Below are 57,671 nucleotides of genomic sequence, written 5' to 3' on the forward strand. Positions count from 1 at the left end.
AGTTGGTTGCCACCGAATTCGGCCACACGGTCCGCCGCGTCGCCGAGTCCGACATCGAGGAAGGCCTGTTCAACATCGCCGACAGTGCCGAGGACCTGGTTTCGCGTCCGCCGGTCGTGACGATCATGGGTCACGTCGATCACGGCAAGACCTCGCTGCTCGACGCGATCCGCAACGCCAATGTCGTCTCCGGCGAAGCCGGCGGCATCACCCAGCACATCGGCGCCTACCAGGTCGAGAAGAACGGTCACAAGATCACCTTCATCGACACGCCCGGCCACGCCGCCTTCACAGCGATGCGTGCTCGTGGCGCCCAGGCGACCGACATTGCCATCCTGGTGGTTGCGGCCGACGACAGCGTCATGCCGCAGACGATCGAATCGATCAGCCATGCCAAGGCGGCCGGCGTTCCGATCATCGTGGCGATCAACAAGATCGACAAGCATGATGCCGATCCGCAGAAAGTGCGCTCGGAGCTGCTGCGCCACGAGGTTTTCGTCGAATCCATGGGGGGTGAAGTTCTGGACGTCGAAGTGTCGGCGACCAAGGGCACCAATCTCGACAAACTGCTCGAGGCGATCCTGCTGCAGGCCGAAATTCTCGACCTGAAGGCCAATCCGGATCGTACCGCCGAAGGCGTCGTCATCGAAGCCCAGCTCGACAAGGGCCGTGGCCCCGTCGCCACCGTGCTGGTGCAGACCGGCACGCTGATGCCGGGCGACATCCTGGTTGCCGGCAACGAATGGGGCCGGGTCCGTGCGCTGGTCAACGATCGTGGCACGCAGATCAAGGAAGCGCCGCCGGCGATGCCGGTGGAAGTGCTTGGCTTGCAGGGCACACCGCAGGCCGGCGACCGCTTCGCCGTGGTCAACAACGAGGCCCGTGCCCGCGAGATCACCGAATACCGCCAGCGTCTGGCGCGCGAGAAGGCGGTTGCCAAGCATGCCGGCCAGCGCGGGTCGCTCGAGCAGATGATGTCGCAATTGCAGACAAGCGGGCTGAAGGAATTTCCGCTGGTCATCAAGGGCGACGTGCAGGGCTCGATCGAGGCGATCAACGCCGCGCTCGACAAGCTCGGCACCGACGAGGTGCGTGCGCGCATCGTCCATGCCGGTGCCGGCGCCATCACCGAAAGCGACGTGTCGCTGGCGGAGACTTCGGGTGCCGCGATCATCGGCTTCAACGTCCGCGCCAACGTCCAGGCACGTGCCGCCGCAGCGGCGGCTGGCATCGAGATCCGCTACTACTCGATCATCTACAACCTCGTGGATGACGTGAAGGCGGCTCTGTCGGGCCTGCTGTCGCCGGAGCGTCGCGAGACCTTCATTGGCAACGCGCAGATCCTCGAGATCTTCGACATCACCAAGGTCGGCAAGATCGCCGGCTGCCGTGTCACCGAAGGCAAGGTCGAACGCGGTGCGGGGGTGCGCCTGATCCGCGACAACGTCGTCATCCACGAAGGGACGCTGAAGACGCTGAAGCGCTTCAAGGACGAAGTTTCGGAAGTCCCCGGCGGCCAGGAGTGCGGCATGGCCTTCCAGAACTACGAGGACATGCGCGTCGGCGACGTCATCGAGTGCTTCCGCGTCGAGATGGTGACCCGGACACTCTGAGTTCGAGTGACTTGTCCATACCGGGCGGTGGCCGAGAGGCCGCCGCCCGAGGTCTATTGAGAACGACCCATATGAGACATGCGGCACGGTCCCATCCCGCGCCTCACGCTTTCAGGATAGAGAAAAATGCCCCGTCCAACCACATCCAGCCCATCCCAGCGCATGCTGCGCGTCGCCGAACAGGTGCGCCATGCGCTATCCGAAACCCTGCAGCGCGGCGAGATCATCGATCCGCTGATCGAGAACACCGTGGTGTCGGTTTCGGAAGTGCGCATGTCGCCCGATTTGAAGGTCGCTACCGCTTTCGTCTCGCCGCTCGGCGCCAAGGATACCGATGCGGTGGTCGAGGCGCTGAACAAGCATGCGAAATTCGTCCGTGGCCGTGTCTCCGGCGCGCTGCGGCAGATGAAGTTCATGCCGGAGTTCCGCTTCAAGCTCGACACCTCCTTCGACAATTTTGCCAGGATCAATGACCTGTTGAAATCGCCGGAAGTGGCGCGCGATCTGGGTCCTGAGGACCAGGAAAACGCGGACCAGGACAAAGACGACAACAAGGACACCGAATAGTGGCGCGCCGCGGCAAGAAGAAGGGCCGGCCGATCTCGGGCTGGCTGATCTTGGACAAGCCGGTCGGCATGGGCTCGACCGAAGCCGTCTCCAAGATCAAATGGCTGTTCCAGGCCGAAAAGGCCGGCCATGCCGGCACGCTCGACCCGCTGGCGTCCGGTATGCTGCCGATCGCGCTTGGCGAGGCCACCAAGACGGTGCCTTACGTGCAGGACGGCGCAAAGATCTATCGCTTCACCGTTGCCTGGGGGCAGGAGCGCTCCACCGATGACCTCGAAGGTCCGGTGACGAAAGAGTCCGACTTGCGCCCGTCGGAAGCCCAAGTGCTCGCCCTGCTGCCGAAATACACTGGCGTCATCATGCAGACGCCGCCGCAATTCTCGGCCATCAAGATCGCGGGCGAGCGTGCCTATGATCTGGCCCGCGACGGCGCGACAGTCGACATACCCGCGCGAGAGATCGAGATCGGCCGTCTGGACGTTGTCGAGCACAACGCCGACCATACTGTTTTCGAGGTCGAATGCGGCAAGGGTACCTATGTGCGCTCGCTGGCCCGCGACATGGGCCGCGACATGGGCTGTTTTGGCCACATTTCCGAATTGCGCCGGGTCGAGGTCGAGCCGTTCACGGCGGAGGATTTCGTCACCATTGCCGAACTGGAAGCCGCCCGTTTCGGTGTCCAGGACGAAGACAGCACGACGGACGTCACTGACGCAACGGAAGCCGCTGACACGACAGAGGCTGTCGACAAGGTGGAAGTACCAATCGACTTCGACGCCATCGATGCGCTTCTGGTCGATACGTCGGCGGCTCTCGACTGCCTGCCGCAGATCGCCATCAGCGACGATGCAGCGACCAAGATCCGCCTTGGCAACCCGGTCATCATCCGCGGCCGCGACGCACCGGTGGAAGCCGAGGAAGCCTGCGCCACGGCGCGCGGCAAGCTGGTCGCCATCGGTGCCATCGAGCAAGGCATGTTCAAGCCCAAGCGGGTCTTTGCCGGGTGACTCCTGTCGTCTAATGTCGAGGCGAGGACTCGCACGAGGGGCATATGGCAAAGGCTGAGACCGTGAAGACGCGGGCACCAGTGAAAACGCGGCGGCCGCCGGTCGGTGCGTCGCCCGGCACGCTGATCGCCGATCCCTCGGCGCGGCGCAGCGAACTCAGGCTGACGCTGATCTCGCCCGAAAAATTCAAGACTATCGAAAATGCCAGCATCGACGACCTCAACACCCATTGCGACAAGTGGCCGGTTATCTGGCTCGATTGTACCGGCCTCGCCAACATCCCGCTGATCGAGGAGATCGGCCGCACTTTCAGCCTGCATCCGCTGGCGCTGGAGGACGTCGTCAACACCGGCCAGCGGCCGAAGGTCGACTTTTTCGAGGATCATGCCTTCGTCGTCGTCAGGATGATCGACGACGTCGCCTCGCACCGCTATGAGCAGATCGCCGTCTTCTTCGGCAATAATTTCGTCGTCACCTTCCAGGAGAGGGAGGGCGATCCGTTCGATCCCGTGCGCAAGCGCATCGAAAGCTCAGCGCCCAACCGGTTGCGCGCCCGCGGTGCCGATTACCTCGCCTATGCGCTGATCGACGCCATCGTCGACAGCTATTTTCCGCCGATCGAGGCCGCCGGCGATACGGTCGACAGCATCGAGGACCAGATGCTGCATTCGCCGCACAAGCATCAGATGCGGCAGCTGCATGAATTGCGGCGCGACGCCAACGTGCTGAAAGGCGTGCTGTGGCCGATGCGCGATGCGCTGGCGACGCTGATCCGCAACGATGTGCCCTATGTGAAGGCCGAGACCAAGATCTTCCTCAACGACACGCTCGACCATGCGCTACGGTTGATCGAGCTGGTCGAAACCCAGCGCGACATGCTGACCGGCCTGATCGAGATGCACCTGTCGCTGAGCCAGGCGCGCACCAACGACGTCATCAGCTATCTCACCATCGTCTCGGTCATCTTCATGCCGCTCACCTTCCTGGTCGGCATCTGGGGCATGAATTTCGATCCGGAGTCTTCGCCCTGGAACATGCCGGAACTGAAGGCCTATTATGGCTATCCCTTGTCGCTGTTGTTCATGGCGCTTGTCGCGTTCGGGCTGATCGCCTTCTTCAAATGGAAGAAATGGCTTTGACAAGGCTAAAACCTGCCATTTTGGCCTGAAAAGCCGGCTTGTGAATTGGGCTGGTGTTTTCCGGGGAATTGCACTATATGCGCCGCAGCATAGCGCTATGACGTTTTGCTTGCACCGGCCCCTGCTGGACGACATCCCGGCTGAGGGCGACCCGTTTCCTCAAACAGATAAGGAAAAACACGATGTCGATTACTGCCGAGCGCAAACAGGAATTGATGGGTGAATTCGCAACCGCCAAGGGCGATACCGGGTCTCCGGAAGTCCAGGTGGCCATCCTTTCCGAGCGCATCAAGAACCTGACCGACCATTTCAAGGACCACAAGAAGGATAACCATTCCCGCCGTGGTCTGCTTGCTCTCGTCTCCCAGCGCCGCAGCCTGCTTGATTATCTCAAGCGCAAGGACGACGCGCGCTACCAGACGCTGATCGAGAAGCTCGGTCTGCGCCGTTGACGAATTGACCGGCGGGCTTTCGAAGGAGAGCCCGCCGGTCGCGCATTCTGCCAGTCGCATCGACTGGCCAGACCCGGTTTCGATCGTGCAGAGGGCACTCGAAACCGCCCATGGACGGTCATGGGGCAGGATTGCAGGACGCTCGCGCGCGCACCGCGCCGAAATCACCCGAGCTTCCCGTTGTCTTGCCCGTGGCTGCCCGAGAAAGGAAGCCAGGGAAAGGGCATCCGCGCACCGTGAAACGGCGCGGCCCTTTCCTCATATTAAGGACAAGACATGTTCAATCACCACAAAGTGGAAATCGAATGGGGCGGCCGTCCGCTCATCCTCGAAACCGGCAAGATCGCACGCCAGGCTGACGGCGCGGTGCTCGCCACCTACGGCGAGACCAAGGTTCTCGCCACCGTCGTTTCGATGAAGGAGCCGAAGCCCGGCCTCGATTTCTTCCCGCTGACCGTCAACTACCAGGAAAAGACCTACGCCGCCGGCAAGATCCCGGGTGGCTATTTCAAGCGTGAAGGCCGTCCGAGCGAGAAGGAAACGCTGGTTTCCCGCCTCATCGACCGCCCGATCCGCCCGCTCTTCGCCTCCGGCTACAAGAACGACACCCAGATCGTCGTCACCGTCGTCCAGCACGATCTCGAGAACGATCCGGACATCCTGTCGATCGTTGCCACTTCGGCCGCCCTGACGCTCTCCGGCGTTCCCTTCATGGGCCCGATCGGCGGCGCTCGCGTCGGCTATATCAACGGCGAATATGTGCTCAACCCGCATGTCGACGAGATGCAGGAATCGAAGCTCGATCTGATCGTCGCCGGCACCACAGATGCCGTGCTGATGGTCGAGTCCGAAGCCAAGGAACTCGGCGAAGAGCTGATGCTCGGCGCGGTCATGTTCGGCCACAAGGGCTTCCAGCCGGTTATCGACGCCATCATCAAGCTGGCCGAAGTTGCCGCCAAGGAGCCGCGCGACTTCACCGCGCCGGACTATTCCGCGCTTGAAGACGAGATGCTGAAGATCGTCGGCGACGAACTCAGCAATGCCTACAAGAACGTCGACAAGCAGAAGCGTTACGCCGCCGTCGACGCCGTCAAGGCGAAGGTCAAGGCAGCGTTTGCCCCGGCCGAAGGTGAAGACGCCAAATACACTTCCGAGCAGATCGGCAGCGTGTTCAAGGAACTCCAGGCCAAGGTCGTGCGCTGGAACATCCTGGACACCGGTTCGCGCATCGACGGTCGTGACCTGAGCACGGTTCGCAAGATCGTCTCCGAAGTCGGCGTTCTGCCGCGCACCCATGGTTCGGCGCTGTTCACCCGCGGCGAGACCCAGGCGCTGGTCGTTGCCACGCTCGGCACCGGCGAGGACGAGCAGTATGTCGATTCGCTGACCGGCATGTACAAGGAGAAGTTCCTCCTTCACTACAACTTCCCTCCCTATTCCGTCGGTGAGACCGGCCGCATGGGTTCGCCGGGTCGTCGCGAAATCGGCCATGGCAAGCTCGCCTGGCGCGCCATTCGCCCGATGCTGCCGAGCGCTGACCAGTTCCCCTACACGCTGCGCGTCGTCTCGGAGATCACCGAGTCCAACGGTTCGTCGTCGATGGCCACTGTCTGCGGCACCTCGCTGGCGCTGATGGATGCCGGCGTGCCGCTGGCCAAGCCCGTCGCCGGTATCGCCATGGGCCTGATCAAGGAAGGCGAGCGTTTCGCCGTTCTCTCCGACATCCTCGGTGACGAAGATCACCTCGGCGATATGGACTTCAAGGTCGCCGGCACCGCCAGCGGCATCACCTCGCTGCAGATGGATATCAAGATCGAAGGCATCACCGAGGAGATCATGAAGATCGCGCTGGACCAGGCCAAGGATGGCCGCCAGCACATCCTCGGCGAGATGGCGCATGCTCTGACCGGCGCGCGTTCGGAACTGGGTGAGTTCGCACCGCGCATCGAAGTGATGCACATCCCGACCGACAAGATCCGTGACGTGATCGGCTCGGGCGGCAAGGTGATCCGCGAGATCGTCGAAAAGACCGGCGCCAAGATCAACATCGAGGACGACGGCACGGTCAAGATCGCTTCGTCCAACGCCAAGGAGATCGAGGCGGCGAAGAAGTGGATCCACACCATCGTCGCCGAGCCGGAAGTCGGCGAGATTTACGAAGGTACGGTCGTCAAGACCGCGGACTTCGGCGCTTTCGTCAACTTCTTCGGTCCGCGTGATGGCCTCGTCCACATCTCGCAGCTTGCCAACGACCGGGTCGCCAAGACCTCGGACGTGGTCAAGGAAGGCGATAAGGTCTGGGTCAAGCTGATGGGCTTCGACGAGCGCGGCAAGGTCCGCCTGTCGATGAAGGTCGTCGACCAGGCCACCGGCAAGGAACTCGCCCGCGACAAGAAGACCGAAGGCGAAGAAAACGCCGCCTGATTGGTCTGAGACCATGAATCGAAACGGGCGCGGCTTATGTCGCGCCCGTTTTCATTTTAGCTCCGTTTTCACTTTCAGATCGTCTAGACAGGTCGAGATCGAACAATGTCCGCCGAGCCGTTGAAGACGCTTTTCCATCCCTTTGAGGCCGAGGCTGTTGCTTTGCCGGTAAAGGGCGAGCGCGTGCTGTTTCTCGGCGCTGAGCCAGGATTTCGCCTGCCTGAAGGCTTCGAGGCGACGCTTCACCTCGTGCAAGGCTTCCGGCCGGATTTTCGTGCGTTGCAGGCCTCCGGCGTCACCGCGCAACCGGAAGGCGGCGGCTTCGATATGGCACTTGTGCTGGCCGGCCGGCATCGCGGCCTGAACGAGGTGCGCATCGCCGATGCGCTTGAGCGCGTGGCGCCTGGCGCCTTGGTCGTCATTGCCGGCGGCAAGGATGACGGCATTGCCAGCCTGCGCAAGCGCGTTGACGAACTTGTCCCCCTTGAGGGCCATCTGCCGAAATATCACGGCATCGCCTTCTGGTTACGCCGTCCCGCGGATCTCGCCGTCGCGGAAGAACTGCGCGCCGCCAATCCCGCTCTGCTGGTTGAAAACCGGTTCCGCACCGCGCCCGGCATGTTTTCCTTCGACCGGATCGATACCGGCTCCAAATTGCTGGTCGAGAACCTGCCCAATGATCTGCGGGGCAGCGTTGCCGATTTCTGCGCCGGCTGGGGGTATCTGGCTGCCGAGATCGCCGCCTGCTCCCCCGGCGTTCAGGCGCTCGACCTCTATGAGGCCGATTTCGCCTCGCTCGAAGCCGCAAAGCTCAATCTGGCAGGAGTCGGCCAGTCGATCGCCAGGAATTTCTTCTGGATCGATCTGCTGAAGGAACCGGTCGAGAAGCGTTACGACGCGATCGCCATGAACCCGCCCTTTCACCGCAGCCGGGCGGCCGAGCCGGAGATCGGCGCCGGCATGATCCGCGCGGCGGCCAAGGCCTTGAAACCAGGTGGGCGGCTGTTCATGGTCGCCAACCGCCAGCTTCCCTATGAGCCGATCCTGGCGGCCGCTTTTTCGAACCATGCCGAACTCGCTCGCGCCGGCATGTTCAAGGTGCTTGTCGCTCGTCGTTGAAGCATGATCCCGAAAAGTGGATACCGGTTTTCGGAAAAGGTCATGCTCAGACGAAAACAGACATCGCGTCGCACTCAATGCAGATTGGCGACGCGCCGGACCTCATCGGTGACATGCGCGTCGCCGATCCTGATCTTGAGGGGGGCGGGCCTGCCGTAAAGATAGCCTTGCACCACCTCGCAGCCGGCTGCCCTGAGCAGCGTCGCCTGGCTTTCGGTCTCGACGCCTTCGGCAATGATGCTGACCCCGAGCGCGCGCGAAAGCCCGACGATCGTCGAGACGACCGCGCCGGAGCTGGAGTCGGTGTCGAGGCGGCTGACGAAGGACCGGTCGATCTTCAGCTTGCCGAATGAGAAATCGATCAAGTAGCTCAAATTGGAATAGCCGGTACCGAAATCGTCGACGGCGACCGAGATGCCCATATCCGCAAGCTCCTTCAGGATGGCGGCGGCGCGGTCGCGGTCCTGCATCATCGCCGTCTCGGTCACTTCCAGCTCCAGCCGCGACGGCTTGATGCCGGTGCTCGTCATAGTGTCGCGCACGATGCCGACGAAGTCCTTGGTCATGAACTGGACGGGCGAGATGTTGACGGCGACGAAGCAATCATCGGGCAGATGCTGTGCGTCGCTGCAGGCTTTGCGCAGCACCCATTCGCCGATCGGGCCGATCATGCCGGTTTCCTCGGCGATCGGAATGAACTCCATCGGCGGGATCATGCCGCGTTCCGGATGCCGCCAGCGGATAAGCGCTTCATACCCGACGATGCGGCCGGTCGGGAGATCGAGCTGCGGCTGGTAATGAAGGTCGAAGTCACCACGCTCGAAGGCTATATGCAGTTCGGATTCGATCCATTGGCGATGGTCGGCGACCCTGCCCATTTCGGCATGGAAGACCGACCAGTTGCCGACGCCGCTGGCGCGCGCGTTCTGCAGCGCCAGATTGGAGCGGCGCAGGATGAGGACCGGATCGACGCCGTCCTTTGGCATCGCCACGATGCCGACCGACAGGCTGACCGATTGCAGGTGCGTACCGAGATCATAGGGCTCCATCATCTCGTCGATGAGCCTCTCGACGGTGCTTTCCAGCGATCCGGACACCTGATTGTCGGGCAGCAGGATCGCGAATTCACCGGCGCCGATGCGTCCGATCAGCGCGCGCGGCGGCACGCACGTCTTCAAGCGCTTGGTGAAGGCGCGGATCAACTCGTCGCCCTGGCTGTAGCCGATGGCGTCATTGATCTGCTTGAACCGGTCGATGTCGATATCGATGAGGAACATCGGCTCGCCGGTCCGGCTGGTCGCGCATGCCGCCTCGGCAATCTTGCCGACCATCGCCGGGCGTGCCACCAGGCCGGTCAGCTTGTCGAAATGGGTTTCCGTGAAGACGAAATCCGCCGATTCATCGACGCCGGCGAAGAAGGACATCGCGGCGACCGATGCCGCCAGTGCGCAAAGAGCGGCCATCACCGAGACCATCATGTCCGCGGAGATGCCGACAAAACCATCGCCGAGGCCGAGCTTCAAGCCCCAGAGCCCGAGGACGAAACTGCCGAGACCCGAACTCGCTATGGTGAGCAGTCGGAACACCGGTGTTCGCTTCGGGTTGCTGACGGCGAGCATTGAAAGTTCCCCTGAGTACGGGGCTTTCTAGCGGATATCTCCTTAAAATGAGTTTCCGCGAATGAATCCAATTTTACTGGACCGAAAGTATTTCTTGAGCGGATCAATACGCCTAGCGCTGAAACGGATTCAGTTGGCGCGCTTTAAGCTTCGTGTCTTCAATGTCGCCATTCCAAAACCGCCGCGCACCTTTGGGCGACAGGCGTTAGTCTCGTCCGCCGTCGGTCTGCTTCAATTCGTCGAGTGTCGGCATGGAAACGATGTGATAGCCGGAATCGACATAGTGGATCTCGCCGGTAACCCCGGAAGACAGATCCGACAACAGATAAAGTGCCGAGCCGCCGACCTCGTCGATGGTCACCGTGCGGCGCAGCGGCGAGTTTCGCTGCTGGTAGGAGAACATATGGCGCGCATCGGAAATACCGGCGCCGGCGAGCGTGCGCACGGGTCCAGCCGATATGCCGTTCACCCTGATGCCGCGCGGACCGTAATCGTTGGCGAGGTAGCGGACACTCGCCTCCAGCCCTGCCTTGGCGACGCCCATGACATTGTAGTTCGGCATGACGCGGACGGAGCCCGCATAGGTCAGCGTGATCATCGATCCGCCGTCCTGCATCAAGGTGGCTGCATGGCGGGCGACCTCGGTGAAGGAGTAGCAAGAGATCACCATGGTACGGACGAAATTGTCCCGGCTGGTGTCGGCGTAGAGGCCTTTCAACTCGTTCTTGTCGGAAAAGCCGATGGCGTGGACGATGAAATCCAGCCCGCCCCATTCCTTGCCCAGGGTCTCGAATGTGGCGGCGACTGAAGCGCTGTCCTCGACGTCGCACGGCACCACCAGCGAGGCGCCGAGCTTGTCGGCCAGCGGCTTGACCCTGCGTCCGAAGGCATCGCCCTGATAGGTGAAGGCGAGTTCCGCCCCATGTTCGGACAATTTCCGGGCAATTCCCCAAGCGATCGAATGATCGTTGGCGACACCCATGACAAGCCCGCGCTTGCCCTTCATCAATCCGTCCATGGCCGGCAAATCCTTATGCGGAATAGCGCTGGAAAACGAGCGTGGCGTTGGTGCCGCCGAAGCCGAACGAATTGGACAAGACAGTATCGATCCTGGCGTCGTCGATGCGCTTTCGCACGATCGGCATGCCCTCGAATTCGGGGTCGAGGGTCTCGATATGGGCGCTTTCGCCGATGAAGCCGCCCTGCATCATCAGGATCGAATAGATGGATTCCTGCACGCCGGCCGCGCCCAGCGAATGGCCGGTCAGCGACTTCGTCGAGGTGATATACGGCATCTCTGGGCCGAACACCTCGCGGATCGCTCCCATTTCCTTGGAATCTCCCACCGGCGTCGAGGTGCCATGGGTGTTGATGTAGTCGACCGGTGTGGAAACCGTGGCCAGCGCCTGGCGCATGCAGCGGACCGCGCCCTCGCCTGAAGGAGCAACCATGTCGTAGCCATCCGACGTCGCGCCATAGCCGACGATCTCGGCATAGATCTTGGCGCCGCGCGCCTTGGCATGCTCAAGCTCTTCCAGCACCAGCACCCCGGCGCCGCCGGCGATGACGAAGCCGTCGCGATTGGCGTCATAGGCGCGGGAAGCTGTCGATGCCTTGTCGTTGAATTTCGACGACATCGCGCCCATGGCGTCGAACAGGTCCGACATCGTCCAGTCGAGATCCTCGTGGCCGCCGGCAAAGATGATGTCCTGCTTGCCCCACTGGATCAATTCATAGCCATTGCCGATGCAGTGCGCTGAGGTCGAACAGGCCGACGAGATCGAGTAGTTGACGCCGTGGATCTTGAACCAGGTGGCAAGCGTCGCCGATGCGGTTGATGACATTGCCTTCGGCACCGCGAACGGACCGATGCGCTTGGGACTGCCATTCTTCAGCGTCGTTTCGGCAGCTTCGACGATGGTGCGGGTGGATGGTCCGCCCGATCCCATGACGATGCCGGTGCGTTCATTGGTGATGTCGCTCTCGCCGAGGCCCGCATCCGCGATGGCCTGATCCATGGCGACATGGTTCCAGGCAGCCCCCTGGCTCAGGAAGCGCATCGCACGGCGGTCGATCATGGCCGATGGATCGAGCGTCGGCGCTCCCCAGACCTGGCAACGGAAGCCGTGTTCGGCGAAGGAATCCGAGAAGCTGATGCCGGATCTGGCGTCATGCAGAGAGGTCTGCACCTCGTTGGCATTGTTGCCGATCGACGACACAATGCCGATGCCTGTGACTACGACACGTCTCATTCGCAACTCCTTCCAGGGGTGCTGGCCAGAGAGCTGGCCAGGGATGCCGGTCAGCCAACCGCCGACTGCTTGGACAGACCGACTTTCAAATCCGTTGCCGCGTATATGGGTTCGCCATCCGCCTTCAGCCAGCCATCGGCGATGCCGAGCACCAGCCGGCCCCGCATCACGCGCTTGAAGTCGATGCCATATTCGACCTTCTTCACCGAGGGCGTGACCATGCCCTTGAATTTCACTTCACCGGTCGACAGCGCCATCCCCTTGCCGGGTTCGCCCAGCCAGCCAAGATAGAAGCCCGTCAATTGCCACATGGCGTCGAGGCCGAGGCACCCCGGCATGATCGGATTGCCGATGAAATGGCAGGCAAAGAACCACAGGTCCGGCTTGATGTCGAACTCCGCGCGGATGAAACCCTTCTCGAAGGCGCCGCCCGTCTCGCTGATCTCGGTGATGCGGTCGAACATCAGCATAGGTGGATAAGGAAGCTGGGCGTTGCCCGGTCCGAACAGTTCGCCGCGGGCGCAGGCCAGCAATTCGTCGTACTCGTAGCTGGATTTACCCGCCATCAATCTCATCCCATATCGTTCCGGGCTATCGGGTGCCCTTGTCGTTGGTTTCCTAACACAATCTGTTTCAGGCCGGAAACCGGCGTTTGCGCTTAGCCTGCTCGTCTGCCTGGGTCAATGCGCGCTATTGATCGCATTCGGACGACAGAATATATGTCCTGAGAGGTCCGGTTTCGGCAGACGTTCATTTTTTTGCCATTCTGGGCGTGTCTTGGGGCGGAACTGTGGGGTTCGACGAGAAGATGGACCTGGACGGCCGGAAGGAAAATGTCGCTGTGGACAAGCGGGTCCGTGAAGCCGGCCTGAGGCCGACGCGTCAGCGCATTGCGCTGGCCGATCTGCTTTTCGCCAAGGGCGACCGGCATCTGTCGGCCGAGGAACTGCACGAGGAGGCGGTTGCCGCCGGCGTGCCGGTGTCGCTGGCCACCGTCTACAATGCCCTTCACCAGTTTACCCAGGCGGGACTTTTGCGCATCCTCGCCGTCGAGGGCGCGAAAACCTATTTCGACACCAATACCTCCGACCACCACCATTTCTACATCGAAGGCGAAAACCGCATATTCGACATCGACAGCGGTCCGGTGACGGTTGCCAACCTGCCGGAGCCTCCGGAAGGGATGGAGATCGCCAATGTCGACATCGTGGTGAGGCTGCGCCCCAAACGCCGCGAATGACCGGCGAGGTCCCCTGACCGTGCCCGTGCTGTTGCTGCTCGCCGGGCACATCGCCATCGACCGTGCGCTGGGCCATGGCCTGAAGCTGCCGACCGCTTTCAGGACACTCATCTCGGCCGTATCGGGCGCTAGGCTGACCTGAATTTCAACACACCCAAACCGGGCTGTGAAGGATCGGGGTTTAGATTCCGGGTCAAGAATCAGTCCTTGACCCGCTCGCCGGGATAGGCGCCCCAGACAACCGACTGGGCAAGCCAGCCGGTGTGGCCGTCGAATGTCATTTCGCACCACTGGCCGTCGCAGGATTTGATCGTACCCATGACGCCAGGTTCAATCATCGCGACCACTCTTGCGTCCTTGTCGGGACTGTTGAGAAGGTCGATCTGGGCGCCCTTGCCGCGCTGCCATGGTGCGACGATTGCCGTGCGTCGGCCGGAAAGCAGCGACTGGTTGATCCAGCCTTCCGAACCATCGGCATCGCGCACGCGGCGCCATGTGTCGAATTCCTGGATGATCTCCATCGGCAGGCCGGCCTTCATATACATCCAGTCGACCGAGTAGTTGGCCCCGGGACCGACGCGCGAGTTGACGCGGCCGGATTTCAGGCTGACGAAGCGCGGCAGCGGCAGGCCACTCGGACCAAGCGTGACGACGCCCTGGGCAGGTGCAGCGGCACTCTGCGCCACGGCAAGCGGAGAATAAAGCAGGGCGCCGAGAAATGCTGCGCTGACAATCAGGCGAAGCGACGCGAAACCAGACACTTTCATTCCTTTCGGCGCTTGCCCATCGGGCTCGGCGCCCCTTTTTCTTTGTCTTCGGCGGCACCGCTTGTTACAGGGAGTAATCGGCACCGCGACCGGCTTTCAGTTTCGCCGGTCTTGGTTAAAGAGGTCTCAACGAGATCGGGTAAGAAGCAATTCCAGTAAAAGTGTGAAGCGGTTTTGCGTTCGGAATTGCGGCAAGTACTCGAGAGGGAAACAATGGCAGGCAAAAAGAAGCCTCTCGTCGTCATCACGCGAAAGCTGCCCGACCCGGTCGAGACCCGCATGCGCGAGTTGTTCGACGCCAGGCTGAATGTCGAGGACCGGCCGATGACGCAGCCGGAACTGGTCGCGGCGGTCAAGGAGGCCGACGTGCTGGTGCCGACGGTAACCGACCAGATCGACGCCGCACTGATCGCCCAGGCCGGCGACAACCTCAAACTGATCGCGAATTTTGGCAATGGCGTCGACAAGATCGATGTCGCGGCCGCGGCCAAGAGGGGCATCACCGTCACCAACACGCCGAATGTCCTGACCGAGGACACCGCCGACATGACCATGGCGCTGATGCTGGCGGTGCCGCGGCGGCTGGCGGAAGGCGCCAATGTGCTCACCGGTGACAAGAAATGGGCCGGCTGGTCGCCGACCTGGATGCTGGGCCGGCGCATCTGGGGCAAGCGGCTCGGCATTGTCGGCATGGGCCGCATCGGCACCGCCGTCGCCAGGCGGGCCAAGGCCTTCGGACTGTCGATCCATTATCACAATCGCCACCGCGTGCTGCCGGCCGTGGAAGACGGGTTGGAGGCGACCTATTGGGAAAGCCTCGACCAGATGCTGGCCCGCATGGATATCATCTCGATCAACTGTCCCTCGACGCCGGCAACCTTCCATCTGCTTTCGGCGCGGCGGCTGGCGCTGCTGCAGCCGACTGCCTATGTCGTCAACACCGCACGTGGCGACATCATCGACGAGGAAGCGCTGGTCAAGCTGATTCAGGACGGCAAGATCGCCGGCGCCGGGCTCGATGTCTACGAGCATGAGCCGGCCTTGAACAGCAAGCTGCTGAAGCTCGCCGCCAAGAACAAGGTCGTGCTTTTGCCGCATATGGGCTCGGCGACGCTCGAGGGCCGCATCGACATGGGCGAGAAGGTCATCATCAATATCCGCGCCTTCGTCGACGGCCACCGCCCGCCGGATCGGGTGCTGCCGCTCAGGACCTGACGCTGTCGCGGCCCACAAACCGTAAGATAAACCTTACGGGATAGCTTTGCGCATGGTGATCGAAGTCGGCTTGGCATAGCCCTCGTGCGCCGTCCGTTCAGTTTCGCGAAAGCCGAGGCGAGCAAAGGCCGCATGATTCCCGGTCAGTTCGATCCGCGTCTGAAGCTCGATTGCCGCCTTGCCGCGGCTGCGGGCAAGGTCTTCGACCGCCTGCATCAGCCGCCGGCCAATGCCTTGTCCCTGGCAGCCCGGCGCCACGGCGAGCTTGCCGACATAGAACTCTGTCACCTTTTCAAGGGCAAAGACGCAGCCGACGATCCGATCGCCCTTGAGCGCCACGAAGCCGGTCTCCCGCCGCGCCTTGTCCCGCAGAGTGTCGGCGGTCAAAAGGTGGGCCGAGGAGGGCAAGTCGATGACGCCGTCCATCGAGGCGAAGGCACGCATGATCAATGCGAGCACATCGTCCCAACGGTCGAAATCGGTCGGGATCCGCGCGGTGGAGAAAGCTTCGATCCGGTCCAAGAATTCAGCTTCTCTTGTAGCGGATGGTGTCGAAGCGCGCCGCCAGCCCATCATAGAGCAGCAGCCGGCCGACCAGCGGTTCGCCGACGCCGGTGATCAGCTTGATCGCCTCCATGGCCTGCAGCGTGCCGACGACGCCGGTCAGCGCGCCAAGCACGCCGGCTTCGGCGCAGGACGGCACCAGGCCCGGCGGTGGCGCCTCGGGAAACAGATCGCGATAGCCTGGATTGGGCTTGCCGTCCTTGCCGTCTTCGAATGGCTTCAGCACCGTTACCGAACCATCGAAGCGTCCGACGGCGGCATGCACCAGCGGCTTGCCTTCGCTCGCGCAGGCATCGGCCACGGCATAGCGCGTTTCGAAATTGTCGGAACCGTCGACGACGATGTCATAGCGGGCGACGAGGGCGGGCGCATTGTCCGTGGTCAGCCGGATTGCGTGCGCTTCCACCGTTGTGTTGGGATTGATGCGAGCGATTGCCGCCTTGGCGCTATCGGTTTTCAGCAGGCCGACAGTGTCGGTACCGTGAATGACCTGACGCTGCAGATTGGACAGCGAAACGGTGTCGTCATCGATCACGCCTAGTGTGCCGACGCCGGCGGCGGCGAGATATTCAAGCACCGGCGCGCCCAGCCCGCCAGCGCCGATAACCAGCACCCGGGCCTGTTTCAGCCTTTGCTGTCCGGCTCCGCCGATCTCCGGCAGCACGATGTGGCGGGCATAGCGTTCGATCTCGTCTGCGGTCAGGGCGGCAGTGGTCATTGCCTGATCATACAGGGACTGAAAAACCTTGTCAGGGGTCTTCGGTTGGCCCAACCGTCCCATGGTCGACAGTCAGGAATTGCGCGCGTCCCTGGAGACTGGAAAACAGCGCAGCATCGGTTCCTGTCATGAACGCCTGGCAGTTCAGTTCCTCCAGGATGGAAAACAGCGCCGTGCGGCGCCGGCTGTCGAGATGCGCGGCGATCTCGTCGAGCAGCAGGATCGGCGTCATGCCCGACATTTCGCCGGTCAGCCTTGCATGGGACAGCACGATGCCGACCAGCAGCGCCTTTTGCTCGCCTGTCGAGCAAAGCTCGGCCGGCATCGCCTTGGGGCGGTGCCGAACCATCAGATCCGAACGATGCGGACCCTCGAGCGTGCGCCCGGCAGCGCGATCGCGGTCACGACCCTCGACAAGGGTCCGGCGGAAGCGCTCCTCGACATCGACTGCCGGCGCGGTCGCAATTTCGGCTTCCAGGTCTCCCGAAAGGCCGATATCGGCCTGCGGAAATGGCCCCGTGTCGGGCAGCCTGTCGACCATGGCGGTCAGAAGGCGCACCATCTCGGCTCGCGCGGCGGCGATCGCCACACCGGTTTCGGCCATCTGCGTCTCGATTGCGTCGAACCAGCGGTCGTCTCGAGAGCCTTCAGTAAGCAAGCGGTTACGGCCACGCATCGCCTTCTCGTAGTCGATCGCACGTTGCCCGTGGCCGGGATCGATCGCCAGCACCAGCCGGTCGAGAAAGCGCCGGCGATCCGCGGCCGGCCCGGTGAACAACGCGTCCATGGCCGGCGTCAGCCACACCACGCGCAGCCATTCCAGCATGTCCTCGGCCGAACGCGCCGACGCTCCATTGATGCGCACCCGCCTGCCGCCTTCGCCGGCGGTGTCGCCGCCCGAAATGCCTGTTCCGATCTCGACTTGGCCGTCAGGTCCGTCGAGCCGGGCATGCAATGCAAAGCCGCCGTCGCCGCCCTCGCGTGCGACATCCGCGTAAGGGGCGCGGCGCAAGCCACGCCCCGGTGTCAAAAAGGAGATCGCTTCGAGGAGATTGGTCTTGCCGGCGCCGTTGTCGCCGGAAAAAACCACGGCACCTGGCGCCAGACCAATCGTCAGCGCCGCGTAGTTGCGGAAGTTAGTAAGTGTTAACTTACTTATATGGTTCTGTGCCGGCAACCGCTATCCGCCTATAGAGCGCTCCATCGTTTCACGGAAACGCAGAACCGCTCTATCTCTTTGTTTTGACGCAACTCCGTACGGAAAACCGCTTCACACTTCTCCTGGAATTGCTCTAGGAGTTGCCGTAAATCGCGCCTTGCCGCCGGTCCACAACAGACCAAGCGGTGACACGGCGCCGCTACACCCGCATCGGCATCAGCACATAGAGTGCGGTCTCGTCGGCCATGTCGTGGATCAGCGTCGGCGAACCGGCATCCGCCAGCATGAACTTGGCTTCCGTGCCGGTCAGTTGCGCGGCAACGTCGAGCAGGTACTTGGCGTTGAAGCCGATCTCGATCGGATCGGATGAATAGTCGGCGGACAGTTCTTCGGTGGCGCTGCCTGAATCCGGATTGTTGACCGCAAGCGTCACCTGACCCTCGCTGATCGACAGCTTCACCGCGCGGCCGCGTTCGGAAGAGATGGTCGAGACGCGATCGACGGCGGCGGCAAAGCTCTGGCGGTCAATGATCAGCTTCTTGTCGTTGCCGGTCGGAATGACCCGCTGATAGTCGGGGAAGGTGCCGTCGATCAGCTTCGATGTCAAAACCACGCTGCCGATGGTGAAGCGGATTTTGGTGTCCGACAGTTCGGTGGTCACCGCGACATCCGGATCGTCGACGAGCTTCTGCAGCTCGCTCACCGTCTTGCGCGGAATGATGATGCCCGGCATGCCTTCGGAACCCGCTGGCGCATCGATCTCGGCGCGCGCCAGGCGGTGGCCGTCGGTCGCCACCGAGCGCAGCTTCAGCTTGCCGGCGACCTCATGCGTGTGCAGGTAGATGCCGTTCAGGTAATAGCGTGTCTCCTCGGTGGAGATGGCGAATTGGGTCTTCTCGATCAGGCCTTTCAGGGCAACCGAATCGAGACGGAAGATATGCGAGAAGGATCCGGCCGAAAGCTCCGGGAAGTCGGATTGCGGCAGGCACTGAAGGCGGAAGCTCGAGCGGCCAGACGTCACCGTCATGGCGTTGCCGTCCTCGTCCGTCTTCAGCATCACCTCGGCGCCATCGGCAAGCTTGCGCACGATGTCGTAGAGCAGATGTGCCGGGACCGTCGTCGCCCCGCCGCGCTCCACCTTGGCGGGCGTCGCTTCGGTCACCTCGAGGTCGAGATCGGTCGCCTTCATTTCAAGGCTGGCGCCTTCGGCGCTGAGCAGCACGTTGGACAGGATCGGTATGGTGTTTCGCCGCTCGACCACACGATGGACGTGGTTGAGCGATTTCAGGAGATTTGACCGTTCCAGGATAACACGCATGACGAAACAGGCTCGCTTGAATGAATGACGGGTCACCAGTGAGCGGCGTCCCGCGAAAGGTCTGAACAGGCTCAGAATCTGCGTAAACTGACAGGAAAAAACCAGCAAACGCAAGCCCGCGCCACCGGTTCAGGCCGGCTACGCGGGCTTTCTGGGGATAACGCGCTCGAAGTCCGCGAGCCAGTGTCGTAAAACCGAAATCCAGATCGCTTCCAGGCGGCGCCACGAGCCCGATCCAGGCCCAGCGCCGCACTGGCAAGCCATTGAATTCCGGTATTGTTCCGGCTCGGCCATCCCCGGAGGATCAGGCCTGGTCGTTGATCAACCGCCTCAGAAGCTCAAGTTCCTGCGCCAGCGTGTTGTCGTTGCCGGAAAGGTCCTCGATCTTGCGCACGGCATGCAGCACCGTGGTGTGATCGCGGCCGCCGAAACGCCGTCCTATCTCAGGCAGCGAGCGCGGCGTCATCACCTTCGACAGGTACATGGCGACCTGCCGCGGCTTGACGATGGTGCGCGTGCGCCGGTTGGACAGCAATTCGGTCTTCGACACATTGTAGTGACGCGCCACGATGCGCTGGATGTCCTCAATACGGACACGCTTCGGCTCGCCGGTGCGATAGATGTGGCCGAGGATTTCGTCGATCCGGTCGATGGTGATCTGCGGCTCGAAGGATTGACGGAACAAAAGCTGATTGAAGGCGCCTTCCAGCTCGCGTCCGCTGCCGGTCACGGTGCGGGCGACGTGATTGAGGATCTCCTCCGAAATGTCGAGCGACGCGTCGTCGCTCCTGGCCGTGGCAAGGCGCAATTTGAGCATGCCGAGGCGCATGGCGAAATCGGGCGCCGACATTTCAAGCGCGACACCGCCATTGAGGCGCGAACGGACCCGCGGTTCGAGCGATTCCAGTTCCGATGGCGGCCGGTCGGCGGCGACGACGACCTGCTTGGCGCTGTCGAGCAGCATGTTGATGAGGTGGCAGAATTCGTGCTGGATCGACTTGCCCTGCAGAAACTGCATGTCGTCGATGATGAGCAGGTCGATGTCGCGCAGCTGTTCCTTGAGCGTCAGCGCGTTGTTGTCGCGGATCGCGGTGGCAAAGCGCCACATGAAATACTCGGCCGTGAGATAGACGACGCGCGACTTGGGGTTCTGCTTCAGCGATTCCGCGGCGATGGCCTGCAGCAAATGTGTCTTGCCGAGCCCGACGGTTGCGTGAAGGAAAAGCGGATTGAAGCGCACCGCGCTCGATTGCGATTCCGCCACTGCCTTGGCGGCGGCGAAGGCCACCCGGTTCGACGGTCCCTCGATGAAGGAGCCGAACGTGTAGCGCGGATCGAGCGGTGATCCCAAAACGTTGTGGCGGAATTCGCTCTCGATCGGTGTGCCCGGACGCGGAGCCGGTGCGCGCTCCACCCGGCTGGGGCTGACTGTGCCGGCGGCAAGCGCCGTCTGCGTCTGCCGTGTCACCTTGCTGCGTGCTGGCGTTACCTCTGGCTCGGCCTGGCTGCGTCCCTGACGGGTTGCCGTGCGCACGACGATGTCGATTTTGAGGAGATCGGGATCCTCCTGCTTCCACAACTCGGAGATGAGGTCGAGATAGTGGCCGTTGATCCATGAGCGCAGGAAGGCAGTAGGCACCGAGATGCGGACGATGCCCTTGGAAGCCTCGGCGACCTTCATGCGGCCAAACCAGCTCGAATAGACTTCGGTTCCCAGGCGCGCCTTCAACTGGGCTTTGACCCGGTCGAATTTCTGTTCCGCGTCGCTGGACACCGCCATGTCGTTTGCTCCGATCAAAGTTCCAGGAAATGGGAGGTCGCCCGTAAGCTCCCTTTCGATGCCGCTCTGCATGATCTTTTCCTTGTTCTTCCGTACCTGTTTCCACCGGGGATGCGCCTCCTGCATCCGGTTCCGGCGACCTAAGTCTTTGCTACGATGTCCGCTGCCGCCGCCGGCAGATGAACGTCGCCCATTATCTGCGGGAACCGGTGCCGGCCCATGGAAGCCAGTCCGCGTTGGGTATGTCAGGGCAATACAACACCGTCCGGCGAAAGGAGCGCCGGCGCGCCGTCTACCTGCCATGTCTAGTTACGCCAGTCCCCTACCGTATCGAAAAAGACAAACCAAACCCGTCCGCGGACTTGATCCGCGTTGCAAATCCCACCAATTTAAGCTGGCCGATTCAGGCTTGGGTTAAGAGCCAGAGCCCGTCCCTTTCGATAGATCGACACTACCGAAATCGCTGTGGATAGGGCAAGGCCACGTCTAACGGATTTTTAAGGAATCTGGTTACTGGAGGCGGGTTCGAGTGGCGTGCCGTGACGGCACATTTTAACAAAGCCATTGTGATTCAAACCCTTTTCCGGCGAATATGAAAAACCGGACGCTGAGAGAAATATTCTGAAATAATTCGCTTGACAGCGACTTGTCCCCGATCGGGTCGGCCCGGTGTGGACAAGCTGTGGATCACCATCAGTAAGTGTCTGAAAATTATAAGCTATTTCTGACAGTTAAGAATCATTAAGCTGGCCCTTTTCAAGCATGCCGATCAACAGCAGGCATGCATATGCCGGCAAACTATTCCCAATTGTGAAATCCGCCTAAGACGCCGTTTCCGGACATTCTTTTTAAGTGCTTGCCGGCAAACGAAAAAACCCGGCACAAACGGCCGGGTTCGAAGAACGTCAGTCTAGGCAAGTAATGTCAGGCCGACAGTACCTTGACCCGCTGAGCCAGTCGCGACACCTTGCGGGACGCCGTGTTCTTGTGAATCACGCCCTTGGTCGCGGCGCGCATCAATTCCGGCTCCGCGATCTTGAAGGCAGCCTGTGCGGCAGCCTTGTCGCCGGAGGCAAGCGCCTCTTCGACCTGGCGGATATAGGTGCGGACGCGCGAGCGGCGGTTCTTGTTGATCGCTGCGCGGCGGACGATCTTGCGCGTTGCCTTTTTGGCCGAGGATGTATTGGCCATGATGCCTCTCTTCTGATCTGGTCGGCGCATGCGGGGTGCCGCAGGGCGCAAAAAACAAACGGGCAGCCACGGGGCCGCCTCGGTTGGTGCGGCTTATAGTTCAGCTTTTCCGGCGCGTCAACGCTGCCTGGCCTTCTTTTTGGCGGCCAACAGCCATCTTCTTCTCGGCGAGAGGATTGGCGTCAGCGGTTGGTGAAATTCGGCTTCCGCTTCTCGGCAAAGGCCGCCATGCCTTCCTTCTGATCGTCCAGTGCAAACAGCGAGTGAAACAGCCGGCGCTCGAACCGCAATCCCTCGGCAAGCGTCGTCTCGAAGGCGCGGTTGACAGCCTCCTTCGCCATCATCACCGATGGTAGCGAGAAAGCGGCGATCTTGGCCGCGGCCTTCAGCGCCTCCTCGACAAGCTCGCCGGCAGGCACGACCCGCGACACCAGGCCAGAACGCTCGGCCTCGGCGGCATCCATCATCCGCCCGGTCAGGCACATGTCCATCGCTTTCGACTTGCCGACGAAGCGGGTCAGCCTTTGTGACCCGCCCATGCCTGGAATGACGCCGAGGGTGATCTCGGGCTGGCCGAATTTGGCCGTGTCGGCGGCGATAATGAAATCGCACATCATCGCCAGCTCGCAGCCGCCGCCGAGTGCATAGCCCGCCACCGCCGCGATAATAGGCTTTCGCGCCCGCGTCAGTTCCTCCCAGCCGACGAAGAAGTCTTGGGCGTAGGCGTCCGCGTAGGAGATGGACTGCATCTCCTTGATATCGGCGCCGGCGGCGAAAGCTTTTTCGGAACCCGTGATGACCATGGCGCCGATATCTGGATCGGCGCTGAACCCGTTCACGGCTGCCACCACTTCGGTCAGAATCTGCGAATTCAGCGCGTTGAGCGCCTGCGGCCTGTTCAGCGTGATCAGCCCAACCTTGCCGTGCGGCTCGGTGATGATCGTCTCATAGGCCATGGCTGCTTCTCCTTGCTCACGCTCGTCTGGAGCGGTTCATCGTTTCACGGAAACGCAGAACCGCTTCCATCTCCTTTGTCTCGACGCAATTCTCGACGGAAAACCGTTTCACACTTTTCCTGGAATTGCTCCAACTCACCGCTGACATGTCCGGCAATAAAAGGTCGATCGGCCGCTCTGCACGATCCGTTCGATGTGGCCGCCGCAGCCGGGCTTGGAGCAGGCCTCGCCTTCGCGGTCGTAGACGGCGAAGGCGTGCTGGAAATAGCCCAGCGACCCATCGGTCTGCATATAGTCCCGCAGTGAGGAGCCGCCGGCTGCGATCGCATCCGATATCACCGAACGAATGGCTTGCGCGAGGTGTTCGCTTTGGGCTTGGGCTTTCTTTTCGGGCCTGGCGATCGTGCCCGCCTCGCGCAGCGGCGACAGGCCGGCACGCCACAACGCCTCCGACACATAGATGTTGCCGAGCCCGGCGATCAGCCTCTGGTCGAGAAGCGCTGCCTTCAGCGGTGATCGCCGCCCCTTCATCAATGAGGCGAGCAGCGCACCGTCCAATGTGTTGCCCGTAGGCTCGACGCCAAGTCCAGCCAGCATCGGGTGAACGTCCGGCAGTCCCTCCGCAAACAACATGAAGCCGAAGCGGCGCGGATCATTGAAGATCACGCGGGACCGGGCACCGGTTGGAGACTCGACATGGAAGACGACGTGGTCGTGATTGGAGCTTTTCGAGCGGTCGTGCCGGAAGATGCCGGGCATGTCGCTGCCATCGGCCGTCTCGACGCGGAATGAGCCCGACATGCCGAGATGGCAGATCAGCACGGGCCCGCCTTCCAGGTCCATCGTCAGATACTTGGCCCGGCGGCCGAGTGCCGTGATCGTCTTGCCGGTCAGCCGCTGCGCGAATTTCTCGGGAAATGGAAAGCGCAGATCCGGTCGGCGCGCCTCGACACGGGCGATCGTGGCGCCTTCCAGAACCGGCTGAAGTCCGCGCCGGACGGTTTCGACCTCCGGCAATTCAGGCATGACCGCCGATCGCCGCATAGAAAGAAGTGCCGTAGCGTCCGGGCGCCAGCCCGAAATGCTCGGCCAGGGTCTCGCCAATGTCGGCGAATGTCGTTCTCAGTCCGATGTCGCCGCCCTTGAGACCCGGTCCAGTGCCGATCACCGGAATGCGCTCGCGCGTGTGATCGGTCCCGCCCCAGGTCGGGTCGTTGCCGTGGTCGGCCGTCAGGATGAGAAGATCGCCCTGCCGCAGCCTCGCAAATGCTTCCGGCAGCCGCAGGTCGAAGGCCTCGAGCGCGGCAGCATAGCCTGCGACATCGCGGCGGTGACCGAATTCGGTGTCGAAGTCGACGAAATTGGCGAAGACGAGGTCACCGTCGCCGGCATCATCGATCGCACCCAGCGCCTCGTCGAACATCGCCATGTTGCCTGCCGCCTTGCGCACTTGCGAAATTCCGCGATGGGCGAAGATGTCGCCGATCTTGCCGACGGCGATGACACGGCTGCCACGCGCCGTCAGCCGGTCGAGCAGGGTCGGTTCCGGCGGGGGCACGGCGTAGTCATGACGGTTGTATGTCCGCTCGAAAGTGGCGGTGGTTTCGCCGACGAACGGCCGTGCGATCACCCGTCCGATCCTCAGCGGGTCAACCAGCCTGCGCACCACCTTGCAGAATTCATAAAGCCGGTCGAGGCCGAAATGGACTTCATGCGCGGCGATTTGCAGGACCGAGTCGACCGACGTGTAGCAGATCGGCTTGCCGGTCCGGATGTGCTCCTCACCGAAGCGCTCGATGATCTCGGTGCCCGGCGCATGGCAATTGCCGAGAATGCCCGGCACCTTGCCTTCACGGATGATCGCCTCGGTCAGTTCGGCCGGAAAGGCCGGAACCGTATCCGGGAAATAGCCCCAGTCGAGGCGCACCGGCAGGCCGGCGATTTCCCAATGGCCGGATGGCGTATCCTTACCGCTCGAAACCTCCTGAGCAGCACCGTGGAAGGCAGTTGGGAGCAGATCCGCCCCGCTGTTGGCAAACCCCAGTCCCGTCGCGGTTTCGGCAGCCTTGCCAAGCCCGAGGGAGGCCATATGAGGGACAAACAGCGGTCCACTGCGAAACCCTTCGCGATCCGCACGGCCCTCCGCACAGGCCTCTGCGATGTGCGCGAATGTGTTGGCGCCGGCGTCACCGTAGCGGTCGGCGTCGGCCGCGCCGCCGATGCCGAAGGAATCCAGGACGAAGAGGAAAGCGCGCGCCATCGAGTTGTTGCCAGTTTGACCGACCAGACATAGGGTTCCGCGACTTCATTGGCAATTCGGAAACCAAACGGCAACGGGCAGGCGTGATAATCAGTGCATATCGCCCAAAAGTGCGCTGCGGTTTTGGGGGCAACGACTTGCACAAAGCAAGCAGTGCGTTGCCCAAAAGTGCGCAGCGGTTTTGGGATGACGGTCTGAGCATCGATCCAGGAAAACAGACGGCGGTTCTGTCATGAGGGTTGCGTTAAAGACATATGCCGCTCTGTTGCTGGGGCTGGGCGCGCTCGTCGGGCTCTGGTCCAACCCGGCGCATGCCGACTGGCGCGATGATATCGGCACGTTTCGCATAGGCATCGTTGCCGAGCCAGGCGCCGGCAACGCCGTTCCGGGCCTGGCACTGTTGACCGACGCCTACACCAAGGCCTTGGGCATGAAGGTCGAGTTTGTCGTTGCCCGCAATTATGCCGCGCTGATCGAGGCGCAGGCCGATTCCCGCATCGAATATGCGATCTATTCGGCCACCGCCTATGCAACGGCCTCGCAGCGCTGCTTATGTATCGAACCGCTTGTCGCTCCGGTCGATTCAGACGGCGCGATCGGCATCCGCTCCGTTCTGCTGACGCGGGACGGCAAGCTGCCCGACCTTGCGGCGATGGACCGCCATCGTATCGCCATGGCGCCTTCGGACAGCGTCGGCGGTTCTCTCCTGCCATTGGCGGCGTTGGCCGCTGAAGGCCGCAAGATCGCGGAAGATGCACCGTTTCTGGCCCGTGCCGATTCGGCCGCGGCGGCCGAGACGATGCTGGTCGACGGCAAGGCTGATGGCCTGTTTGGCTGGGTGACGGCCGCTGCCGACGGCCCGCGAGAACCGTCGGGCACGCAGGCCAGGTTGGAGGCGGCAGGGCTCTCGGTGACGGCGCTTCGTGTCGTGTGGACGTCGGGTCTGCTGAGATACGGCCCGCACGCGGTCCGCAGCGATCTCGACCCGGAAGCCAAGCGTCGACTTGCCGTGTTCCTCACCAACCTCAAGTCGACGACACCCGATATCTACGCCCTCCTGGAATCGGGACATTCCGGCGGCTTCGCTCGCGTGGCGCCAAAAGATTACGAGATGGCCGCTGCTATCGTGCGCTTCGTTTCGGACCGTGAGCCGCAGCAGTAGCGGCCCTGCGGAGGGTCTAGCTGGTTCTGTTCAACAGTCGCTGCAAGGGATCGTCACGCTTCTGCGGGGGCGCAGATAATAGGTTTCGCCCATGGTTATGTTGCTGAAAGCCGAGGTCAGTCCAAGCTTCTGTTGACTGCTCGCGCTCCACGCGATGACCGGCGTATAGCCGAGGTTGCTTTCGACGCGAATGAGAAACGTGTTGGCGACTCTGAGCGACGTCGGGATCGTTGTCTCGGTGGTGGCGCCGGCGCCACGGCTGGCGACGCCGGCGACCAATTTGCGTGACCAAACCACCAGTGCCCTCGTCGCATCGGGCGTAACCTGTATCGCCGTGATGGTGATGCTAGGGGGCGAGCGGTTGTAGGGCTGAAGGGTGACGCTGCCGATCTGCATGATGGCGTCGACATCCGCCTTGAGGACGCTTGTCTGTTGGGTGACGAGATCGGCCACCATGCTGCCGATACGACTGACCTTTTTGCTGGTCTCGATGGCTTGCGACGCTTCCATTGTGAGGAAATACATGATCAGCAGAATTGGCATGATCAAAGCAAATTCGACCGCCGCGATGCCGCGCCGATCGGACCAGAATCGACTTGCTTTCCGCCAAACTCCCGTAATCATAAGATGTGCCCCCGCACGCATCATGCCCATTGCCCTTTTCTTATACTGCTCGTGCATTCCGCTCAGTTGTCGAACGGCTCGTTCTGCCAGGTCACCGATGCGAAATGCAGGGTCTTGTTGCCGCCCATCGACTGCGCCAGCAGATCGGTCATAACAGGCCACTTGTAGAAGACCCGAAGCATGTTCCTCGACTCCGCCGCACCCGCTGTCACTGAGAACGATTGGGTTGCGGTGCCTTTCGTCAGTACGACGTCGCCGTTCTGGATCTTGAAGCCTGCCGTGGCCGCATCGGCGAACGACGTATATTGGCGAAGATCCACCAGCAGTTGATTGGGACAATCCTGGGAGACGATGATCTGCAGTTTCGTGCAGATCATGTCCCGCAAATTGGTTCCGGCAACGTCAGCCGCTCTCAACTGGCCGGTGCGCAGCTTGCGCGCGACATCGTCGGTGACGTTGGCCATCACCTCCTGGCCGGCAAACGAGATGCAGCTTTCCAGAATGGCAAAGACAAGCAGCGCGAAGGGGACTGAAAGGATCGCGAATTCGATTGCCGTGGCGCCGCGCCGGTCACGAAGGAAGCGGGCGAAAAACCTTGGGCGTCTCACTTTGTGGTCGCCTGCGCGACCGAATTCCTTGCTCATGTCCGATCCTGCCGATCTCTATGCGGTCTCGGAAGGAGCATTAGCGCAAACCGATTGAGGTCCGGTTTGGATGATCGTTAAAGTCGGCGCAGGCCTCTTAACCAGACAATAACCGGAACGGCAGTCGGCAACGCCACCTATCGGCTGACGCTCATCTCCGCTTCCGAAGACTTCTCCGCTTCGCTCTTGTACGAGCTTTCGCAATAGGGTGTGCACGACATCGTCTGGATTTCGGCGCGCCGATAGATGCGCACGGACGAGGCGGCTTGCCGCACCACGGTAACCTGCTCGTCGACGATGGGGCTGCCGTCCGTATCGAGCACGACCAGATTGGTGACCCCGAAGCCTTTGCCGGTGAGCACGATCGTTGAAGCGTCCTGCACCGAAGCGTCGGCGATTGCCGGGTTGCCGACCACGATGGTGTCGGCGGGACGCGACAGTTTGACGATCTTGGCCTGGTTCATCGTCACCTCGATGCCGGCGCCGGCCATGGCGGGCGCGACGAAGCTCAAGACGGCAAAAAGCGCGGCAATCAGGATTGACGATCTCGGCTGGGCCATTGAGGCGCTCCACGCAGGCGGACTGATCAACAGAGCATGAACGAGATTGGTGAACCAACGGTTAAGCATGCGATGTTGCCAATCGTGCAATGGCCGACAAGGGCGCCCGCGAGGCGCGGTCCGGTCGGGTCAAGCCTGGGACTGGAAGGCGCGGCGGTACTTTAGCCCGAAGTTAACCACGCAATATGTTCGAACCGGGAAAGGAATCGGTAAGGCTGTTTCTTAAGCCGATCGAAAGAGCTTCTCCCTAGATTGGCAGCATCCGATCAACCATCACAGAAGTTGACGGAAGTGCTGTAACACGTGGAGTAGGAGCTCTCGAATGTCTAATCTCATCGCACGTTTTGTGAAGGACGAATCCGGCGCGACCGCTATCGAATATGGTCTGATCGCCGCTCTCATCGCGCTCGCCATCATCACTGGCGCGGGCCAGCTCGGTACTGCGCTCAATGCCAAGTTCACCAACATCGGATCCACGTTGAACGGCGCTGGCAACTGATCGGCCTAGTCGCCGAGCATCTGGGTTACTGAAAAGGGCTGCCAGGTGGCGGCCCTTTTTCTATACCGCTGCAATATCAATCGTCTTTTCGTTTCAGGCCTCATCAATCGTTAATCGAACATACTTAGATTGAGTCCCGTGAAATCGGACAATAGGCATGGCGCCCGATGCTTGAAGCCCTGATCTTCGTCGTGTTTCCGTTCTGCATGCTGTTTGCTGCGATCTCTGACATGCTGTCGATGACGATCGCCAACCGCGTGCCGGCGCTGCTCGTCGTCGTTTTCGCGCTGGTCGCGCCTCTGACAGGCATGGATTGGGCGGCCTATGGCGCACATTTCGCCGCCGGCGCCCTGGTCCTGGCCGTGACGTTCGGCCTGTTTGCAATGGGCGGCATGGGCGGCGGCGACGCCAAGCTTCTGGCCGCCACCGCGATGTGGATGGGCCTCAATATCAATCTCGTCGAATATTTTGTCGCCTCGACAATCATCGGCGGCCTGCTGACGCTCGCCATCATCCTCTACCGGAAGTCGCTGCTTGCGGCCGTTACCGGCCAAAATCCGTTTCTGCGCCATTTCGCCGACGAAGCAAAAGGTGTTCCCTACGGCGTCGCGCTTGGCCTTGGCGGGTTGCTGACCTATCCGGATTCGCCTTTGATGGTATGGGCGCTTGCCAGACTGGCGGCCTGAGCGCGATCTTATTTTGTTGTCTGTCAGCATTGCCGAAACCCCGTTCTCAACAGGGCCGACCCGGCTGTTTTGGCCGGTCAGGCCACATTCCGGCTAATTTATGTAAACCTTAAATTAATCACGATCGTAAGCGTTACATTAACCTTGTTTTGACGATTGACGCTGCAAAGTCCGGCTTGGCGACGTGGTTTGCCAGGGCAAGGGTTCGGACAGATGCCAGCATCGCGATTGATAATTCTGAGCGTGGCGGTGGCCGCGGCGGGTGGCGCTGGCTATGTCGCGAAGAACATGGTGGCACCGCCGCCCCAGATCGTCGTCGATTCCGGCCCCCAGGCCCCGGCGGTGGCACTCCAGGATGTGCTTGTGCTTTCAGGCGACGTTCCGATGGGCGGCCCGATCCAAAACAACATCGCCTGGCAATCCTGGCCCGCCGACGGCGTCAACGCGAATTTTATCACCCGCACCGCCGAGCCCGAGGCGCTGGACAAGCTGAAGAGCTCCGTCGCCCGTGTGGCGATGTATGCCGGAGAACCCCTGCGGCGCTCCAAGCTGATCGGCGAGGGGCAGAGCTTCATGTCGTCGATCCTGCCTTCCGGCATGCGGGCGGTCGCCACGGCCATCTCGGCCGACACGTCGGCCGGCGGCTTCATTCTTCCCAACGATTTCGTCGACGTCATCATGACCCGCAGGGCCGATGCCACCAGCGGCGCCGCCGGCTTCAACACCGAGACCATCCTCAAGAACATCCGCGTCCTGGCCATCGACCAGACCATTCAGGAGGACGAGGAAGGCAAGAAGACCAGGGTAGGCCAGACTGCAACGCTGGAACTGACGCCCAAGCAGGCGGAGATCATCACCGTCGCCCAGCAGATGGCGGATCGCCTGACCCTGGCGCTGCGGGCAGTCGCGGACACGCAGGAAAAGAATCTGGGTGAGGCCGACTATCTCGTTTCCGGCAATGGCCGCAGGGGAACGGTGAGGTTGATCAAGTCGGGCGAAGTTTCCGAAGTGGGAGCAAGGAAATGAGGCTAAGCGGTAAACTGCCGGCAATCGTAGCCGCGGCGTTCGGCCTGCTGCTCGTCGGAACGAACGTGCAAGGCAGCGTCGTCGAGGCAAAGAACGCGCAGGTCACGGCATCGACGGCCACCCAGCGCGTCAAGCTCGGCCTCAACAAGTCGGTGGTCATCGACCTGCCGAGCGATGCCTACGACATTCTCGTCGCCAACCCGGCGGTTGCCGATGCGGTGACCCGCACCGCAAGGCGCATCTATCTGTTCGGCAAGGCGGTCGGCGAGACGAACATTTTTGTCTTCGGCCCGAATGGCGAGCAGATCGTCAGCCTGGACCTGGCTGTCGAACGCGATGTTGCCGGCCTTGAGGATTATATCAGGCGCTTCCTGCCGACGTCGACCATCAAGGTGGAACTGCTCAACGACAACGTCGTCCTGACCGGAACGGTCGACACGCCGCTGGACGCAAAACGCGCGGTCGACCTGGCGACGATCTTCGTTTCGGGTGGTGAAGCGACGACGGGACAATATTCGCAGACGGCGGCCGGCGGTTCGGCCCAGAGCGGTGTCGACATCAACAACCCGGACCAGGAGCGCCGCACCAGCAAGATCGTCAACCTGCTGCAGATCATTGGCGACGACCAGGTCACGCTGAAGGTCACGGTCGCCGAAGTCAGCCGTTCGGTGATGAAGCAACTTGGCGTCAACATGGTCGGCAGCGGTGGCAGCAACGGCATCAGCTACGGCTCGATCAGCGACAACTTCACCGGCCTTGGCAAGCAGCTGTCGAATTCGGGCTTCCAGATCGGCGCGTCGGGGCTGCAGGCCTATATCAACGCCATGGAGCAGTCCGGGGTCATGAAGACCTTGGCCGAGCCGACCCTGACCGCCGTATCAGGCGAGAAGGCGACCTTCAAGGTCGGCGGTGAATACAATATGGTGAGCAGCGTCTCCCAGAACGTATCCTCCGACAACCAGACTGGCCTGAAAACCTACACCCTCGACAAGATCGAGTACGGCATCGGCCTGGAATTCCAGCCGGTGGTGTTGTCTCCCGGCCGCATAAGCCTGAAGGTCAGGACGTCGGTTTCCGAGCCGACAACCGAGGGATCCGTATCGCTCTCCTCGGGCGTGACCAGTCCCGGAATGAATGCCCTGTCGCTGCGCAAGCGTCTTGCCGATACGACGGTGGAACTGCCCTCAGGCGGCTCCATGATGATCGCCGGCCTGGTTCGCGACGATGTCAGGCAAGCCGTCAATGGGTTGCCCGGACTGACAAAGATACCGGTGCTCGGCGCGCTCTTCCGCAGCAGGGACTTCGTGCGCAACGAGACCGAGCTCGTGATCATCATCACGCCCTATCTGGTGAAGCCGGTAGCACGCAACGACCTTGCCAAGCCGGATGACAATTTCAACGCCGCCAGCGATGGCGCTGGCATGTTCCTTGGCCGCGTCAATCGTGTCTACGGCACCATGCAGACAGACAAGCCCAACGGCCGCTACCACGGCGTTGTCGGCTTCATCTACAAGTGAGCGGGGAAGCGGACATGTCTCAGTCAGCATTGAAGGCAAGCACCATCGCGGCAGCGATGCGCTTTGGCCGCTCGCGGGTCTGCCGGGGAGCCGTTCCTGTCCTGGCGGTTGCGGTGGCGGCTCTGCTGGCCGGCTGCGCCCAGCGCGACAGCATCACGGTCGGCGCCATTCCGGACGATTACCGCACCAACCATCCGATCGTGATCGCCGAGAAGAATCAAAAGATCGACCTCCCGGTTGGTGCCGGTGACCGCGGCATGACCGGCTCTCAGCGCGATACACTTCTTGGCTTCCTCGATGGCTATGACAGAAGTGCCGCCCCGACGCTGACGATCCAGGTCCCGAGCGGATCGGCCAATGAGGTCGCCGCGACCGCGGCGGCCCGTGATTTCGCCCGGCTCGCGATCGCCAGCGGCGTCAAGCGCAACCGGCTTGTCGTCACCTCTTACCAGGCCGCCTCGAGCGAGATATCCTCGCCGGTCCGCGTCGCTTATGTTTCGGTGAGGGCGCAGACCGACAAATGCGGACGCTGGCCAGCCGACCTCGTCGATACGTCGGAGAATAAGCACTATGCCGACTTCGGCTGCTCCTATCAGAACAATCTTGCCGCCCAGATGGCCAACCCGGCCGATCTGCTCGGCCCGCGCAAGCCGTCCACAATCGATGCTGAAAATCGCGGCGCGGTGATCGATGTCTACCGTGCAAGAGGCATTTCGGATGAGTTCCTGGGCAATTCGGAAGTAGACTACTAAGCCGCCAGTCTCGGATAGAACAGGCCACGGGAAAGAGCATGACGATGAGCAACCTTGCCTATGACGCCCCGGTGGACGGCAGCGATACCTCGCAGCAGGACATCGCCGCGATGCAGGCGTTGCGGCCGATCCCGCGCATCTCGATCCAGGCATTCTGCGAGACCGAGGGTGTCGCCAACCCGGTCGAGCGCGCCGGCGAGGACCGCCGTATGACAAAGGCGCATCTCAAGGTGCATATGGGCGGCGTCCCCACTGCCATTGAATTCTACCAATCGGCGCCGACGCCCAACCTGATCCTGCTGGAATCGCGCAGCGAGCCCAAGCAATTGCTGGAACAACTCGCCCAGCTTTCGGAATATTGCGATCCGACGTCGAAGGTGGTGGTGATCGGTCACTACAATGATGTCGGTCTCTACCGCGAGCTCATCCGCAACGGCATTTCCGAATATGTGATCGCGCCGGTCTCGATGGCCGACATCGTCAGCGTGGTGTCGTCGATTTTTATCGATCCGGAAGCCGAGCCGCTCGGCCGCTCGATCGCCTTCGTCGGCGCCAAGGGCGGTGTCGGCTCTTCGACGATCGCCCACAATGTGGCTTGGGCGATGTCCTCCCTGTTCAAATCCGAAGTGGTCGTCGCTGATCTCGATCTGGCTTTCGGCACCGCCAACATGAATTTCGACCAGGATCCGGCGCAAGGCATCGCCGAAGCGGTGTTTTCGCCGGAGCGCATCGATGAAGTCTATCTTGACCGGCTGCTGACCCAGTGCGCCGAGCATCTGTCGCTGCTGGCAGCACCTTCGACGCTCGAACGGGTCTATGATTTCGATCCCGAGGCCTTCGTTCAGCTCATCGACACCGCCCAGCGCAGCGTGCCGCTTCTGGTGCTAGACGTCCCCCATGCCTGGACGGGCTGGACCAAGAACACCCTGGTCAAGGCCGACGAGATCGTCATCACTGCGACACCGGAACTTGCCAATCTGCGCAACACCAAGAACCTCGTCGATATGCTCAAGCGGCTTCGTCCCAATGATCCGCCGCCCAAGCTGATCATCAACCAGGCAGGCGTGCCGAAGCGCCCGGAGATTTCGCCGTCCGATTTCGCCGAGCCGCTCGGCCTGTCGCCGATGTCGGTCATTGCTTTTGATCCGTTGCTGTTCGGCAATGCCGCCAACAACGGACGCATGCTTGGCGAAATGGATGCCAAGAACCCGGTTGTCGCGATGATCAACGAAATGGCGCATGTGCTGACCGGGCGCAGCGAAATCAAGATCAAGAAGAAGGCCGGGCTCGGCAGCCTGCTCGGCAAGCTCTCGCGCAACAAGAAGTGACGCTTCAGCAGTGGAATCGGTAGTCGATCATGTTTGGTAAAAGAGGCAGCGACGACGGCAACCGGTTCACGCCGGAATTTCGCCAGCCAGCACCGGCGCCTGTTGCGCCGCCGGCTGCAGGTTCCATGGACACGGCGGTTCTGACCCGGCCCGCGGCGGCGCCAAGCGCGCCTGTCGCGCCGCCGGCGCGCCGTGCGGTCGAGGCACCGCCATTGGCGCCTGAGCCGAAGCGGGCACAGCGCGAAAAGAGCGAAACTTATTACGATACCAAGAGCCAGGTCTTCTCCGCGCTCATCGACACCATCGATCTGTCGCAGCTTTCCAAGCTTGATCCTGAAAGCGCGCGCGAGGAAATCCGCGATATCGTCAACGACATCATCGCGATCAAGAACTTCGCAATGACGATCGCCGAGCAGGAAGAGCTGCTCGAGGACATCTGCAACGACGTGCTCGGTTATGGGCCGCTCGAGCCGCTGCTCGCCCGCGACGACATCGCAGACATCATGGTCAACGGCTCCAGGAACGTCTACATCGAAGTCAACGGCAAGGTCGAACAGACCGGCATCCGCTTTCGTGACAACCAGCAGCTCCTCAACATCTGCCAGCGCATCGTCAGCCAGGTTGGCCGCCGCGTCGACGAATCCAGCCCGATCTGCGACGCGCGCCTTCCCGACGGCTCCCGCGTCAACGTCATCGCGCCGCCGCTCTCCATCGACGGTGCCACGCTCACCATCCGTAAATTCAAGAAGGACAAGCTGACGCTCGATCAACTGGTCAAGTTCGGCGCCATCTCGCCGCAGGGCGCCGAAGTTCTCAAGATCATCAGTCGTGTTCGCTGCAACATCGTGATCTCGGGCGGCACCGGTTCGGGCAAGACCACGCTGCTCAATTGCCTGACCAACTATATCGACCGCGAGGAGCGCGTCATCACCTGCGAAGACTCGGCCGAGCTGCAATTGCAGCAGCCGCATGTGGTACGCCTCGAAACCCGCCCGCCCAATTTGGAGGGCGAGGGTGAGGTGACGATGCGCGACCTGGTCAAGAACTGCCTCCGCATGCGTCCCGAGCGCATCATCGTCGGCGAAGTGCGCGGACCCGAAGTGTTCGATCTTCTGCAGGCGATGAACACCGGCCATGACGGCTCGATGGGCACGATCCACTCGAACAGCCCGCGCGAATGCCTGAACCGCATAGAATCCATGATTGCCATGGGCGGTTATTCGCTGCCGCAGAAGACAGTGCGCGAAATCGTCGTCGGCTCCATCGACGTGATCATCCAGGCGGCGCGCCTGCGCGACGGATCGCGCCGCATCACCCACATCACCGAGGTGATCGGGATGGAAGGCGACGTCATCATCACGCAGGATATCGTCCTCTACAACATCAAGGGTGAGGACGCCAACGGCCGGCTGTTGGGTGAGCACGTATCGACCGGCATAGGCCGTCCGCATTTCTGGGAGCGCGCACGTTATTACGGCGAGGAGCAGCGTCTCGCCATTGCGCTCGAGGCGATGGAGAAACGCGCTGACTGACGTGTGCTGGGGTGTAAGGGTTCGGGCCAATGTTTGGAATTGACGGCACAGTACTGGCGTTTGTCGTGCTCGCCGGCTTCAGCGCCGGCGCCGTCGCTTATGCATTTCTGTTCACCCGGATCAGCAACGAGAAACAGGTCGGCAAGCGGCTCGAAACGATCAGGACCGCCGAGACGGATCGCTCCGTGGTCAAGGCCTCGCGCGACCGCGTGGCGGAAGCCACCAAGCGGCGCAAATCGGTTCAGGATTCTCTCAACGAACTCGACGCCAAGCAGAAAACCAAGGACAGCCGCGTCAAGAAACCGCCGCTGAAAGCCCAGCTTCGTCAGGCCGACCTCAAGACCACCATCGAGCGTTTCTATATATATTCCGCAATATGCGGCATCGTTTTGACGATGGTCGCCTTTGTGGCCGGAGCCCCGCTGATCGCCTTGCCGGGCGTGCTGCTGGCCGGGGGGCTGGGCCTGCCGCGCTGGTTCGTCACGTTTCGTCGCGCCCGCCGGGTCAAGGCATTCCTCAACGAATTTCCAAATGCGCTCGACATCATCGTGCGTGCGGTCAAATCCGGCCTGCCGCTGAACGACGCCGTGCGCCTGATCGCCAACGAATCGCCCGAACCCGTGAAGACCGAGTTTCGCCGCATCGTCGATTCACAGCAGATGGGCCTCTCTATCCCCGACGCGACCTTGCGCATGCCCGAAACCATGCCTTGCACCGAGGCAAGCTTCTTCGGCATCGTTATCCAGATTCAATCGCAGGCCGGCGGCAATCTCTCCGAGGCGCTGGGCAATCTTTCGCGCGTGCTTCGCGATCGCAAGAAGATGAAAGCCAAGGTCGCGGCGCTGTCGATGGAAGCGAAGGCGTCCGCCGCGATCATCGGTGCGCTGCCCTTCATCGTCGCCTTTCTCGTCTACCTGTCGAGCCCGGCCTACCTGATGCCGCTGTTCAACACCAGCGTCGGAAACCTGATCCTTGGTTGCTCTGCGGTCTGGATGTCGATCGGCATCCTGGTGATGCGCAAGATGATGAACTTCGAAGTCTAGGATGCTGGCATGACCGAGCAAGTCATCAAGACCCTGACGGATCCGAGCTTCCTGATCGCGATGCTGGTCGCGATAGCGGTGTTTGCGACCGTCCTCACCTTGCTGCCGGCGTTTGGCGGAAACCAGCTCAAGTCACGCATGAAATCCGTTGCGCTGGAACGCGACGAACTGCGTGCGCAACAGCGCGCCCGGCTTGCGGTCGAGGCCGACCGCCGTCGCAAGGGCTTGCGCGAGGAACAGTCGATCGGCATGCGCAACATTGTCGACCGGCTGGATCTGAGACGCGCGCTCGCCGATGAGAGCACATTGCAGAAACTCAAGGTGGCCGGTTTTCGTGGACAGAATCCGCTGACGCGGTTCCTTTTCTTCCGTCTCGTGCTTCCTTTTGTCGGTTTCGCGCTGGCCGCAATCTACATCTTCGTGCTCGGAGGGCTGCCCGACAAGCCACTGGTCATCAGGCTGTTCGTCTGCGTCCTCGTTGCTTACGGCGGCTTCTACGCACCGGTCATCTACGTCAACAACCGCGCCACCAAGCGCAAGCAGTCGATCCAGATGGCATGGCCGGATGGGCTCGATCTGATGCTGATCTGCGTCGAATCGGGCATGTCGGTGGAAGCGGCACTGCGCAAGGTCGCCGACGAGATCGGTGCGCAATCGGTGGCGCTGGCGGAAGAATTCATCCTCACCAACGCCGAGCTTTCCTATCTGCCGGAGCGCAAGCAGGCATACGAGAACCTGGCAAGCCGCACCGGCCTGGATTCGGTCAAGTCGGTGTCGCAGGCGCTCGTCCAGGCCGAGCGTTACGGCACGCCGGTGGCGCATGCACTGCGCGTGCTTGCCGCCGAAAGCCGCGACATGCGCATGAATGCGGCCGAGAAGAAGGCGGCCGCCCTGCCGCCAAAACTTACCGTGCCGATGATCCTGTTTTTCCTGCCGGTGCTCTTCGCCATCATTTTGGGTCCCGCCGGCATTCAGGTCAGCCAACGCGGTATCTTCGGCGATCATGCGACGCCGGCAACAAACGCCCAGTAGCGGCGAGCAAATTCCTGCATTCCCTCAAACGAAGAAGCCGCGCATGCAGCGCGGCTTCTTCGTTGGGCATCGGGATTGTGGTCTCAGTTGGTCGCGGATTTCGGCTTGTCCTGGTCCTTGAGCTGGCTCCAGGCATTCTGCTGGGCCAACATCTGCCTGAGATAGGCGACGTTTGCCTGCGCCTGTTCGGGCGAGAGCTCCTGCGAGGCGATCTTCTCGGCCTCGTCGAACCGGCCTTGCAGGCCGACGACCAGTGCCAGGTTCTGGCGGACGCGGCTGTCCGCATTCGGCTGTTGCGCGGCCGAGCGCATATAGGTTTCGGCAGTGTGCAGGTCACCTTCCAGCACATAGGACATGCCAAGATTGGAGAGCACGGAAGGCTCGTTCGGCTTGAGGTCGAGCGCCTTGCGGTAAAGCTGGCGTGCATCGTCCTTCTGGCCGGTCTGGTCGAGAATGGCCGCTTCGGCCGACACCAGCTTCCAGTCGGGATATTCCGGTGTTTGAGCGCGGCGCACGGCGTCGAGTGCCGCCTCGAACTGGCCATTGGCGGCCAGCGCCTTGCCATAGGAGGCAAGCACGTCACGATCCTTGGGCAAAGCGATGGCGAGCTTGCGCATCACGGCCAGCGACTGATCGGCGTCGCCATCCATCTGCAATGCCGCCGCATAATTCGTCGCGATCCGCTTGTCGTTGGGGTTCTTCGCGTAGGATTGGCCGAGTGCGCCGGTGGCATTGTGCAGTTCGCCGGCCGACATGCTTTCCAGCGGTTTGCCGCTGGTGCGTGCGATAGAGCCGGTGGAGAGCTTGTCGGTTCCGCAACCGGCGACGCCCGCCGTCAGCGCCAGCACAAGAGCCGTGGTGATGAGCCGTTTTCCCCTGGCATTCATCCTGCGGTTGGTCGGCATGGCCACCTAAGCCTCCATTCATGCGCGGCCATTGCGTGGCCGTCTTCCCTCCCGCAGAAATATTCTGTTAACCCTAACGGACGGTTAAGAACGGCGACTCACACGGAGAACATCGCATGCCTGTCGAACTCGTCGGGAAGACATTGCCGGGCGCGCTGCCGGTCCATCTGATCGCCAGGGACGGTCTGGACGCGGCCGGCCTTGCGCCGGCCGCTGTCGCCTGGGCCAGGGCCAACGGCTTTTCCGGCGAGGCAGGCAGGACGCTGGTCGTGCCCGGCGAAAACGGGGCGCTCGGCGGCGCCTTGTTCGGCGTCGGCGATGGCGAAGGCGCGCTCGCCCTCGGCGCACTGTCGAAAGCCTTGCCGGAAGGCGACTGGCATTTCGCCTCGACGCCAGCCGAGCCGGATCTCGCGGCGATCGCGCTGCTGCTCGGCGGCTATGTCTTCACCCGTTACGGCAAGAAGTCAGGCAGGGCGCTGCGCTTCGGCCTGCCGGCAGGCGTCGATGCCGGGCGCGTTCGCCGCATTGCCGATGGCGTCTTCCTGACACGCGATCTGGTCAACACGCCGACCAGCGACATGGGCCCGGAAGATTTGGAGCAGGCGGTGCGGACCCTGGCCGCCAAGCACAAGGCCGAGGTCTCGGTGGTCAAGGGTGACGATCTCCTCGACCGGAATTTCCCGATGATCCATGCTGTCGGCCGTGCGTCGGCCGGCGCGCCGCGCCTGATCGATATGCAGTGGGGGCAGCAAGGGGCGCCGAAGGTGACGCTGGTCGGCAAGGGCGTCTGCTTCGATACGGGCGGTCTCGACATCAAGCCATCGTCCGGCATGCTGCTGATGAAAAAGGACATGGGCGGTGCCGCCAATGTGCTTGGCCTCGCCTCGATGATCATGGCTGCCGGGCTGAATGTGCGACTGCGCGTGCTCATTCCCGCAGTTGAGAATTCGATTGCCGGCAACGCCTTCCGGCCTGGCGACGTGCTGGTGAGCCGCAAGGGCATCAATGTCGAGATCGGCAACACGGATGCCGAGGGACGGCTGGTGCTGGCCGATGCGCTGGCGCTGGCCGACGAGGAGGAGCCTCAGCTTCTGGTCGACATGGCGACACTGACCGGCGCTGCCCGTGTCGCGCTCGGCCCCGATCTGCCGCCGTTCTACACCGGCGACGAAACGCTGGCATCCGACCTTGCGGCGGCTTCCGTCGCGGCCGAGGATCCGCTGTGGCGCATGCCGCTGTGGCAGCCCTACGATGCAAAACTGTCGTCGAAGATCGCCGACATCAACAATGTCACCCCGGATGGTTTCGCCGGCTCGATCACGGCGGCGCTGTTCCTCAAGCGCTTCGTCGAAAAAACCGCGGGCTGGGCGCATTTCGACATCTTCGCCTGGAACCCGGCTGACCGTCCGCATGGCCCCGCCGGCGGTGAGGCACAAGGCATCCGCGCGCTGGAGCGGATCATCGCGAAACGCTACGGCTGACAGTCGCAGGCGAGAGACGGCAATCGCTTTGACTGAAACGGAACCGAAACAATTTGCCGTCATGCTGGCGCGATGTCGATTGCGATGCGCCCGAGCCAGGCCTTGCGACTGTGGCAGCAGGTGATGCTGTCGCAGGTGCGCGACGACGCGCCCGATCTGACCATGCGCCAGACGGCGATCCTGTTCACCATCTATCTCGACCCGCCACCGCACACCGTGCGCGGGCTCGCCGCGCGCCTCAACGTCACCAAGCCGGTGATCACCCGCGCGCTTGACACGATGGGCGCTTTGAAACTCGTCTCGCGCCATCGCGACGAACTCGACAAGCGCAATGTTCTGATCAGGCGCACGGTCGAGGGCGCGCTCTTTGTCGAGCGCTTCGGCGATGGTATCATCGCCAAGGCGCTCGAACTGCCGATGTGAGCGAATTACCTTTTCAACAGAGTGCTCGATTTGACCGCCAGGGATGCCCGCCTTCACGCTTTTCGCTCCGATCTCGCCGATGCAAGGCTGAAGGGCGAGGTCGCCGCCGACCGCTTCGTCGCCGGCCGGCCGGCGCGGGTCATCGCGTCAGTGGCCGATATGCGCAAGGCGCCGCGGCCTGATGCCGGCGTCAACACGCAAGCGCTGTTCGGCGACGATGTCCTGGTCTTCGATGTCGCTGAAGGCTGGGCCTGGGTCCAGGCCGAACGCGACGGCTATGTCGGCTATGTCGCCGACACGATGCTCGGGGGCCGGGATCACGCGGCCACTCACATCGTCTGCGTGCCGCGCACCTTCCTTTACCCCGGGCCGGATCTGCGCTTTCCGATCGCCGGACAATTGTCGATGGGATCGACGGTGACAGTGACGGAGGCCGCCGAGACGCGCGGTACGCACTATGCGGTCCTGCCTTCCGGCGAGGCGCTGATCGCAGGTCACCTGCGGCCGCTCAGTGAAGCTGCCTCCGACTATGTCGCGGTTGCCGAGGCGTTTCTAGGAACACCTTATCTCTGGGGCGGTACTTCCGGTTTCGGCATCGACTGTTCGGGGCTGGTGCAACTGGCGATGCGCATGGCCGGCAGAGACGTGCTGCGCGATTCCGATATGCAGGCGGCGACACTTGGCGAGCCGCTGGAACCGGCACCTGATTTCTCCGGGTTGCGACGTGGCGATCTGGTGTTCTGGAAGGGCCATGTCGCCGTCATGACCGATGCCGACACGATGATCCACGCCAACGGCCACACCATGCTGGTGTCGCACGAGAGACTGAAAGACGCCGTCGCGCGCATCGGCTATCTCTATGGCAGCCCGACAGGGTTTCGGCGGCCTTAGGGAAGAACGATCCCCTTTTGTTCCGATTCTTCTTGGCGATTGACTGCCGTCGCGCTACCTCTGGCAGGTGACAGAGCAGCCGCGCCTTGCCGAACAGAATGCCGCCGTGGCCCTGCCCGAACCATTCATCAGATGGTTTGGCGAGAAAGGCTGGTCGCCGCGCGCCCATCAGATCGAACTTCTGGCGAAAGCCCAGGCCGGGCAATCAGTCCTGCTGATTGCGCCGACCGGTGCCGGCAAGACGCTGGCCGGGTTCCTGCCTTCGCTGACCGAACTGGCCAACCGGCCCAAGAGAAAGCCGGGCCAGGCGCGTCGCGGTATCCACACGCTCTACATCTCACCGCTGAAGGCGCTTGCCGTCGATATTGAGCGCAATCTCGGCAAGCCGGTGGAAGAGATCGGCCTGCCCGTCACCATCGAAACGCGCACCGGCGACACGCCGGCGCACAAGCGCCAGCGCCAGAAGCTGGTGCCGCCCGACATCCTGCTGACCACGCCCGAGCAACTGGCGCTGCTGATAGCGGCAGGCGATGCAAAACGTTTCTTCGAAGATCTGCGCTACGTCGTGCTCGACGAACTGCACTCGCTGGTGACGTCGAAACGCGGACATCTGCTGGCGCTCGGTCTGGCGCGGTTGCGCAGCTTTGTCCCTGGTCTGCAAACCATCGGGCTGTCGGCGACGGTGGCCGAGCCGGACGAGTTGCGGCGCTGGCTGGTCAGCCAGAATCCGCCCAAGGGTTCGACAGGCCATGACATGGCGGAACTGATCGTCGTCACCGGGGGCGCGAAACCGGAGATTTCCATCCTCGATTCCGAAGAGCGGGTGCCATGGGCGGGACATTCGGCGCGCTACGCCACGCCGGAAATCTATCGCGAGATCAAGCGCCACAAGACGACCCTGCTGTTCGTCAACACGCGCAGCCAGGCGGAGCTGCTGTTCCAGGAATTGTGGCGGGTCAACGAGGATACGTTGCCGATCGCGCTGCATCACGGTTCGCTCGACGTCGCCCAGCGCCGGCGCGTCGAAAAGGCGATGGGGGAAAACGCACTGCGTGCCATCGTCGCCACCTCGACGCTCGACCTCGGCATCGACTGGGGCGATGTCGATCTGGTCGTGCATGTCGGCGCGCCGAAGGGGGCGAGCCGGCTGGCGCAACGCATCGGCCGCGCCAACCACCGCATGGATGAGCCGTCCAAGGCGATCCTCATCCCGGCCAACCGCTTTGAGGTGCTGGAATGCCGGGCCGCCCTCGATGCCAACTATCTCGGCGCGCAGGACACGCCTCCCTTGATCGATGGCGGGCTCGATGTACTGGCCCAGCATGTGCTCGGTTGCGCCTGCGGCGCGCCGTTCCGTGCCGATGATCTGTTCGAGGAAGTGCGAACGGCAGCACCCTATGTCAGCCTCGACCGGCCGACTTTCGACCGCGTCATCGACTTCGTCGCCACCGGCGGCTATGCGCTCAAGAATTACGAACGCTACGCCCGCATACGCCTGAACAAGGATGGGTTCTGGCGGGTGTCCAATCCTCGTATTGCCCAGCAATACAGGTTGAATGTCGGCACCATCATCGAGGTGCCGGCGCTTAACGTGCGCTATGTGCAAGCAGGCAGCAAGGGCGCGGCTTCGCGTGGCGGCCGGGTTCTCGGCAAGATCGAGGAGGCCTTCCTCGAAACGTTGACGCATGGCGACACCTTCATGTTCGCCGGCAAGGTGCTGCGCTTCGAAGGCATCCGCGAGAATGAATGCTTCGTGTCGAACGCGCCCGGCAGCGATGCCAAGGTGCCTTACTATGGCGGCGGCAAGTTCCCGCTTTCGACCTATCTCGCCGAACAGGTCCGCATCATGCTGGACGACCCGCAGCGATGGAAGAAGCTGCCCGAGCAGGTCGCCGACTGGCTGCGATTCCAGGCCGACAAATCGGTGCTGCCCAAACGCGATGACCTGCTGATCGAGACCTTTCCGCGCGGCAACCGCCACTATCTGGTGGCTTACCCGTTCGAGGGCAGGCTGGCGCACCAGACGCTCGGCATGCTCCTCACCCGCCGTCTCGACAGGGCAGGAGCCAGGCCGCTCGGCTTCGTCGCCACCGATTATGCCTTGGCGATATGGTCACTGGGCGACATGGGCGCGATGTTCAAAGCCAGGAAGCCTTCGCTTGGCGCGCTTTTCGACCAGGACATGCTGGGCGATGACCTCGAAGCTTGGCTGGCCGATAGCTGGCTTCTCAAGCGCACTTTCCGCAATTGTGCACTGATTTCGGGATTGATCGAGAAACGCCACCCCGGCCAGGAAAAGAGCGGCCGCCAGGTCACGGTCTCGACCGACCTGATCTACGATGTGCTGCGCAGCCATGAACCGGACCACATTCTGCTTCAGGCGACACGCGCCGACGCAGCGACCGGTCTGCTCGATGTCAGCAGACTTGCCGACATGCTCTCGCGCATCCAGGGTCGAATCGTGCATAAGGCACTCGAACAGATATCGCCGCTCGCCGTGCCGATCATGCTCGAGATCGGCAAGATGCCGGTCCATGGCGAAGCCGATGAAACGCTTTTGATGGATGCGGCGACATTGGTCGAGGAGGCCATGGGGTCGGGAATGAGTGTGGAATGAAATTTTCGCTGGCGCGCATATCGCTGATCGCCGAGGCCGATCTCGTCGGCATCGCCGGCGAGCGCGCTGTCTGCGACCCGCGCGGCGTGCTCTATTTTCCGGATCTGCGGCTTCTGGCCGTGTCCGATCTGCATCTGGAAAAGGGTTCGTCGCTGGCACGGCGCGGCACGTTGATCCCGCCCTACGACACCGGTGCGACCTTGCTGCGGCTTCAGGCGGTGATATCAGACTACCAGCCTTCGATCGTCATCAGCCTGGGCGACAGCTTTCACGATGGCGGCGGCGCCCAGCGCATGCATGCAAGCTTCCGCGAGCGGCTGGAAGCGCTGATATCAGGCCGGCAATGGTTCTGGGTTGCCGGCAATCATGATCCGGAAGCTCCAGCCGATCTGCCCGGCGAAACGGTGCGTGAACTTGCTATAGGCTCCCTGCTGTTCCGGCATGAGCCGTCGAAGCAGCGTGTCGAAGGCGAAATAGCGGGCCATCTGCATCCCTGCGCCCGCATCGTGCAGCAGGGCCGCTCGGTGCGGCGCCGCTGCTTTGCCGGCGATGGCGGCCGCATGATCATGCCGGCCTTTGGCGCCTATACCGGCTCGCTCAACGTGCTCGACCGCGCCTATGCCGGGCTGTTCCGGCTGGACACGCTGATGGCTTATATGCTGGGCGCCCAACGCATCTTTGCCATTTCCGGCTCGATGCTGCGGCCCGGCTGAGGTCGCCGGTTGGTTTGCTGGAGGTCAAGTCTTCTTAAGTGCTGCCTGTATGCGATCGAGCGCTTCTTGCGCACCACCATATCCTTGCGCAACAGAGCGTTTGAGCCATTGGATTGCAAGCGCGTAGTTCTTCTCAGCGCCCGTGCCGTTAGGTACATTATCGCCAAATTATACTGAGCCTTGCCGCTATTACTTTCAGCGGCCTTCTCATACCAAACAAAAGCCTTTTGCAGGTTCTTCTCTACATATTGTCCATTGAGATATGATGTAGCCAAGTTTACCTGGGCAGCGACTTCACCTTGCTCTGCCGCTTTCGTCCACCAGCCGACGGCATCCGTCCCGCTTTGCGAGACTCCCTTGCCAAAGAAACACGCATCGCCAAGATATAGCTGGGCCTTAGCTAAGCCGTTAACCGCAGCTTTTCGCCAGAATGCGGCCGCCTGAGCATCATCTTGAGTAATTCCTTTGCCCGTTGAGTATAATAAGCCGAGACTCAACTCGGCTGCCGGAAAATCCTGTGCGGCCGCTTTGGCCCACCACTCCGCCGCTTTGGAATAGTCTAACGGCACCCCCAATCCCTCGGAGTACATAAAGCCAAGATTATATTCCCCAACGGCATCCCCGGTTTTGGCAACCGCCTCCCATTCCTTGAAGGCTTCCACATAATTCTTAGCGTGAAAGGCAGAGTCGGCTTCGTCCGCGCCTGCCAGGGAACCATGAGAATAAAAAACCAAAATTCCCGCTACGCAGATTCCCCGTGCAAGATACGTCATTGAATTAAATATATGGATGATCATCGCTCATATGTCGATCTGGAGGATGCTTGACAAAGAGTTACGATAAAATCCTCCGATCCACAACTTGGTGAAGCCCTTGGGAACAACATGTTTCCAGCGGCCGGATTAGGAAAGCATGCTGGAACGCCCTACAGACCGTAGTAAAGCATGACGGTGTGCTTCGCTTCGGCGAAGAACAGCCAGCGTTCGACCAACATGCCGGCGAACTGCACGATCACGGCGAGCACCGACAGCGCCGCTGCGAAGGGCCAGGGTAGGGCGAAAGCAGCAGCGAGCAGCAGGACAGGCAGGGCGAAAGCCAGAACCTGCGTGATCTGGCGCAGCCGCGCGCTGTGCTTGCGCGCGATGCGAAAACCCATTTCCTTGAGCAGGTAGTTCTCCTCGGTATGCGGCCATTCAAGTGACCGCACCGTGCCGCCAGCCAGCCCGGTCGCGGTGTTGGCGTTGGTCGAGATTTCCAGCCGGTCGTTGTAGCGCCAGGTCGCGAGCTTCCAGCCCCAGCCGAGCAAGGTGAGCAGCGCGGAAGCCACCAGAAGAATTTTCGAGCCGAGAGCAAACCCCTGCAAAAGCGCGTTCAGCAACACGCTGCCGGTCATTGCCGAGAAGATGAGATAGCCGGGCAAGGTGAAGCGGCTGTGCCACTGGGCGATCGGCTTCAGCGACGCATAGATCATGCCTGTGGTGCAGACGGTGACGATCGCGCCGCAGGCCGCCAGCAATCCGGCAATGGCCACCCAGCCACTGGTGCGGCCAAAAAATACCCAACCGATGCCAAACAGTCCCGCCGGAATGAAGGTGATGACCGAGGCGACGCCTTCGCGCGACAGCCATGAACTGCGCCATTGCGAGAACGCCCGCCAGGCGCGTTCGGGTCTGCCGAGGTGGCCAGTCGAGGACAACAGTCCGGCTACGATCAGGCCGAGCGCCAGCCCCATGCCGATGAAGCCCAGCCAGAAATCGGGTGGGATGATCTGGAATCCTCCGAGCACGCCCAGCAGCGCGAGCAGGCCGTAGCCCGCCCCGGTGGCGGTGGTGAAGAAGACGACGGAGAAGGCTGGATGCATGGGTCAGTTCGAAAGCATGCGGTCGACCCAGCCGAGGAAACCGCCTTCGGCCCGCACCGGTTCGAGTGCGGGTGCTGCCACCGATGCGGCGCGCGTGGTGTGGGCGCGCGGCGGCAGGTATTTGTTGGTCGGGCGATAGCCGAGCTCAGGCATCAGGTCGACGCCGCCACGCTCCGCCACCAGTTGCGAAACCGCCGATAGGGGATCGCCGAGATCGCCGAAATGCCGGGCGCTGGTCGGGCAGGCGGCGACGCAGGCCGGTACGCGGTCCTCTTCGGCCAGATTGTCATTGTAGATGCGGTCGACGCACAGCGTGCACTTCTTCATCACCCCGACGTCCGTATCGAATTCTCGCGCGCCATAGGGACAGGCCCAGCTGCACAATTTGCAGCCGATGCACTTGTCCTCGTCGATCAGCACGATGCCGTCCGAGGCCCGCTTGTAGGAGGCGCCGGTCGGGCAGACGGTGACGCAGGCCGGTGTCTCGCAATGCAGGCAGGAACGCGGAAAATTGACGGTGCGCCCGCCCATCTCGGTCGTGTGCTCGTAAGCGTGCACGCGGTTGAACCAGACGCCGTCGACATGGCCGCCATAGGGGTCGATGTCGGTCAGCGGTGCCATGTGGCCGCCGGTGTTCCATTCCTTGCAGGCGGTGACGCAGGCCTGGCAGCCGACGCAGGTGTCGAGATCGATGACGAGGCCGAGCTTCTTGCCGCTTTGGCTTGGCAGACAGGTCATTCGGTCGCCTCTCTTGCCCTGCGGAATTCGGCACCGAAGCGAAGGATGTCGGGTGAGGGTTCGAAATGCGGCGGCTGCCGGAAACGCTCGAATTGCGGCTCGGTGAAGCCGGCTTCCTCGACAGCGCATTTGACGATGCGCACGCGCAGGTCGAACCATGCGGCCTGGCCTGTGATCGGATCGGAATTCGAATAGCGTTTGCCCTGTGCATCGGCCGAGGTCTGGTCGCCGATGATATGGTTGAGCAGGAAGCCACGGTTGCTCTCGGCCGCGTCGTCCTTCAGCCCCCAGCTGCCGCGCCGCTTGCCGATGGCGTTCCAGGTCCAGACCGTGCTTTCGTTGACCCCGTCGATCAGCTTGATCTGCCCCTTCACCCTGCCGTTGATGCTTTCGATCCACACCCAGTCGTCATCGACAAGGCCAAGGCCGGCTGCCGTCCGGTGATGCACGAACAGCCGGTTCTGGCTGGTGATCTGCCGCAGCCACGCATTCTGCGATCCCCAGGAATGGTACATGTGCATGGGCCTCTGCGTCAGCGCATGCAGCGGATATTTTTCGAGGTCGACGACCGCTTCCTCGAAGGGCATGTACCAGAAGGGCAGCGGGTCCATGTAGGTCTCGATGCGCTGGCGATCGCCCTTTGGCGGCAATACGGGGCCATACCCACGCGCGGCGAGGCGGAAGCGCTGCATCGACTCGCAATAGAGCTGGAAGACGATTGGCTCCGCCTTGGGGATGAAGCCCATCTGCACCGCGAAGTCGAGATAGGAGCGGTTGGCCATCTTATAGTAGCGCTGGTCGTCAGCTAAATCGTGATGCCAGAAGCCGCCATTGTCGATGTAGCGCTGCAACTGATCCGGGTTGGCCTCGCCCCTGCCGGTCGAGGTCCCATCCTTGCCGCGCCAGCCGGCGAGCGGGCCGATGCCGGGCGTGCGCTCATGATTGACGATGTAGTCGGCGTAGTCGCGGTATTTGGCCGTGCCGTCCTCATCGACGAAACCGGGCATGCCGAGCCGGGCGCCGAGTTCGATCAGCACCGACTGGAACGGCCTGACGTCGCGGTCCGGCTCGACGACGGGATAGCGGATGGCGTCGCCCGGTCCGTCGGCATGGCTGATGGGCCGGTCGAGCAGGCTGATGCAATCATGCCGCTCGAGATAGGTGGTATCCGGCAGCACCAGGTCGGCGAACGGCACGGTCTCGGAATAATAGGCATCGGAATAGATGATGAAGGGAATCTTGTAGTTGCCCGCTTCGTCGCTGTCGGTCAGCATGGCAATGGTCTCAACGGTGTTCATCGAGGAATTCCACGCCATGTTCGACATGTACATCATCAGCGTGTCGATCTTGTAGGGATCGCCGGCCCAGGCATTGCGGATGACGGTGTGCATCAGGCCGTGTGCCGCCAGCGGTGCGTCCCAGGAATAGGCCTTGTCGATGCGAAGCGGCGTGCCGGCCTCATCGACCAGCAAATCGTCCGGCCCACAGACGAAACCGAGCGGCATGCCGTCAAGCGGCGTCATCGGCTTGACGGTCATGCCGGCTGGCTTGTGACCGGGCGGAGCGGAGCGGGGGTAGGGCGGCTTGAAACGGAAGCCGCCGGGAACATCCACCGTGCCCAGCAACACCTGGAGGAGATGGATGGCGCGGCAGGTGTGAAAGCCGTTCGAATGGGCCGAGATGCCGCGCATGGCGTGCATCGAAACAGGCCGCCCCTTGATCGTCTCGTGCCGGCGCCCGGCCCAATCGATCCACGCGATCGGCAGTTCGATCGTCTGTTCGAAGGCGACATGCGCAAGTTCGGCGGCGATCCTGCGGATCGTATCGGCGGCAATGCCGCAGCGCTCGGCGACCGCATCCGGCGCATAGCTCTCATCGAGGTAGCGGTCGGCGATGAGCTGGAACACCGAGACGCAGTGGCGCCCGCCGATCGTGAAGCTGCCCGTCAGTGCCGGTTTCGCACTGGCATCGGTGGCGCCGACAGGCGTCTTCGCAACCCTGTCCCACGCCAGGGGATTGCCGTCGGCGTCGCGCACGAACAGCCCGTCATCGGCGGCACCCGGCTCCTGCACGACGAGAACATGGGCATTGGTGTAGCGCAGCAGGTAATCGAGATCGACGCGGCCCGCCTTGAGCAATTCGTGGATGAGGGCGAACACGAACAGCCCATCGGTGCCGGGCCGAATGCCGATCCAGTCGTCTGCGATGGCATTGTAGCCGGTGCGGCACGGATTGATCGAGACGACCTTGGCGCCGCGCGCCTTGAGTTTGCCGAGGCCGATCTTGATCGGGTTGGAATCGTGATCCTCGGCAACCCCGAACAGCATGAAATACCGGGTGTTGTCCCAGTCGGGTTCGCCGAATTCCCAGAACGAACCGCCGATCGTGTAGAGACCGCCGGCCGCCATGTTGACCGAGCAAAAGCCGCCATGGGCGGCAAAGTTCGGCGTGCCGAACTGGCTCGCCCACCAGCCGGTCAGCGACTGCGACTGGTCGCGGCCGGTGAAGAAGGCCAGCTTCTTGGGGTCGGTCCGGCGGATGGCCGAGAGCCGTTCGGTGGCGATCGAAAACGCCTCTTCCCACTCGATCTCGCGGAATTCGCCGGAGCCGCGAGGGCCGGTGCGCAGCAATGGCTTCTTCAGCCTTGCCGGACTGTAGTGCTGCATGATGCCGGAGCTGCCCTTGCCGCAGATCACGCCGCGATTGACCGGGTGGTCCTTGTTGCCGTTGATGTGGCGGACCTTGCCATCCTTGATGTGCACATCGATGCCGCAGCGGCAGGCGCACATGTAGCAGGTCGTCTTGGCGATGCTGTCGGAAACGTCAGGCGAGGTGTCGACGCCGTCGCCTTCATCCGGCGCTCGCGTCTCGGCAAGCGGGCGTTGCGATGGTGCCGAATTCGCGCCGCGCGGCGGTCCCTGCATCATGATCCGGTGGTGCCTGTACGGCTCATGGATTTGGCCCGCGTTTTCGGTCCGGGGCCGCGCATGTAATGCTCTTCAGGGTGGTAGCGATCACCGGCCAGCCGCCGCCTTATACCGCGGGTCCAATGCGCAAGCAGGGATCTGAACCGCCCGATCATTCTGCTCTCTGCGATCTCTCGGCGAATTTTTTCTAACTTCGTTCAAAAACTTAGAATAAAGCTATCGATCTGTCTAATCAGTTGTTCTTGTAAATTCGATCGATATTGGTTCTTAATGCAGACATGACCCTGGACCAGTTGCGGATTTTCGTCGCCGTCGCCGAGCGCGGCCATATGACCAAGGCGGCGGAACTGCTGGGCATTTCGCAGTCGGCCGCATCGGCCGCCATCCGGGCCCTTGAAGAACAGCACGGCGTCCATCTGTTCAACCGCGTCGGCCGCAACATCGAGCTTGCCCAGACCGGCCACCGGTTCCTGCCGGAGGCCAAGGCCGTGCTCGAGCGGGCCGCCGCCGCGCGCAATGTGCTGGAGCATGTCTCACAGACCGTCACCGGCAGCCTCTCGATCGCTGCCAGCCAGACCATCGCCAGCTATTGGCTGCCGCGCCGGCTGGCTTCCTTCCACGAAGCCTATCCGGCCGTCAGGCTGAGCGTCTCCATCGGCAACACCAGGCAGGTCGAGGCCAATGTCCTCGATGGCGCTGCGGATCTCGGCCTGGTCGAAGGCCGCACCGAGTCCGACATACTGCGCCGCACCAAGGTCGACGTCGACAGGCTGATGCTGGTGGTTGCCAGCGCGCATCCGGAGATCCCCGAAGTCGCGCCCGGCCGCCCTGACATCAAGGGTCTGCGCTGGATCATCCGCGAGGGTGGTTCGGGTACGCGCGAGGTGCTGGAGGATCTGGCGCGCCACGAAGGGATTTCGCTCGCCGACCTCCAGATATTCCTGGTGCTGCCGAGTAATGAGGCTATCCGCCAGGCGGTCGAGGCAGGAGCCGGCGCCACCATCATTTCGGAGCTTGTCGTGGCCCGCGCCGTGGCCGAAGGCGGTCTGAGATCGGTGCCGCTCGAACTGCCGAAACGCGACTTCGCCATGATCACTCATCGCGATCGCCAGGCAAGCCTGGCCCAGATGGCGCTCAAGGCACATCTGGGTACGGAGATGAACGGGTCCGCGCCAAGATAGGGTCCGTTGAGATTCAGGTCAGGCCGAGTCGAAAATGGCTGACGCCGAGAACCGGAGCGGAGCGTACTTAAAGTACGTGAGCACCGGAAGCGCAGGTACCAGCCATTTGCAGGCCGGCATCACCTGAATATCAATGGACCCTGATCAGCCGAACTTCCGTTGGGCATCTAGCGCCAGCCCAAGTCCGACCGAGCCGAACATGTCGCCTTCGATGACGGACGCCTGCGGCACCAGCGACAGGATTTCTCGTCTGGCCAGCGGGATCGCGGTCGATCCGCCAGTCAGGAACACCGCGGTGATGTCGGATGGCTTCACCTGGGCGTCACGGATGGTCTGCGCCACCGTTGCTGTGACACGCTCGATATCCCTGGCGATCGTGGCATCCAGCCCGTTGCGCGTGATTTCGGCGGCGAACTCCGCACCCGGCAGCTTCACCACGACATCTGCGGACGATCTGTCGGTCAGCTGTATCTTGGCCTTCTCGACGAGTGCCGCCAGCGCGTGTCCATAGCGGTGTTCGACGATGTGGATGAAACGGCCGACCAGGTCGGCGCGCTCGGCCTCGTAGCGGATCTGGCGCAGATGCGTCATCGCCCTGGCGGTGTAGACCAGATTGATGCGCTGCCATGTCGCCAGATCGATGAAGTAGCTTGCCGGCAGATTGCGCTTGCCGTCCTTGGTTGGCGTCAAATAGCCGAGCTGCGGCATCACATGGGCGATGCTCAGCTGCCGATCGAAATCCGTGCCGCCGATGTGGACGCCCCGGCTGGCCAGGATGTCGTCCTTGCGGTCGAGCGACCGGGAGCGCTGCGGTGAAACGCGCACGATCGAGAAGTCCGACGTGCCGCCGCCCATATCGATTATCAGCGCCAGTTCCTCGCGCGTCACCTTCTGCTCGTAGTCGAGCGCCGCCGCGATCGGCTCGAACTGGAAAGCGATGTGCTTGAAGCCCTGGGCACGCGCGGCGTTCTCGAGTTCGCTTTGCGCCTTCGCGTCGGCCTCGGCATCGTCATCGACGAATTGCACCGGCCGGCCAAGCACGACGGTCTCGACCGTATCGCCGGCATCTGCTTCCAGCCTCTTCTTGAGATGGCCGAGGAACATGCCGACGATCTCCAGGAAGCCGATCGACCGCGATTTGATGCGGGTCTTTTCATGGGCCAGCGAACTGCCGAGCACGCTCTTCAGAGAACGCATCAGCCGGCCTTCGACGCTGTCGGTGTAGTTGGCGATGGCGTGGCGGCCAAAGCAGGTGCGGTTGTCCTCGAAGTTGAAGAATACGGCACTGGGTAGCGTCACCTGGCCGTCCTCAAGCACGACGAGCCGCGGCTGCCCGTTGCGGACCACGCCAACGGTGGAGTTCGAAGTCCCGAAGTCGATGCCGCCGAAGGCTGGTCGCATGACAAGTTCCTGTATTTGTCGTCGGCGAGCCGACAGGCGCCGAGAAATCGCGCGCTGCCCGGGGACAGGCTGCTCTGCCGAACCGAATTGTTTGTGTCTGCCATTTGGCTGGGGAGCGCGGTCTACCGCATGCCTCGGCAAAGGGAAACCACTTTTCGGGGAAAGTTCTTAAGGGGGGCGCGTTTGAGCGTATTCCCCCTACGCACTTCAGGTCTTGATTCGATGCATGTCGTTCTCCCAAAACCGGGGCCACTTTTGGGCGACATGCATTAGTCCCGCCGGAAGATCAGCCTTCCAAGCCAGCCAGTCAGCATGGCCAGCGATATCGCGAAGACGCCATAGAGGAACGAATAATTGTGCGCGACACGGAAGATCGACTGTTCGAAACCGGATTTGCGGATTTCGAGCTGGGCCGAGCTTTCCTTGATGAACAGGCCGCTCTTGAACAGGAACGCGCGGGCTTTATGGGTTCCAACTGGCACATTCGGTGCCAGCCTGACGGTGGCGCGGAAAAGGTTCTGCGACAAAAATTGCACGCCGCCGACATTCTCGCTGTAGAGGCCGGTCGCCGACTTGCGCTCCCGCAGTGCCGCCGTGAACTCCTCGATCGTCGCCGGGCTGTCGCCGGCATCGGCGGGCTGCATATAGAGGTTGGAGGCGCCGAGCGACAGCTGCTTGTAGCTGTTGGGTTCGGTGATGTCCTGCAGCGGCCGCGTCGTCGCCACCGAATAGGAGACGGGCACGTTTTCGAAGGTCTCGGAGTCCAGATTGACCCAGACGCCGAGCACCCTGTCCTTGCGGCGCACCACCACCGGCTTGGGCGGACCTTCGAGCACGACGATGACGTCGTAACGGCCTTGGCGCGCGACGAGTGGATCCGGGTTTTCCAGCGAACCGAAGATGGTCAGGTCGGCCCCGGAAAAGCCGGCGGTGATCGAGACGTTGTCGGTGGAGAGCCCGATCTGGATGCCTTCGGTCAGCGGGACCTGTGCCTTCGCCGGCACGGCGGCCGCAAGCAGCGACAGGACAATGGCGGTTGCGAATGTGTTGCGAGCCCTCATCAGTTGAGGCCCGCGGCAGACAGCGAATAGAGGTTGGGCGGGGTGACGAACAGATCGATCGCCAATCGTATCGCCACCGCCAGCACGAGCAGCGCCAGCAACGCCCTGAGCTGCTCGCCGCGCAGCCTCTGGCCGGCCTTGGCGCCGTACTGCGCACCGGCGACGCCGCCCGCCATCAGCAGGAAGGCCAGCACGACATCGACCGTCTGGTTGGTGGTGGCGTGGACCAGCGTCGTATAGGCGGAGGTGAAGATGATCTGGAACAGCGAGGTGCCGATGACGACGTTGGTCGGCACTTTCAGCAGATAGATCAGTGCCGGCACCATGATGAAGCCGCCGCCGACGCCCATGATCGACGACAGGAAGCCGATACCGGCGCCAAGGCCAAGTACGGGGATGACGCTGACGAACAGTTTTGACGCCCTGAACCGCATCTTCAGCGGCAAGCGGTGGATCCAGTTGTGCTGGCCGGATTTCTTCAGCACCGGCGCCGCACCGCTGCGCGTGGCGCGTAGCGCATTGACGCTTTCGACCAACATCAGCCCGCCGACGGTGCCGAGCAGCACGACGTAGAGCAGCGAGATGAACAGGTCGAGCTGGCCGAGGCGGCGCAGGAAGGCGAAGACGTAGATGCCGCCGGTGGAGCCGACAATGCCGCCGGCCAGCAACACCCCGCCGAGCTTGAAATCGAGCGTACCGCGCTTCATGTGCGAAAGGACGCCGGAGACGGAGGAGGCGATGACCTGGTTGGCGCCGGTGGCGACCGCGATCGCCGGGGGTATGTTGTAGAAGATCAAGAGCGGCGTGATGAGGAAGCCGCCGCCGACGCCGAACATGCCCGACAGGAAACCCACCGCCGCGCCCATGGCCAGCAGGACGAAGATATTGACGGAAATTTCCGCGATCGGGAGATAGATGCCCACCCGTCAGTCTCGATCAGTTCTGCCGTCGGCGAATGCAACCGTTGCGGGCATCTTGGACCGACAAGCCAATTCGTTCTTGCGCCGGAGGTGCTGCGAAGTCAAACCGCGCTACGCCGCCGAAACAAAAAACATCTCAATCAGTTAACAGGCGAATGTGTGGCAGAGGCGTCGTGGAAACGACGCCTCCGCCGTTATTTGCGCGCCAGCAGCGCCTTGACCAGTTTTTCATCGACTTCGCCGGTCGCCGGCATCTTGTTGTCGGTCTGGAAAGCCATGATCGCGGTCTTCGTCTTCTGGCCCATCTTGCCGTCGGCGCCGCCGGCGTCGTAGCCGTTCTTGTTGAGAATGCGCTGGATGTTCTGGACGGCCTTCTTCATGTCGATGCTGGCTGTCGTCTGCGGTGTGCCGTCCTGCCAGGATTCAGGAATGTCGGCCGAATTGGCCGCCGCATCCAACGGCTTGGCCTTCCACAGCTCAGTCGCGGCGCGGGCGCGTTCGAGCTGCTCGGGCCGCAGCGCATTGGCGATCTCGTCACGCTTGGCCGCCGCATCCTTGTCGCCGGTCTTGGCGACAAGCGCGAACCATTTGTAGGATTCCTCGAGGTTCTGTTTCATGCCGACGCCCTTAGCGGCGAGGATGCCGAGGTTGAACTGGCTGTCCTTGACGCCGACATCGGCCGCCGCCTGGAACCAGTGCGCGGCCGATTCATTGTCGGTCACGCCGTCTGCCGCCATGGCGAACAGGACGGCTAGATTGTGCATGCCGCTGGCGTTGCCCTGTGCTGCGGCAAGCTGGTACCAGGTCTTCGCCTTCTTGATGTCGCGCGCGACGCCGACGCCCTTTTCGTAGAAATTTCCGATGCGGTATTCGGCCGGCGCGAAGCCGAGTTCCGCCGATTTCTCGTACCACTTGGCCGCTGCCGCCATGTCTTCCTTGACGCCGCGCGACTCGGCATAGCGCGAGCCGATTTCGAACAGCGCCTTGGCGTCGCCGCCGGCGGCGGCATCACGCAAGGCGGGCGGGCCGGCGTCAGCGGGAATGTCGAACTTTGCCGTCGTCGCCGGCGAAGCGTCCACCGGCGGAACCGCGCCCGTGGTGTCCTTGGCGATGGTCGGCTCTGCCGCCATAGGCTGGATGCCGGTGTCGGTATCGGCAGCTTCCGGGGCGACCGGAACGGTCGAGGGCGGCGCAGCCGGGGCTGTTGTCTCGGACACCGCTGGGTTCGCATCGGCCGATGTGGCCAAGGCGACGGGCGCCGGAACCGGCTCGGCGGTCGGCGCGGCACCCATCGACGGCTCGGCGCCTGACGGCGTGGCAATCATGCTTTGCGCGGCCATGTCGTCCTTGGTTGCCGGTGCGGACGGCTCGGCCTGTCTGACGGCATGGTCCGGCGCGCTTTCCACTGCCGCGGGCTGCGCGTCCGTCTTTGGCTGGCTCGCGGCATCGAGCGAGGCGGTCTGCACCGGCTGCGAGGCGACGATCGGCGCGACATCGTTGCTCGCCACCTGGGCCGGATCAGCGAAGAAGGCCTTGCCCAGTTGCAGAGCGCCCAGCGCCAGCAGGATCGCGGTTGTCCCCATCAGGATTGGCTTGCGCCGTGCCTTGAGCAGGTCGCCGATCCGCAGCGCCTTCACCGGTCCGGTCACCGTCGACTGGCGCTTCAGCGCATCGGCCTCGGCGGCCGCGGCCGGCGCCGCGCGCCGGGCCGCGGCGATGAAATCCGATTTGGCGGCATCGGTGTCGCTGGGCTTGGCCGGCTGGCCGCGCTCGTCACGCACGCGCTTCATGATGGCATTGAGGTCAGGTGCGCCGGAGCCGGGCTCCAGCGGCCGGTTGGCCATTTTCGGATCGAGCGGCTCGTCGAGATCGACGCTCGGGATCGGGGCACTCGGCGCCGAGCCGGCCAGTGGCGGCATGTCCGCCTCCTTCTTGCCCTTGAAGGCGCGAGCCAGGCCACCGAACAACGACTTGCGGCCGCCTGCCTGTTCGCCTTTCTCGGCGATCGTGTCCGAACCGAGCGCGGCCATGGCAGCCGCCGCCGCAGCCTCGGCCGGCGTGCGCGTGCCGATACCAATACCCAGGTCGCCACGCGTACCCAGGTCGCCACGCGTACCCAGGTCGCCACGCGCACTCGGCTCGTTGCGCAGGATGGCGGCGGCACGGCCATCGAGATCGGCCATGTCCCCGGTCAATGGCAGGGGCTGATCGATATCCATCGACGGCGCGTCGACAGCCATTTTGGGCCGCCGGGCGCCGCGCCAGTTGCTCGGCTCGGCCGGTGCCGCATCCAGCAATTCGCTCATCGCCTCGACCGGCTCGCCGGGTTCGAGCGAACCTAGCCGGTCGACGATCTTGAGCAACGTGTCGTGGATGGCCTCGAACGTTCTCGAATTGCGCTCGTCGGAGCGCCGCGTCAGCGTTTCAAGTGTCTTCAAATCCTGGGCGAGGCCGGAAACCGCGGTCGTATTGGCGCTCGAACCGGCCAGCGATTGCACTGCGTTCTCGGCCGCTTCGCGCGCCGCGCCAAGGATGGAATCGCGGGTTCCTGCGAGCGACTTTTCAATTTCGTTGAGACGCGGGCTGATGTCCTCGAATTCCGGCAGCGGGGTGCTGGGCTTGGAAAGATGAGCGGACAGGCCGGCAACCTGTGCTTCCAGGCTGCGGATCAGCGCCGGATCGATGCCGGCGACCTGTGCGGCCGACGCGTCCAGCCGGCTTGAAATGTCTTCGAGCCGGCTCTCCAGGCCGCGGATCGCGGCTTCGCCCGCGGGATCGGGCACACGC

The 57,671-nt window shown here is 62.5% G+C and carries 52 protein-coding genes (2 of these 52 running past the window's edge); 26 read left to right on the plus strand and 26 right to left on the minus strand.

All coding sequences use genetic code 11. The features are described from left to right. From infB to NKJ04_RS03770, 7 genes are all read left to right on the plus strand, one after another. Positions 1-1,613, plus strand: the 3' portion of a protein-coding gene (gene infB / locus NKJ04_RS03740; RefSeq protein WP_352610752.1) for a translation initiation factor IF-2. Its footprint begins 958 nt before the window's first position; 1,613 of the gene's 2,571 nt are visible here — the last part of the coding sequence; its start codon lies off the left edge, out of view; its stop codon occupies positions 1,611-1,613. A 126-nt stretch (positions 1,614-1,739) separates the two neighbouring features. Further along, a complete protein-coding gene (gene rbfA / locus NKJ04_RS03745) occupies positions 1,740-2,180 on the plus strand; it encodes a 30S ribosome-binding factor RbfA (protein ID WP_352673566.1) in 441 nt (146 codons plus the stop codon). Continuing rightward, positions 2,180-3,187, plus strand: a complete 1,008-nt coding sequence (gene truB, locus NKJ04_RS03750; protein ID WP_352673568.1) for a tRNA pseudouridine(55) synthase TruB — start codon at positions 2,180-2,182, stop codon at positions 3,185-3,187. The genes rbfA and truB overlap by 1 nt, the downstream gene beginning before the upstream one ends. A gap of 44 nt (positions 3,188-3,231) precedes the next feature. Next, entirely contained in the window at positions 3,232-4,326 is a 1,095-nt protein-coding gene (gene corA / locus NKJ04_RS03755) for a magnesium/cobalt transporter CorA (RefSeq protein ID WP_352673570.1), read from the plus strand. A 140-nt stretch (positions 4,327-4,466) separates the two neighbouring features. Next, positions 4,467-4,778 carry a 30S ribosomal protein S15 gene (gene rpsO, locus NKJ04_RS03760; RefSeq protein WP_269470859.1) on the plus strand — a complete coding sequence of 104 codons (312 nt, stop codon included), beginning with the start codon at positions 4,467-4,469 and terminating at the stop codon, positions 4,776-4,778. A gap of 276 nt (positions 4,779-5,054) precedes the next feature. Next, entirely contained in the window at positions 5,055-7,202 is a 2,148-nt protein-coding gene (gene pnp, locus NKJ04_RS03765; RefSeq protein WP_352673571.1) for a polyribonucleotide nucleotidyltransferase, read from the plus strand. Positions 7,203-7,307: 105 nt separating this feature from the next. Continuing rightward, positions 7,308-8,321 (plus strand): class I SAM-dependent methyltransferase, encoded by a 1,014-nt coding sequence (locus tag NKJ04_RS03770; protein ID WP_352673572.1) that lies wholly within the window; start codon positions 7,308-7,310, stop codon positions 8,319-8,321. Between the two features lie 74 nt (positions 8,322-8,395). Here the strand turns inward: NKJ04_RS03770 and NKJ04_RS03775 are convergent, their stop codons facing one another. The 4 genes from NKJ04_RS03775 to fabA all read right to left on the minus strand — a co-directional run bounded on the left by NKJ04_RS03775 (position 8,396) and on the right by fabA (position 12,758). Next, positions 8,396-9,940: a putative bifunctional diguanylate cyclase/phosphodiesterase gene (locus tag NKJ04_RS03775; protein ID WP_352610750.1), complete on the minus strand. Its 1,545-nt coding sequence runs from the start codon at positions 9,938-9,940 to the stop codon at positions 8,396-8,398. 205 nt (positions 9,941-10,145) lie between these two features. Beyond that, on the minus strand, positions 10,146-10,958 hold the full coding sequence (fabI, locus tag NKJ04_RS03780; RefSeq protein ID WP_023811399.1) for an enoyl-ACP reductase FabI: 813 nt from the start codon (positions 10,956-10,958) through the stop codon (positions 10,146-10,148). A 13-nt stretch (positions 10,959-10,971) separates the two neighbouring features. After that, positions 10,972-12,192 carry a beta-ketoacyl-ACP synthase I gene (fabB, locus tag NKJ04_RS03785; protein WP_352554684.1) on the minus strand — a complete coding sequence of 407 codons (1,221 nt, stop codon included), beginning with the start codon at positions 12,190-12,192 and terminating at the stop codon, positions 10,972-10,974. A 50-nt stretch (positions 12,193-12,242) separates the two neighbouring features. After that, a complete protein-coding gene (gene fabA / locus NKJ04_RS03790; protein WP_013527885.1) occupies positions 12,243-12,758 on the minus strand; it encodes a 3-hydroxyacyl-[acyl-carrier-protein] dehydratase FabA in 516 nt (171 codons plus the stop codon). Positions 12,759-13,000: 242 nt separating this feature from the next. Here fabA and irrA point away from each other — a divergent pair, with 242 nt between their 5' ends. Together irrA and NKJ04_RS03800 are read left to right on the plus strand one after the other, a co-directional pair. Further along, positions 13,001-13,432, plus strand: coding sequence for an iron response transcriptional regulator IrrA (irrA, locus tag NKJ04_RS03795; protein WP_024503471.1), 432 nt, complete (start codon positions 13,001-13,003; stop codon positions 13,430-13,432). Between the two features lie 19 nt (positions 13,433-13,451). Further along, a complete protein-coding gene (locus tag NKJ04_RS03800; RefSeq protein ID WP_502897885.1) occupies positions 13,452-13,574 on the plus strand; it encodes a hypothetical protein in 123 nt (40 codons plus the stop codon). Between the two features lie 58 nt (positions 13,575-13,632). Here the strand turns inward: NKJ04_RS03800 and NKJ04_RS03805 are convergent, their stop codons facing one another. Beyond that, positions 13,633-14,193 carry an SH3 domain-containing protein gene (locus tag NKJ04_RS03805; RefSeq protein ID WP_352673575.1) on the minus strand — a complete coding sequence of 187 codons (561 nt, stop codon included), beginning with the start codon at positions 14,191-14,193 and terminating at the stop codon, positions 13,633-13,635. A 219-nt stretch (positions 14,194-14,412) separates the two neighbouring features. On the opposite strand from NKJ04_RS03805, the gene NKJ04_RS03810 reads away from it, so the two are divergent. Continuing rightward, entirely contained in the window at positions 14,413-15,414 is a 1,002-nt protein-coding gene (locus NKJ04_RS03810; protein WP_352673577.1) for a 2-hydroxyacid dehydrogenase, read from the plus strand. A gap of 33 nt (positions 15,415-15,447) precedes the next feature. On the opposite strand, the gene NKJ04_RS03815 is transcribed toward NKJ04_RS03810, so the two are convergent. From NKJ04_RS03815 to NKJ04_RS03855, 9 genes are all read right to left on the minus strand, one after another. Then, positions 15,448-15,936 carry a GNAT family N-acetyltransferase gene (locus NKJ04_RS03815; protein ID WP_352673578.1) on the minus strand — a complete coding sequence of 163 codons (489 nt, stop codon included), beginning with the start codon at positions 15,934-15,936 and terminating at the stop codon, positions 15,448-15,450. A 4-nt stretch (positions 15,937-15,940) separates the two neighbouring features. Beyond that, on the minus strand, positions 15,941-16,696 hold the full coding sequence (locus NKJ04_RS03820) for a molybdopterin-synthase adenylyltransferase MoeB (protein WP_352673579.1): 756 nt from the start codon (positions 16,694-16,696) through the stop codon (positions 15,941-15,943). A 31-nt stretch (positions 16,697-16,727) separates the two neighbouring features. Continuing rightward, positions 16,728-17,873: a DNA replication/repair protein RecF gene (recF, locus tag NKJ04_RS03825; protein ID WP_352673580.1), complete on the minus strand. Its 1,146-nt coding sequence runs from the start codon at positions 17,871-17,873 to the stop codon at positions 16,728-16,730. A 181-nt stretch (positions 17,874-18,054) separates the two neighbouring features. Further along, a complete protein-coding gene (gene dnaN, locus NKJ04_RS03830) occupies positions 18,055-19,173 on the minus strand; it encodes a DNA polymerase III subunit beta (protein ID WP_352673582.1) in 1,119 nt (372 codons plus the stop codon). Positions 19,174-19,477: 304 nt separating this feature from the next. Next, entirely contained in the window at positions 19,478-20,953 is a 1,476-nt protein-coding gene (dnaA, locus tag NKJ04_RS03835) for a chromosomal replication initiator protein DnaA (RefSeq protein ID WP_023811386.1), read from the minus strand. Between the two features lie 924 nt (positions 20,954-21,877). After that, positions 21,878-22,144, minus strand: a complete 267-nt coding sequence (gene rpsT / locus NKJ04_RS03840; protein ID WP_013533694.1) for a 30S ribosomal protein S20 — start codon at positions 22,142-22,144, stop codon at positions 21,878-21,880. Positions 22,145-22,326: 182 nt separating this feature from the next. Beyond that, positions 22,327-23,100: an enoyl-CoA hydratase gene (locus tag NKJ04_RS03845; protein ID WP_352673583.1), complete on the minus strand. Its 774-nt coding sequence runs from the start codon at positions 23,098-23,100 to the stop codon at positions 22,327-22,329. A gap of 135 nt (positions 23,101-23,235) precedes the next feature. Beyond that, positions 23,236-24,126, minus strand: a complete 891-nt coding sequence (gene mutM, locus NKJ04_RS03850) for a bifunctional DNA-formamidopyrimidine glycosylase/DNA-(apurinic or apyrimidinic site) lyase (RefSeq protein WP_352673584.1) — start codon at positions 24,124-24,126, stop codon at positions 23,236-23,238. Further along, positions 24,119-25,360 carry a phosphopentomutase gene (locus NKJ04_RS03855; RefSeq protein ID WP_352673585.1) on the minus strand — a complete coding sequence of 414 codons (1,242 nt, stop codon included), beginning with the start codon at positions 25,358-25,360 and terminating at the stop codon, positions 24,119-24,121. The genes mutM and NKJ04_RS03855 overlap by 8 nt, the downstream gene beginning before the upstream one ends. Before the next feature lie 232 nt (positions 25,361-25,592). On the opposite strand from NKJ04_RS03855, the gene NKJ04_RS03860 reads away from it, so the two are divergent. After that, the gene (locus tag NKJ04_RS03860; RefSeq protein WP_352673586.1) at positions 25,593-26,522 is read left to right on the plus strand and encodes a phosphate/phosphite/phosphonate ABC transporter substrate-binding protein; all 930 of its coding nucleotides are present in this window, start codon (positions 25,593-25,595) and stop codon (positions 26,520-26,522) included. Between the two features lie 30 nt (positions 26,523-26,552). On the opposite strand, the gene NKJ04_RS03865 is transcribed toward NKJ04_RS03860, so the two are convergent. From NKJ04_RS03865 to NKJ04_RS03875, 3 genes are all read right to left on the minus strand, one after another. Continuing rightward, positions 26,553-27,170, minus strand: coding sequence for a TadE/TadG family type IV pilus assembly protein (locus NKJ04_RS03865; RefSeq protein ID WP_127295248.1), 618 nt, complete (start codon positions 27,168-27,170; stop codon positions 26,553-26,555). 38 nt (positions 27,171-27,208) lie between these two features. Beyond that, on the minus strand, positions 27,209-27,790 hold the full coding sequence (locus NKJ04_RS03870; protein ID WP_352610746.1) for a TadE/TadG family type IV pilus assembly protein: 582 nt from the start codon (positions 27,788-27,790) through the stop codon (positions 27,209-27,211). Between the two features lie 137 nt (positions 27,791-27,927). Continuing rightward, positions 27,928-28,350 (minus strand): pilus assembly protein N-terminal domain-containing protein, encoded by a 423-nt coding sequence (locus tag NKJ04_RS03875; RefSeq protein WP_127295252.1) that lies wholly within the window; start codon positions 28,348-28,350, stop codon positions 27,928-27,930. Positions 28,351-28,672: 322 nt separating this feature from the next. On the opposite strand from NKJ04_RS03875, the gene NKJ04_RS03880 reads away from it, so the two are divergent. The 9 genes from NKJ04_RS03880 to NKJ04_RS03920 all read left to right on the plus strand — a co-directional run bounded on the left by NKJ04_RS03880 (position 28,673) and on the right by NKJ04_RS03920 (position 37,765). Further along, positions 28,673-28,849, plus strand: coding sequence for a Flp family type IVb pilin (locus tag NKJ04_RS03880; RefSeq protein WP_127327695.1), 177 nt, complete (start codon positions 28,673-28,675; stop codon positions 28,847-28,849). A gap of 167 nt (positions 28,850-29,016) precedes the next feature. Beyond that, positions 29,017-29,535 carry an A24 family peptidase gene (locus tag NKJ04_RS03885; protein WP_352673588.1) on the plus strand — a complete coding sequence of 173 codons (519 nt, stop codon included), beginning with the start codon at positions 29,017-29,019 and terminating at the stop codon, positions 29,533-29,535. 213 nt (positions 29,536-29,748) lie between these two features. Next, positions 29,749-30,561 carry a Flp pilus assembly protein CpaB gene (cpaB, locus tag NKJ04_RS03890; protein WP_352673589.1) on the plus strand — a complete coding sequence of 271 codons (813 nt, stop codon included), beginning with the start codon at positions 29,749-29,751 and terminating at the stop codon, positions 30,559-30,561. Beyond that, a complete protein-coding gene (locus NKJ04_RS03895) occupies positions 30,558-32,078 on the plus strand; it encodes a type II and III secretion system protein family protein (protein ID WP_352673590.1) in 1,521 nt (506 codons plus the stop codon). Before cpaB ends, NKJ04_RS03895 begins: the two co-directional genes overlap by 4 nt. A 14-nt stretch (positions 32,079-32,092) precedes the next feature. Continuing rightward, a complete protein-coding gene (locus NKJ04_RS03900) occupies positions 32,093-32,830 on the plus strand; it encodes a CpaD family pilus assembly protein (RefSeq protein WP_352673591.1) in 738 nt (245 codons plus the stop codon). Between the two features lie 38 nt (positions 32,831-32,868). After that, positions 32,869-34,158: a CpaE/TadZ family protein gene (locus NKJ04_RS03905; protein WP_032909185.1), complete on the plus strand. Its 1,290-nt coding sequence runs from the start codon at positions 32,869-32,871 to the stop codon at positions 34,156-34,158. A gap of 29 nt (positions 34,159-34,187) precedes the next feature. Continuing rightward, positions 34,188-35,690, plus strand: a complete 1,503-nt coding sequence (locus NKJ04_RS03910; protein ID WP_352439645.1) for a TadA family conjugal transfer-associated ATPase — start codon at positions 34,188-34,190, stop codon at positions 35,688-35,690. Between the two features lie 29 nt (positions 35,691-35,719). Beyond that, positions 35,720-36,733, plus strand: a complete 1,014-nt coding sequence (locus NKJ04_RS03915; protein ID WP_128304345.1) for a type II secretion system F family protein — start codon at positions 35,720-35,722, stop codon at positions 36,731-36,733. Between the two features lie 9 nt (positions 36,734-36,742). Then, on the plus strand, positions 36,743-37,765 hold the full coding sequence (locus NKJ04_RS03920; protein ID WP_352673592.1) for a type II secretion system F family protein: 1,023 nt from the start codon (positions 36,743-36,745) through the stop codon (positions 37,763-37,765). A gap of 83 nt (positions 37,766-37,848) precedes the next feature. Here the strand turns inward: NKJ04_RS03920 and NKJ04_RS03925 are convergent, their stop codons facing one another. Continuing rightward, complete coding sequence (locus NKJ04_RS03925; RefSeq protein WP_352673621.1) at positions 37,849-38,670, minus strand: tetratricopeptide repeat protein; 822 nt, start codon at positions 38,668-38,670, stop codon at positions 37,849-37,851. A gap of 116 nt (positions 38,671-38,786) precedes the next feature. Between NKJ04_RS03925 and NKJ04_RS03930 the strand changes: the two genes are divergently transcribed. The 5 genes from NKJ04_RS03930 (at position 38,787) to pdeM (ending at position 44,795) form a co-directional block, all read left to right on the plus strand. Then, the gene (locus NKJ04_RS03930) at positions 38,787-40,151 is read left to right on the plus strand and encodes a leucyl aminopeptidase family protein (protein ID WP_352673593.1); all 1,365 of its coding nucleotides are present in this window, start codon (positions 38,787-38,789) and stop codon (positions 40,149-40,151) included. 72 nt (positions 40,152-40,223) lie between these two features. Further along, positions 40,224-40,574: a MarR family winged helix-turn-helix transcriptional regulator gene (locus NKJ04_RS03935; RefSeq protein WP_013533675.1), complete on the plus strand. Its 351-nt coding sequence runs from the start codon at positions 40,224-40,226 to the stop codon at positions 40,572-40,574. A gap of 30 nt (positions 40,575-40,604) precedes the next feature. Beyond that, positions 40,605-41,465, plus strand: coding sequence for a C40 family peptidase (locus NKJ04_RS03940; protein WP_352673595.1), 861 nt, complete (start codon positions 40,605-40,607; stop codon positions 41,463-41,465). Positions 41,466-41,532: 67 nt separating this feature from the next. Next, a complete protein-coding gene (locus NKJ04_RS03945; RefSeq protein ID WP_352673596.1) occupies positions 41,533-44,082 on the plus strand; it encodes a ligase-associated DNA damage response DEXH box helicase in 2,550 nt (849 codons plus the stop codon). Beyond that, a complete protein-coding gene (pdeM, locus tag NKJ04_RS03950; protein WP_352439639.1) occupies positions 44,079-44,795 on the plus strand; it encodes a ligase-associated DNA damage response endonuclease PdeM in 717 nt (238 codons plus the stop codon). The genes NKJ04_RS03945 and pdeM overlap by 4 nt, the downstream gene beginning before the upstream one ends. Here pdeM and NKJ04_RS03955 read toward each other — a convergent pair. From NKJ04_RS03955 to NKJ04_RS03970, 4 genes are all read right to left on the minus strand, one after another. Further along, entirely contained in the window at positions 44,735-45,592 is an 858-nt protein-coding gene (locus tag NKJ04_RS03955; protein ID WP_352673597.1) for a tetratricopeptide repeat protein, read from the minus strand. The genes pdeM and NKJ04_RS03955 overlap by 61 nt on opposite strands. Before the next feature lie 128 nt (positions 45,593-45,720). Beyond that, positions 45,721-46,656 (minus strand): dimethyl sulfoxide reductase anchor subunit family protein, encoded by a 936-nt coding sequence (locus tag NKJ04_RS03960; protein ID WP_352439637.1) that lies wholly within the window; start codon positions 46,654-46,656, stop codon positions 45,721-45,723. Positions 46,657-46,659: 3 nt separating this feature from the next. After that, on the minus strand, positions 46,660-47,394 hold the full coding sequence (locus NKJ04_RS03965) for a 4Fe-4S dicluster domain-containing protein (RefSeq protein WP_023811364.1): 735 nt from the start codon (positions 47,392-47,394) through the stop codon (positions 46,660-46,662). Next, entirely contained in the window at positions 47,391-50,321 is a 2,931-nt protein-coding gene (locus NKJ04_RS03970; RefSeq protein ID WP_352673598.1) for a molybdopterin oxidoreductase family protein, read from the minus strand. Before NKJ04_RS03970 ends, NKJ04_RS03965 begins: the two co-directional genes overlap by 4 nt. Before the next feature lie 278 nt (positions 50,322-50,599). Between NKJ04_RS03970 and NKJ04_RS03975 the strand changes: the two genes are divergently transcribed. Further along, complete coding sequence (locus tag NKJ04_RS03975) at positions 50,600-51,502, plus strand: LysR substrate-binding domain-containing protein (RefSeq protein ID WP_352439635.1); 903 nt, start codon at positions 50,600-50,602, stop codon at positions 51,500-51,502. Positions 51,503-51,646: 144 nt separating this feature from the next. Here NKJ04_RS03975 and NKJ04_RS03980 read toward each other — a convergent pair whose 3' ends face one another. From NKJ04_RS03980 to NKJ04_RS03995, 4 genes are all read right to left on the minus strand, one after another. Next, positions 51,647-52,903 carry an Hsp70 family protein gene (locus tag NKJ04_RS03980; RefSeq protein WP_352673599.1) on the minus strand — a complete coding sequence of 419 codons (1,257 nt, stop codon included), beginning with the start codon at positions 52,901-52,903 and terminating at the stop codon, positions 51,647-51,649. A 269-nt stretch (positions 52,904-53,172) separates the two neighbouring features. After that, the gene (locus NKJ04_RS03985) at positions 53,173-53,964 is read right to left on the minus strand and encodes a TIGR02186 family protein (RefSeq protein ID WP_027161734.1); all 792 of its coding nucleotides are present in this window, start codon (positions 53,962-53,964) and stop codon (positions 53,173-53,175) included. Further along, positions 53,964-54,887 carry a sulfite exporter TauE/SafE family protein gene (locus tag NKJ04_RS03990; RefSeq protein ID WP_023811359.1) on the minus strand — a complete coding sequence of 308 codons (924 nt, stop codon included), beginning with the start codon at positions 54,885-54,887 and terminating at the stop codon, positions 53,964-53,966. Before NKJ04_RS03990 ends, NKJ04_RS03985 begins: the two co-directional genes overlap by 1 nt. A gap of 191 nt (positions 54,888-55,078) precedes the next feature. Next, positions 55,079-57,671, minus strand: partial view of a peptidoglycan-binding protein gene (locus tag NKJ04_RS03995; protein WP_352673600.1) — the 3' portion only. The gene runs 1,469 nt beyond the window's last position; 2,593 of the gene's 4,062 nt are visible here — the last part of the coding sequence; the start codon falls outside the window, past its right edge — the gene reads right to left on this strand; its stop codon occupies positions 55,079-55,081.

It is taken from the genome of Mesorhizobium sp. M0618 (assembly GCF_040320765.1).
Taxonomy (GTDB): domain Bacteria; phylum Pseudomonadota; class Alphaproteobacteria; order Rhizobiales; family Rhizobiaceae; genus Mesorhizobium.

Coding starts and splice junctions, on each gene's coding strand:
- rbfA (WP_352673566.1), top strand. CDS start 1,740: ATGCCCCGTCCAACCACATCCAGCCCATCCCAGCGCATGCTGCGCGTC.
- corA (WP_352673570.1), top strand. CDS start 3,232: ATGGCAAAGGCTGAGACCGTGAAGACGCGGGCACCAGTGAAAACGCGG.
- pnp (WP_352673571.1), top strand. CDS start 5,055: ATGTTCAATCACCACAAAGTGGAAATCGAATGGGGCGGCCGTCCGCTC.
- NKJ04_RS03770 (WP_352673572.1), top strand. CDS start 7,308: ATGTCCGCCGAGCCGTTGAAGACGCTTTTCCATCCCTTTGAGGCCGAG.
- NKJ04_RS03775 (WP_352610750.1), bottom strand. CDS start 9,940: ATGCTCGCCGTCAGCAACCCGAAGCGAACACCGGTGTTCCGACTGCTC.
- fabI (WP_023811399.1), bottom strand. CDS start 10,958: ATGGACGGATTGATGAAGGGCAAGCGCGGGCTTGTCATGGGTGTCGCC.
- fabB (WP_352554684.1), bottom strand. CDS start 12,192: ATGAGACGTGTCGTAGTCACAGGCATCGGCATTGTGTCGTCGATCGGC.
- fabA (WP_013527885.1), bottom strand. CDS start 12,758: ATGGCGGGTAAATCCAGCTACGAGTACGACGAATTGCTGGCCTGCGCC.
- irrA (WP_024503471.1), top strand. CDS start 13,001: ATGGACCTGGACGGCCGGAAGGAAAATGTCGCTGTGGACAAGCGGGTC.
- NKJ04_RS03810 (WP_352673577.1), top strand. CDS start 14,413: ATGGCAGGCAAAAAGAAGCCTCTCGTCGTCATCACGCGAAAGCTGCCC.
- NKJ04_RS03820 (WP_352673579.1), bottom strand. CDS start 16,696: ATGACCACTGCCGCCCTGACCGCAGACGAGATCGAACGCTATGCCCGC.
- dnaN (WP_352673582.1), bottom strand. CDS start 19,173: ATGCGTGTTATCCTGGAACGGTCAAATCTCCTGAAATCGCTCAACCAC.
- dnaA (WP_023811386.1), bottom strand. CDS start 20,953: ATGGCGGTGTCCAGCGACGCGGAACAGAAATTCGACCGGGTCAAAGCC.
- rpsT (WP_013533694.1), bottom strand. CDS start 22,144: ATGGCCAATACATCCTCGGCCAAAAAGGCAACGCGCAAGATCGTCCGC.
- NKJ04_RS03845 (WP_352673583.1), bottom strand. CDS start 23,100: ATGGCCTATGAGACGATCATCACCGAGCCGCACGGCAAGGTTGGGCTG.
- mutM (WP_352673584.1), bottom strand. CDS start 24,126: ATGCCTGAATTGCCGGAGGTCGAAACCGTCCGGCGCGGACTTCAGCCG.
- NKJ04_RS03855 (WP_352673585.1), bottom strand. CDS start 25,360: ATGGCGCGCGCTTTCCTCTTCGTCCTGGATTCCTTCGGCATCGGCGGC.
- NKJ04_RS03860 (WP_352673586.1), top strand. CDS start 25,593: ATGAGGGTTGCGTTAAAGACATATGCCGCTCTGTTGCTGGGGCTGGGC.
- NKJ04_RS03865 (WP_127295248.1), bottom strand. CDS start 27,170: ATGATGCGTGCGGGGGCACATCTTATGATTACGGGAGTTTGGCGGAAA.
- NKJ04_RS03870 (WP_352610746.1), bottom strand. CDS start 27,790: ATGAGCAAGGAATTCGGTCGCGCAGGCGACCACAAAGTGAGACGCCCA.
- NKJ04_RS03875 (WP_127295252.1), bottom strand. CDS start 28,350: ATGGCCCAGCCGAGATCGTCAATCCTGATTGCCGCGCTTTTTGCCGTC.
- NKJ04_RS03880 (WP_127327695.1), top strand. CDS start 28,673: ATGTCTAATCTCATCGCACGTTTTGTGAAGGACGAATCCGGCGCGACC.
- NKJ04_RS03885 (WP_352673588.1), top strand. CDS start 29,017: ATGCTTGAAGCCCTGATCTTCGTCGTGTTTCCGTTCTGCATGCTGTTT.
- cpaB (WP_352673589.1), top strand. CDS start 29,749: ATGCCAGCATCGCGATTGATAATTCTGAGCGTGGCGGTGGCCGCGGCG.
- NKJ04_RS03895 (WP_352673590.1), top strand. CDS start 30,558: ATGAGGCTAAGCGGTAAACTGCCGGCAATCGTAGCCGCGGCGTTCGGC.
- NKJ04_RS03900 (WP_352673591.1), top strand. CDS start 32,093: ATGTCTCAGTCAGCATTGAAGGCAAGCACCATCGCGGCAGCGATGCGC.
- NKJ04_RS03905 (WP_032909185.1), top strand. CDS start 32,869: ATGACGATGAGCAACCTTGCCTATGACGCCCCGGTGGACGGCAGCGAT.
- NKJ04_RS03910 (WP_352439645.1), top strand. CDS start 34,188: ATGTTTGGTAAAAGAGGCAGCGACGACGGCAACCGGTTCACGCCGGAA.
- NKJ04_RS03915 (WP_128304345.1), top strand. CDS start 35,720: ATGTTTGGAATTGACGGCACAGTACTGGCGTTTGTCGTGCTCGCCGGC.
- NKJ04_RS03920 (WP_352673592.1), top strand. CDS start 36,743: ATGACCGAGCAAGTCATCAAGACCCTGACGGATCCGAGCTTCCTGATC.
- NKJ04_RS03925 (WP_352673621.1), bottom strand. CDS start 38,670: ATGCCGACCAACCGCAGGATGAATGCCAGGGGAAAACGGCTCATCACC.
- NKJ04_RS03930 (WP_352673593.1), top strand. CDS start 38,787: ATGCCTGTCGAACTCGTCGGGAAGACATTGCCGGGCGCGCTGCCGGTC.
- NKJ04_RS03935 (WP_013533675.1), top strand. CDS start 40,224: ATGTCGATTGCGATGCGCCCGAGCCAGGCCTTGCGACTGTGGCAGCAG.
- pdeM (WP_352439639.1), top strand. CDS start 44,079: ATGAAATTTTCGCTGGCGCGCATATCGCTGATCGCCGAGGCCGATCTC.
- NKJ04_RS03955 (WP_352673597.1), bottom strand. CDS start 45,592: ATGATCATCCATATATTTAATTCAATGACGTATCTTGCACGGGGAATC.
- NKJ04_RS03960 (WP_352439637.1), bottom strand. CDS start 46,656: ATGCATCCAGCCTTCTCCGTCGTCTTCTTCACCACCGCCACCGGGGCG.
- NKJ04_RS03965 (WP_023811364.1), bottom strand. CDS start 47,394: ATGACCTGTCTGCCAAGCCAAAGCGGCAAGAAGCTCGGCCTCGTCATC.
- NKJ04_RS03970 (WP_352673598.1), bottom strand. CDS start 50,321: ATGATGCAGGGACCGCCGCGCGGCGCGAATTCGGCACCATCGCAACGC.
- NKJ04_RS03975 (WP_352439635.1), top strand. CDS start 50,600: ATGACCCTGGACCAGTTGCGGATTTTCGTCGCCGTCGCCGAGCGCGGC.
- NKJ04_RS03980 (WP_352673599.1), bottom strand. CDS start 52,903: ATGCGACCAGCCTTCGGCGGCATCGACTTCGGGACTTCGAACTCCACC.
- NKJ04_RS03985 (WP_027161734.1), bottom strand. CDS start 53,964: ATGAGGGCTCGCAACACATTCGCAACCGCCATTGTCCTGTCGCTGCTT.